At 52.2% G+C, this 57,671-nt stretch carries 57 protein-coding genes (2 of these 57 running past the window's edge); 25 read left to right on the top strand and 32 right to left on the bottom strand.

Annotation, left to right across the window (positions count from 1 at the left end; all coding sequences use genetic code 11):
- The 5 genes from arcA to WC7_RS22875 all read left to right on the top strand — a co-directional run.
- Positions 1-484, top strand: partial view of an arginine deiminase gene (gene arcA, locus WC7_RS22855; protein WP_016151497.1) — the 3' portion only. The gene continues 737 nt to the left of window position 1, outside the view; 484 of the gene's 1,221 nt are visible here — the last part of the coding sequence; its start codon lies beyond the left edge, outside the window; it ends in the stop codon at positions 482-484.
- Positions 485-493: 9 nt separating this feature from the next.
- Entirely contained in the window at positions 494-1,426 is a 933-nt protein-coding gene (gene arcC / locus WC7_RS22860; protein ID WP_016151496.1) for a carbamate kinase, read from the top strand.
- Between the two features lie 55 nt (positions 1,427-1,481).
- On the top strand, positions 1,482-2,486 hold the full coding sequence (gene argF, locus WC7_RS22865; protein WP_016151495.1) for an ornithine carbamoyltransferase: 1,005 nt from the start codon (positions 1,482-1,484) through the stop codon (positions 2,484-2,486).
- Positions 2,487-2,541: 55 nt separating this feature from the next.
- Positions 2,542-3,945 carry a YfcC family protein gene (locus tag WC7_RS22870; protein WP_016151494.1) on the top strand — a complete coding sequence of 468 codons (1,404 nt, stop codon included), beginning with the start codon at positions 2,542-2,544 and terminating at the stop codon, positions 3,943-3,945.
- A 144-nt stretch (positions 3,946-4,089) separates the two neighbouring features.
- On the top strand, positions 4,090-4,569 hold the full coding sequence (locus tag WC7_RS22875; RefSeq protein ID WP_003839609.1) for an arginine repressor: 480 nt from the start codon (positions 4,090-4,092) through the stop codon (positions 4,567-4,569).
- Here WC7_RS22875 and WC7_RS26545 read toward each other — a convergent pair.
- Positions 4,566-4,688, bottom strand: a complete 123-nt coding sequence (locus WC7_RS26545) for a hypothetical protein (RefSeq protein WP_085951096.1) — start codon at positions 4,686-4,688, stop codon at positions 4,566-4,568. The two genes, WC7_RS22875 and WC7_RS26545, sit on opposite strands and share 4 nt — an antisense overlap.
- On the opposite strand from WC7_RS26545, the gene pyrL reads away from it, so the two are divergent.
- From pyrL to ridA, 5 genes are all read left to right on the top strand, one after another.
- Positions 4,668-4,769, top strand: a complete 102-nt coding sequence (pyrL, locus tag WC7_RS25000) for a pyr operon leader peptide (RefSeq protein ID WP_003025819.1) — start codon at positions 4,668-4,670, stop codon at positions 4,767-4,769. The genes WC7_RS26545 and pyrL overlap by 21 nt on opposite strands.
- On the top strand, positions 4,750-4,803 hold the full coding sequence (locus tag WC7_RS27275; protein WP_106875647.1) for a pyrBI operon leader peptide: 54 nt from the start codon (positions 4,750-4,752) through the stop codon (positions 4,801-4,803). The genes pyrL and WC7_RS27275 overlap by 20 nt, the downstream gene beginning before the upstream one ends.
- Before the next feature lie 2 nt (positions 4,804-4,805).
- Positions 4,806-5,741 carry an aspartate carbamoyltransferase gene (gene pyrB, locus WC7_RS22880; protein ID WP_016151493.1) on the top strand — a complete coding sequence of 312 codons (936 nt, stop codon included), beginning with the start codon at positions 4,806-4,808 and terminating at the stop codon, positions 5,739-5,741.
- 13 nt (positions 5,742-5,754) lie between these two features.
- Entirely contained in the window at positions 5,755-6,216 is a 462-nt protein-coding gene (gene pyrI, locus WC7_RS22885) for an aspartate carbamoyltransferase regulatory subunit (RefSeq protein WP_016151492.1), read from the top strand.
- A 76-nt stretch (positions 6,217-6,292) separates the two neighbouring features.
- A complete protein-coding gene (gene ridA, locus WC7_RS22890) occupies positions 6,293-6,679 on the top strand; it encodes a 2-iminobutanoate/2-iminopropanoate deaminase (protein WP_016151491.1) in 387 nt (128 codons plus the stop codon).
- A gap of 91 nt (positions 6,680-6,770) precedes the next feature.
- Here the strand turns inward: ridA and WC7_RS22895 are convergent, their stop codons facing one another.
- From WC7_RS22895 to mgtL, 5 genes are all read right to left on the bottom strand, one after another.
- Positions 6,771-8,057, bottom strand: coding sequence for a TRAP transporter large permease (locus tag WC7_RS22895; RefSeq protein WP_016151490.1), 1,287 nt, complete (start codon positions 8,055-8,057; stop codon positions 6,771-6,773).
- Between the two features lie 30 nt (positions 8,058-8,087).
- Positions 8,088-8,597, bottom strand: a complete 510-nt coding sequence (locus tag WC7_RS22900; RefSeq protein WP_016151489.1) for a TRAP transporter small permease — start codon at positions 8,595-8,597, stop codon at positions 8,088-8,090.
- A gap of 62 nt (positions 8,598-8,659) precedes the next feature.
- Entirely contained in the window at positions 8,660-9,637 is a 978-nt protein-coding gene (locus WC7_RS22905; RefSeq protein ID WP_016151488.1) for a TRAP transporter substrate-binding protein, read from the bottom strand.
- A 375-nt stretch (positions 9,638-10,012) separates the two neighbouring features.
- Positions 10,013-12,721 carry a magnesium-translocating P-type ATPase gene (gene mgtA / locus WC7_RS22910; RefSeq protein ID WP_016151487.1) on the bottom strand — a complete coding sequence of 903 codons (2,709 nt, stop codon included), beginning with the start codon at positions 12,719-12,721 and terminating at the stop codon, positions 10,013-10,015.
- Between the two features lie 144 nt (positions 12,722-12,865).
- Positions 12,866-12,919, bottom strand: a complete 54-nt coding sequence (gene mgtL, locus WC7_RS27270) for a mgtA regulatory leader peptide MgtL (protein ID WP_350186061.1) — start codon at positions 12,917-12,919, stop codon at positions 12,866-12,868.
- Positions 12,920-13,110: 191 nt separating this feature from the next.
- Here mgtL and treR point away from each other — a divergent pair, with 191 nt between their 5' ends.
- The 4 genes from treR (at position 13,111) to WC7_RS22930 (ending at position 18,241) form a co-directional block, all read left to right on the top strand.
- Entirely contained in the window at positions 13,111-14,058 is a 948-nt protein-coding gene (gene treR, locus WC7_RS22915; protein ID WP_016151486.1) for a trehalose operon repressor TreR, read from the top strand.
- Positions 14,059-14,215: 157 nt separating this feature from the next.
- Positions 14,216-15,634, top strand: coding sequence for a PTS trehalose transporter subunit IIBC (gene treB / locus WC7_RS22920; protein ID WP_016151485.1), 1,419 nt, complete (start codon positions 14,216-14,218; stop codon positions 15,632-15,634).
- A gap of 49 nt (positions 15,635-15,683) precedes the next feature.
- Positions 15,684-17,336, top strand: a complete 1,653-nt coding sequence (gene treC, locus WC7_RS22925; protein WP_016151484.1) for an alpha,alpha-phosphotrehalase — start codon at positions 15,684-15,686, stop codon at positions 17,334-17,336.
- Between the two features lie 161 nt (positions 17,337-17,497).
- Positions 17,498-18,241 carry an oligogalacturonate-specific porin KdgM family protein gene (locus WC7_RS22930; protein ID WP_016151483.1) on the top strand — a complete coding sequence of 248 codons (744 nt, stop codon included), beginning with the start codon at positions 17,498-17,500 and terminating at the stop codon, positions 18,239-18,241.
- Positions 18,242-18,245: 4 nt separating this feature from the next.
- Here WC7_RS22930 and WC7_RS22935 read toward each other — a convergent pair whose 3' ends face one another.
- Positions 18,246-18,905, bottom strand: coding sequence for a MurR/RpiR family transcriptional regulator (locus tag WC7_RS22935; RefSeq protein ID WP_032946888.1), 660 nt, complete (start codon positions 18,903-18,905; stop codon positions 18,246-18,248).
- 180 nt (positions 18,906-19,085) lie between these two features.
- On the opposite strand from WC7_RS22935, the gene WC7_RS22940 reads away from it, so the two are divergent.
- The 6 genes from WC7_RS22940 to nrdG all read left to right on the top strand — a co-directional run bounded on the left by WC7_RS22940 (position 19,086) and on the right by nrdG (position 28,555).
- Positions 19,086-20,495: a PTS fructose transporter subunit IIC gene (locus WC7_RS22940; RefSeq protein ID WP_016151481.1), complete on the top strand. Its 1,410-nt coding sequence runs from the start codon at positions 19,086-19,088 to the stop codon at positions 20,493-20,495.
- A gap of 1 nt (position 20,496) precedes the next feature.
- The gene (locus WC7_RS22945; RefSeq protein ID WP_016151480.1) at positions 20,497-23,106 is read left to right on the top strand and encodes a glycoside hydrolase family 38 N-terminal domain-containing protein; all 2,610 of its coding nucleotides are present in this window, start codon (positions 20,497-20,499) and stop codon (positions 23,104-23,106) included.
- Positions 23,103-24,812: a sugar phosphorylase gene (locus tag WC7_RS22950; RefSeq protein WP_016151479.1), complete on the top strand. Its 1,710-nt coding sequence runs from the start codon at positions 23,103-23,105 to the stop codon at positions 24,810-24,812. Before WC7_RS22945 ends, WC7_RS22950 begins: the two co-directional genes overlap by 4 nt.
- A 1-nt stretch (position 24,813) precedes the next feature.
- Positions 24,814-25,395, top strand: a complete 582-nt coding sequence (locus WC7_RS22955; RefSeq protein ID WP_016151478.1) for a fructose PTS transporter subunit IIA — start codon at positions 24,814-24,816, stop codon at positions 25,393-25,395.
- Positions 25,396-25,776: 381 nt separating this feature from the next.
- A complete protein-coding gene (nrdD, locus tag WC7_RS22960; RefSeq protein WP_016151477.1) occupies positions 25,777-27,915 on the top strand; it encodes an anaerobic ribonucleoside-triphosphate reductase in 2,139 nt (712 codons plus the stop codon).
- A 175-nt stretch (positions 27,916-28,090) separates the two neighbouring features.
- Positions 28,091-28,555, top strand: a complete 465-nt coding sequence (nrdG, locus tag WC7_RS22965) for an anaerobic ribonucleoside-triphosphate reductase-activating protein (protein ID WP_016151476.1) — start codon at positions 28,091-28,093, stop codon at positions 28,553-28,555.
- An 18-nt stretch (positions 28,556-28,573) separates the two neighbouring features.
- Here the strand turns inward: nrdG and WC7_RS22970 are convergent, their stop codons facing one another.
- The 14 genes from WC7_RS22970 to pmbA all read right to left on the bottom strand — a co-directional run bounded on the left by WC7_RS22970 (position 28,574) and on the right by pmbA (position 39,680).
- Positions 28,574-28,828 carry a hypothetical protein gene (locus WC7_RS22970; protein ID WP_016151475.1) on the bottom strand — a complete coding sequence of 85 codons (255 nt, stop codon included), beginning with the start codon at positions 28,826-28,828 and terminating at the stop codon, positions 28,574-28,576.
- Entirely contained in the window at positions 28,828-29,313 is a 486-nt protein-coding gene (locus tag WC7_RS24995) for a DUF2778 domain-containing protein (protein WP_016151474.1), read from the bottom strand. The genes WC7_RS22970 and WC7_RS24995 overlap by 1 nt, the downstream gene beginning before the upstream one ends.
- The gene (locus WC7_RS22975; RefSeq protein WP_016151473.1) at positions 29,310-29,792 is read right to left on the bottom strand and encodes an Hcp family type VI secretion system effector; all 483 of its coding nucleotides are present in this window, start codon (positions 29,790-29,792) and stop codon (positions 29,310-29,312) included. The genes WC7_RS24995 and WC7_RS22975 overlap by 4 nt, the downstream gene beginning before the upstream one ends.
- 364 nt (positions 29,793-30,156) lie before the next feature.
- Positions 30,157-32,070: a BglG family transcription antiterminator gene (locus tag WC7_RS22980; RefSeq protein WP_016151472.1), complete on the bottom strand. Its 1,914-nt coding sequence runs from the start codon at positions 32,068-32,070 to the stop codon at positions 30,157-30,159.
- Positions 32,071-32,091: 21 nt separating this feature from the next.
- On the bottom strand, positions 32,092-32,832 hold the full coding sequence (locus WC7_RS22985) for a 2-dehydro-3-deoxy-phosphogluconate aldolase (RefSeq protein ID WP_016151471.1): 741 nt from the start codon (positions 32,830-32,832) through the stop codon (positions 32,092-32,094).
- Positions 32,829-33,947, bottom strand: coding sequence for a DgaE family pyridoxal phosphate-dependent ammonia lyase (locus WC7_RS22990; protein WP_016151470.1), 1,119 nt, complete (start codon positions 33,945-33,947; stop codon positions 32,829-32,831). Before WC7_RS22990 ends, WC7_RS22985 begins: the two co-directional genes overlap by 4 nt.
- Positions 33,931-35,064, bottom strand: coding sequence for an amidohydrolase/deacetylase family metallohydrolase (locus tag WC7_RS22995; RefSeq protein ID WP_016151469.1), 1,134 nt, complete (start codon positions 35,062-35,064; stop codon positions 33,931-33,933). Before WC7_RS22995 ends, WC7_RS22990 begins: the two co-directional genes overlap by 17 nt.
- A gap of 58 nt (positions 35,065-35,122) precedes the next feature.
- Complete coding sequence (locus tag WC7_RS23000; protein WP_003830379.1) at positions 35,123-35,767, bottom strand: DUF4310 family protein; 645 nt, start codon at positions 35,765-35,767, stop codon at positions 35,123-35,125.
- 11 nt (positions 35,768-35,778) lie between these two features.
- Positions 35,779-36,555, bottom strand: a complete 777-nt coding sequence (locus tag WC7_RS23005) for a DUF4311 domain-containing protein (protein ID WP_005134210.1) — start codon at positions 36,553-36,555, stop codon at positions 35,779-35,781.
- 22 nt (positions 36,556-36,577) lie between these two features.
- Entirely contained in the window at positions 36,578-36,877 is a 300-nt protein-coding gene (locus WC7_RS23010) for a DUF4312 family protein (protein ID WP_016151468.1), read from the bottom strand.
- 2 nt (positions 36,878-36,879) lie between these two features.
- The gene (locus WC7_RS23015; RefSeq protein ID WP_003830384.1) at positions 36,880-37,242 is read right to left on the bottom strand and encodes an SFCGS family glycine-rich protein; all 363 of its coding nucleotides are present in this window, start codon (positions 37,240-37,242) and stop codon (positions 36,880-36,882) included.
- Between the two features lie 10 nt (positions 37,243-37,252).
- Positions 37,253-37,561: a PRD domain-containing protein gene (locus tag WC7_RS23020; protein WP_016151467.1), complete on the bottom strand. Its 309-nt coding sequence runs from the start codon at positions 37,559-37,561 to the stop codon at positions 37,253-37,255.
- A 330-nt stretch (positions 37,562-37,891) separates the two neighbouring features.
- The gene (gene cybC, locus WC7_RS23025) at positions 37,892-38,278 is read right to left on the bottom strand and encodes a cytochrome b562 (protein WP_016151466.1); all 387 of its coding nucleotides are present in this window, start codon (positions 38,276-38,278) and stop codon (positions 37,892-37,894) included.
- 49 nt (positions 38,279-38,327) lie between these two features.
- On the bottom strand, positions 38,328-39,680 hold the full coding sequence (gene pmbA / locus WC7_RS23030; protein ID WP_003830385.1) for a metalloprotease PmbA: 1,353 nt from the start codon (positions 39,678-39,680) through the stop codon (positions 38,328-38,330).
- Between the two features lie 95 nt (positions 39,681-39,775).
- Here pmbA and yjgA point away from each other — a divergent pair, with 95 nt between their 5' ends.
- Positions 39,776-40,327, top strand: coding sequence for a ribosome biogenesis factor YjgA (gene yjgA, locus WC7_RS23035; RefSeq protein ID WP_016151465.1), 552 nt, complete (start codon positions 39,776-39,778; stop codon positions 40,325-40,327).
- A 63-nt stretch (positions 40,328-40,390) separates the two neighbouring features.
- On the opposite strand, the gene WC7_RS23040 is transcribed toward yjgA, so the two are convergent.
- From WC7_RS23040 to mpl, 5 genes are all read right to left on the bottom strand, one after another.
- The gene (locus WC7_RS23040; protein WP_016151464.1) at positions 40,391-41,707 is read right to left on the bottom strand and encodes a PTS sugar transporter subunit IIC; all 1,317 of its coding nucleotides are present in this window, start codon (positions 41,705-41,707) and stop codon (positions 40,391-40,393) included.
- 6 nt (positions 41,708-41,713) lie between these two features.
- Complete coding sequence (locus WC7_RS23045) at positions 41,714-42,403, bottom strand: 6-phosphogluconolactonase (RefSeq protein ID WP_016151463.1); 690 nt, start codon at positions 42,401-42,403, stop codon at positions 41,714-41,716.
- A gap of 16 nt (positions 42,404-42,419) precedes the next feature.
- Positions 42,420-43,742: a 6-phospho-beta-glucosidase gene (locus WC7_RS23050; RefSeq protein WP_016151462.1), complete on the bottom strand. Its 1,323-nt coding sequence runs from the start codon at positions 43,740-43,742 to the stop codon at positions 42,420-42,422.
- Positions 43,742-44,494, bottom strand: a complete 753-nt coding sequence (locus tag WC7_RS23055) for a MurR/RpiR family transcriptional regulator (RefSeq protein ID WP_016151461.1) — start codon at positions 44,492-44,494, stop codon at positions 43,742-43,744. Before WC7_RS23055 ends, WC7_RS23050 begins: the two co-directional genes overlap by 1 nt.
- 287 nt (positions 44,495-44,781) lie before the next feature.
- Entirely contained in the window at positions 44,782-46,158 is a 1,377-nt protein-coding gene (mpl, locus tag WC7_RS23060) for a UDP-N-acetylmuramate:L-alanyl-gamma-D-glutamyl-meso-diaminopimelate ligase (protein WP_016151460.1), read from the bottom strand.
- Between the two features lie 175 nt (positions 46,159-46,333).
- Between mpl and fbp the strand changes: the two genes are divergently transcribed.
- Positions 46,334-47,332 (top strand): class 1 fructose-bisphosphatase, encoded by a 999-nt coding sequence (gene fbp, locus WC7_RS23065; RefSeq protein ID WP_016151459.1) that lies wholly within the window; start codon positions 46,334-46,336, stop codon positions 47,330-47,332.
- A 52-nt stretch (positions 47,333-47,384) separates the two neighbouring features.
- Here the strand turns inward: fbp and WC7_RS23070 are convergent, their stop codons facing one another.
- The 5 genes from WC7_RS23070 to ytfQ form a co-directional block, all read right to left on the bottom strand.
- Positions 47,385-48,497 (bottom strand): methyl-accepting chemotaxis protein, encoded by a 1,113-nt coding sequence (locus WC7_RS23070; RefSeq protein WP_016151458.1) that lies wholly within the window; start codon positions 48,495-48,497, stop codon positions 47,385-47,387.
- A 103-nt stretch (positions 48,498-48,600) separates the two neighbouring features.
- A complete protein-coding gene (gene yjfF, locus WC7_RS23075; RefSeq protein ID WP_016151457.1) occupies positions 48,601-49,602 on the bottom strand; it encodes a galactofuranose ABC transporter, permease protein YjfF in 1,002 nt (333 codons plus the stop codon).
- Complete coding sequence (gene ytfT / locus WC7_RS23080) at positions 49,589-50,611, bottom strand: galactofuranose ABC transporter, ATP-binding protein YtfT (protein WP_016151456.1); 1,023 nt, start codon at positions 50,609-50,611, stop codon at positions 49,589-49,591. Before ytfT ends, yjfF begins: the two co-directional genes overlap by 14 nt.
- 13 nt (positions 50,612-50,624) lie before the next feature.
- Positions 50,625-52,127, bottom strand: coding sequence for a galactofuranose ABC transporter, ATP-binding protein YtfR (gene ytfR, locus WC7_RS23085; protein ID WP_016151455.1), 1,503 nt, complete (start codon positions 52,125-52,127; stop codon positions 50,625-50,627).
- A gap of 85 nt (positions 52,128-52,212) precedes the next feature.
- Entirely contained in the window at positions 52,213-53,169 is a 957-nt protein-coding gene (gene ytfQ / locus WC7_RS23090; RefSeq protein WP_016151454.1) for a galactofuranose ABC transporter substrate-binding protein YtfQ, read from the bottom strand.
- 309 nt (positions 53,170-53,478) lie between these two features.
- Between ytfQ and ppa the strand changes: the two genes are divergently transcribed.
- The 3 genes from ppa (at position 53,479) to WC7_RS23105 (ending at position 57,369) form a co-directional block, all read left to right on the top strand.
- Positions 53,479-54,006 (top strand): inorganic diphosphatase, encoded by a 528-nt coding sequence (gene ppa / locus WC7_RS23095; RefSeq protein WP_003025726.1) that lies wholly within the window; start codon positions 53,479-53,481, stop codon positions 54,004-54,006.
- A 199-nt stretch (positions 54,007-54,205) separates the two neighbouring features.
- The gene (locus WC7_RS23100) at positions 54,206-55,276 is read left to right on the top strand and encodes a 7-bladed beta-propeller protein YncE (RefSeq protein WP_016151453.1); all 1,071 of its coding nucleotides are present in this window, start codon (positions 54,206-54,208) and stop codon (positions 55,274-55,276) included.
- Positions 55,277-55,359: 83 nt separating this feature from the next.
- The gene (locus tag WC7_RS23105) at positions 55,360-57,369 is read left to right on the top strand and encodes a TonB-dependent receptor domain-containing protein (protein ID WP_016151452.1); all 2,010 of its coding nucleotides are present in this window, start codon (positions 55,360-55,362) and stop codon (positions 57,367-57,369) included.
- A 42-nt stretch (positions 57,370-57,411) separates the two neighbouring features.
- On the opposite strand, the gene WC7_RS23110 is transcribed toward WC7_RS23105, so the two are convergent.
- Positions 57,412-57,671, bottom strand: the 3' portion of a protein-coding gene (locus WC7_RS23110; protein ID WP_016151451.1) for a gamma-glutamylcyclotransferase family protein. 85 nt of this gene lie beyond the right edge of the window; only the last 260 of its 345 coding nucleotides appear in the window; its start codon lies beyond the right edge, outside the window — the gene reads right to left on this strand; it ends in the stop codon at positions 57,412-57,414.

The following is a 57,671-nucleotide window of genomic DNA, read 5'->3' as shown; positions in this document are numbered from 1 at the left end:
GTCGCTATTTAAGCATCGCCAGGCAGAACGCGTCATCGCAGTCGAACTGCCGAAACATCGCTCCTGTATGCACCTCGATACCGTCATGACCCACATCGATATCGATACCTTCTCCGTCTACCCGGAAGTGGTGCGCCCGGATGTCCAGTGCTGGACCCTGACACCAGACGGGCGCGGCGGCCTGAAACGCACCCAGGAAAGTACGCTGGTACATGCCCTCGAAAAAGCACTTGGCCTCGACCAGATCAATCTGATCACCACCGGTGGCGACGCCTTCGAAGCTGAACGCGAACAGTGGAATGACGCGAACAATGTTCTGACGCTGCGCCCCGGGGTTGTGGTGGGCTACGAACGCAACATCTGGACCAACGAAAAATACGACAAAGCTGGCATCACTGTTTTACCCATTCCTGGCGACGAACTGGGACGTGGGCGCGGCGGTGCGCGCTGCATGAGTTGCCCGCTGGAACGCGACGGTATTTAAGGAGACGTTATGGAAAACAAACCTACCCTGGTTGTGGCACTGGGCGGCAATGCACTACTCAAACGCGGCGAACCGCTGGAAGCCGACATCCAACGCAAGAATATTGAGCTGGCGGCAAGAACTCTCGCTCAACTCACGCAGCAGTGGCGCGTAATTCTGGTACACGGCAATGGCCCGCAGGTTGGACTTTTGGCGTTACAAAACAGTGCTTATGCCAACGTCACCCCCTATCCGCTCGATATTCTCGGCGCAGAAAGTCAGGGAATGATTGGCTATATGCTGCAACAGGCCCTGAAAAACCAGCTCCCACAGCGTGAAATTAGTGTCCTGCTGACTCAGGTTGAAGTCGATGCCCACGATCCGGCCTTCAGCAATCCCACCAAATATATCGGGCCGATTTATGACGAACCCCAGGCCCACGCGTTACAGGCGGAAAAAGGCTGGGTTTTCAAAGCCGATGGTAAAGCGTTCCGCCGTGTTGTGCCCTCTCCACAACCCAAACGAATCGTGGAAAGTGACGCCATTCGCACACTGATCGCCCGCGATCATCTGGTTATCTGCAACGGCGGTGGCGGCGTACCGGTGGTGGAAAAAGCCGATGGCTACCACGGTATTGAAGCGGTGATCGACAAAGATCTCTCCGCCGCCCTGCTCGCCAAACAAATCCACGCCGATGCGCTGCTTATCCTGACCGATGCCGATGCGGTGTATCTCGACTGGGGCAAACCTACCCAGCGCCCGCTGGCCCAGGTTACGCCGGAACGGCTCGGCGAAATGCAATTCGACGCCGGTTCAATGGGCCCCAAAGTCACCGCCTGCGCGGAATTTGTCTCTCACTGTCACGGGATTGCTGGCATCGGCTCATTGGCTGATGGTTCGGCCATTCTCGCCGGTGACAAAGGCACGCTAATTCGGCGCGAAGCCACTGATGTTAACGCTTAAGGCTTTTTTTGCTGGGTAAAGCGAAGCCTTATCCAGCCTACATAAGGATATTTTCATGACTGTTAACCTGAAAAATCGCAATTTTCTCAAATTGCTGGACTACACCCCAACGGAAATCCAGTACCTGATCGATCTGTCTATCGAGTTAAAAACGGCAAAAAAAGCCGGACGCGAAAGGCAAACGCTGGTTGGTAAAAATATCGCGCTAATCTTCGAAAAAACGTCAACTCGCACCCGCTGCGCCTTTGAAGTCGGCGCTTTCGATCAGGGCGCACAGGTGACCTACCTTGGCCCAAGCGGCTCGCAGATTGGTCATAAAGAGTCGATGAAAGATACCGCCCGCGTGTTAGGCCGCATGTATGACGGTATTGAATACCGCGGCTACGGCCAGGAGATCGTGGAAGAACTGGGTCAGTTCGCTGGTGTGCCGGTCTGGAACGGGCTGACGAATGAATTCCACCCTACGCAGATCCTCGCGGATCTGATGACCATGCTGGAACACGCCCCGGGTAAAACCTTACCCGAACTGAGCTTCGCTTACCTTGGTGACGCCCGCAATAACATGGGCAATTCGCTGATGGTCGGCGCGGCGAAAATGGGGATGGATATTCGTCTGGTCGCACCGAAATCCTTCTGGCCGGACGAGGCGCTGGTTGCCGAATGCCGTGAAATCGCCAGCGTGACGGGCGCGCGCATTACGCTCACAGAGGATGTTGAGGAAGGCGTTTACGACGTGGACTTTCTCTACACCGATGTCTGGGTTTCGATGGGGGAACCCAAAGAGGCGTGGGCAGAACGCGTCAGCCTGATGACGCCTTATCAAATTAACCAGCAGGTCATCGATGCGACCGGCAATCCCAATGTGAAATTCATGCACTGCCTGCCCGCCTTCCATAACGAGCACACCAAAGTGGGCCGTGAAATCGAAGCGGCTTACGGCCTGAAAGGGCTTGAAGTCACGGAGGAGGTATTTGAGTCAGCGCATTCCATCGTCTTCGACGAAGCAGAAAACCGGATGCATACCATTAAAGCGGTCATGGTAGCGACACTCGGCGACTAACCCCAGCGGGCATGTGTCGCCTGGCGGCATATGCCCAAGCTATCCGGAGAACATCATGGGCAAATTCAAATTTCCCAGCGCGTATACCATCCTGTTTATTCTCATTGCGCTCGTCGCCGTTATGACCTGGATTGTCCCTGCCGGGAAATACCAGATGGCGATGAATGCCACCCTGGGCAAAGAAGTGCCGGTTGCCGGTACCTATGCCCCAACAGAGGCGCATCCACAAGGTTTAACGGCTGTACTGCTGGCTCCGATTGACGGGCTTTATAACCACGAAACCTACACCGCAGGCGCGATTGATGTGGCGTTGTTTGTCCTGATTATTGGCGGGTTTCTCGGCGTGGTAAACAAAACGGGCGCCATCGACGCCGGCATCGAACGCGTGACGGTCAGGCTGAACGGCAAAGAAGAGTGGATGATCCCCATCCTGATGGGACTTTTCGCCGCCGGAGGCACAATTTACGGCATGGCGGAAGAATCACTCCCTTTCTACACCTTATTGGTTCCGGTCATGATGGCTGCGCGCTTTGATCCACTGGTTGCTGCTGCAACCGTTTTGCTTGGCGCAGGCATCGGCACCCTCGGTTCAACAATCAACCCTTTCGCAACGGTTATCGCCGCTAACGCCGCCGGGATCCCCTTCACCCAGGGAATGCTGATGCGCATTCTGCTGCTGGTCGTCGGCTATGTTATCTGTGTGGTATGGGTCATGCGCTATGCACGGAAAGTTCGCAGCCATCCTGAGCTTTCCATCGTGGCCGATAAAATGGAGGAAAACCGTGCCCATTTTCTCGGTAGTCGCGCCAATACCAATCTTGAATTCACGGCTACGCGTAAGTGGATCCTGCTGATATTCGCCGCCGCCTTTGCAGTGATGATTTATGGCGTCGCGGTGCTCGGCTGGTGGATGGCGGAAATATCTGGGGTTTTTCTGGCATCTGCGATTATCGTCGGCGTGATTGCCCGCATGAGTGAAGAAGTATTCACCTGTACCTTCATTGACGGGGCTCGGGATCTGCTCGGCGTGGCGCTGATTATCGGCATTGCGCGCGGTATCGTCGTGGTGATGGACAACGGCATGATCACCCACACCATTTTGCACAGCGCCGAAAATTTAGTCTCCGGTCTGTCCACCACCATTTTCATCAATGTGACTTACTGGCTGGAAGTCTTGCTCTCCTTCCTGGTCCCTTCCTCGTCTGGCCTGGCGGTGCTCACGATGCCCATTATGGCCCCGCTGGCTGACTTCGCCCATGTGCAAAGGGATCTGGTCGTCACCGCGTATCAATCCGCTTCCGGCATTGTGAATCTGATTACCCCCACCTCAGCGGTTGTGATGGGTGGGTTGGCCATCGCTCGTGTTCCTTATGTGCGCTACCTGAAATGGGTCGCACCACTGCTGCTAATTCTGACGGTGCTGAACATGGTTGTTCTGAGTATCGGCGCGATGCTGTAGTCCTGTTGGCCGTCGGATCCCGACGGCTTTTTTGAGCGCGCTCTCGTTTTTCTGCACAACCGCCCGTTTGAGCCGTTATTGATACTGCAAATGTGGTGAATTTCGCCATCGCATTGATACAAATGATAAATTTAGGGTGTTTTTATGAAGGAATTCGATGATTACTCGACCAAAGAGCAGAAACAGTTGGCGATTTGTCAGCGCCTGATAAGCGAAAAAAGCTACCTGTCTCAGGAAGCGCTTCGCCGCGATCTACAACACCATGGTTTCACCGGGATTAGCCAGTCAACGGTATCTCGTCTGTTGAAACTGCTCGGTGCTATAAAAATAAGAAATACAAAAGGGCAAAAAATTTATTCTGTAAATCCGCAATCACGACCCGCACCTGATGCTGCCCGATCGATTGCTGAAATGGTGGTCAGCGTGGAACACAATAGCGAGTTTATCCTCATCCACACGGCAGCAGGCTATGGTCGCGCCGTAGCCAGAATCCTCGATTATCACGCGTTGCCAGAAATTCTCGGCGTCATTGCCGGTAGCAGTATTGTCTGGGTCGCGCCGCGGGTGGTACAGCGAACGGGCCTGGTCCACAAACAGATTAATTATCTATTCAAAATGAATTAAAATTCATAAGAACCGTTTGCGATGAATAAATAGTGCATTTTTCGCTTGATCCCATAACGGAGCTGAGTATAATCGCGGACAATTTGCCGGGAGGATGTATGGTTCAGTGTGTACGACATTTTGTCTTACCGCGTCTGAAAAAGGACGCTGGCCTGCCGTTTTTCTTTCCGTTGATCACCCATTCCGAGCCCCTCAATTGAGGGGCTTTTTTTTTGCCCAGGCGTCAGGAGATAAACATGGCTAACCCGCTCTATCAAAAACACATCATTTCCATAAACGACCTCAGCCGCGATGACCTTAATCTGGTCCTCGCGACGGCGGCGAAATTAAAAGCTAACCCGCAGCCAGAGCTGTTAAAACATAAGGTCATCGCCAGTTGCTTCTTTGAAGCGTCAACCCGCACCCGTTTATCTTTTGAAACCTCCATGCACCGTCTGGGCGCCAGCGTGGTGGGTTTCTCTGACAGCAGCAACACGTCGCTTGGCAAAAAAGGCGAAACTCTGGCCGACACCATTTCCGTCATCAGCACCTATGTCGACGCCATCGTGATGCGCCATCCGCAGGAAGGCGCCGCGCGTCTGGCAACGGAGTTCTCCGGTAACGTGCCGGTACTGAACGCCGGCGACGGTTCCAACCAGCATCCCACCCAAACGCTGCTGGATCTGTTTACCATTCAGGAAACGCAGGGTCGCCTGGACAATCTGCAAATCGCCATGGTGGGTGACCTGAAATATGGCCGTACCGTCCACTCCCTGACCCAGGCGCTGGCAAAGTTCGAAGGTAACCGCTTCTACTTCATCGCCCCGGACGCGCTGGCCATGCCGCAATACATTCTGGATATGCTGAATGAAAAAGGTATCGCCTGGAGCCTGCATGGCACTATCGAAGAGGTAATGGCGGAGGTCGATATCCTCTACATGACCCGCGTACAAAAAGAGCGTCTGGACCCGTCCGAATACGCCAACGTGAAAGCACAGTTTGTTCTGCGTGCCAGCGATCTGAACGGTGCCAGAGCGAACATGAAGGTGCTGCATCCGCTGCCGCGCATTGATGAAATCACCACCGACGTCGACAAGACGCCGCACGCCTGGTATTTCCAGCAGGCTGGCAACGGCATCTTCGCCCGCCAGGCGTTACTGGCACTGGTACTGAATAGCGAACTGGCACTGTAAGGGAGAAAAAGAGATGACACACGATAACAAACTGCAGGTTGAAGCCATCAAACGTGGCACCGTAATTGACCATATTCCCGCACAGGTTGGTTTTAAGCTGCTGACGTTGTTCAAACTGACTGAAACCGACCAGCGTATCACCATCGGCCTGAACCTGCCGTCTGGCGAAATGGGCCGTAAAGACCTGATTAAAATCGAAAATACGTTCCTGACCGACGAGCAGGTAAACCAGCTCTCCCTGTACGCTCCGCAGGCAACGGTAAACCGCATTGACGATTATGACGTGGTGGGGAAATCACGTCCGAGCCTGCCTGAACGTATCGATAACGTGCTGGTTTGCCCGAACAGCAACTGCATCAGCCATGCTGAACCAGTATCGTCCAGTTTTTCAGTGAAAAAGCGCGCTGACGACATCGCACTCAAATGCAAATACTGTGAAAAAGAGTTTTCGCATTATGTGGTGCTGGCCAACTAATTGGTGTTGGTAATGATTTCCCGGCTCCCTATAATGGCCGGGAACATTCTATTACCGCTGTAATTCAGGAGAAATCATGAGCAAGACTATCGCGACGGAAAATGCACCAGCAGCAATCGGCCCATACGTTCAGGGCGTTGACCTGGGTAGCATGGTAATCACTTCCGGTCAGATCCCGGTCGATCCGAAAACCGGTGCCGTATCGGAAGACGTGTCCGCTCAGGCGCGTCAGTCGCTGGAAAACGTACAAGCTATCGTTGAAGCAGCAGGCCTGAAAGTGGGCGACATCGTAAAAACTACCGTCTTCGTTAAAGACCTGAACGATTTCGCAACCGTAAACGCGACCTACGAAGCGTTCTTCACCGAGCACAACGCTACTTTCCCGGCGCGTTCTTGCGTGGAAGTTGCCCGTCTGCCGAAAGACGTGAAAATCGAGATTGAAGCGATCGCCGTTCGTCGCTAAGTCTTTTTGTGCCGGATGGCGGCTTCGCCTTGTCCGGCCTACGCAAGCATAGTTTGCAGGCCCGGTAAGCGCGAGCGCCACCGGGCATTTATCACATCACACCAAACAGTCTCGGCAGGAACAGCGAAATCGCCGGAATGTACGTGACGATCATCAGCACCAGGAACAGCACGAAGTAGAACGGCAGCATCGCCTTCACCACCTGCTCAATTTTCTGCTTACTCACCGCACTGGCCACAAACAGCACCGACCCTACCGGCGGCGTTATCAGGCCGATCCCTAAATTCACCAGCATGATCATCCCAAAATGGACCGGATCAATGCCGAGCGCGTTGGTCACCGGTAGCAAAACCGGCGTCAAAATCAGGATCAGCGGCGCCATATCCATCAGCGTACCGATCAGCAACAGCATGATGTTAATGCACATCAGGATGACGTATTTGTTGTCCGAGATGCTGGTGAAAGCTTCGGTGATACGCATCGGCAACTGCATATAGGTCATGACGGCACCGAACGCGGCGGCAAAACCTATCAGGATCATGACGATAGTGACCGTTTTCACCGTACGGAACATCAGCTTCGGCAGTTCAGACCATTTATAGTCACGATAGATAAACATGGTGACAAAGAAGGCCCACAGACAGGCAATCGCCGCAGATTCCGTCGCGGTAAAGATACCTGACAAGATACCGCCCATGATGATCACAACGGTCATTAAGCCCCACAGCGTATCGACGAATATCTTCAACGCCTGGCGAAACGGTACACGCTCCCCTTTTGGATAACCGCGTTTGTGCGCAAAAGCGACGCACATCACCATCAGGCTGAAGCTTAACAGCAGGCCCGGTAGGATCCCGGCGATGAACAGCGCGGCAATCGACACCGTCCCGCCTGTTGCTAGCGAGTAGATAACCGAGTTATGGCTCGGCGGCGTGAGGATCGCCTGCACCGAGCCGCTGGCAGTGACCGCTGCAGCAAAGTCGCGCGGATAACCTTTTTTATCCATCTCCGGGATCATTACCGAACCGATAGACGCGGTATCGGCCACCGACGATCCAGAAATTGCGCCAAAAAAGGTCGATGCCACAATGTTGACCAGCGACAGCCCGCCGCGAATAAAGCCAACGAAAATATAGGCAAAGTTTACCAGCCGCCGCGCAATGCCCCCTTCGGCCATAATAGCCCCGGCCAAAATAAAGAACGGGATCGCCAGTAGCGAAAACTTGTTCACCCCACTGGTCAGTTGGATCATCACCGCTTCCAGCGGAATATCAATGTACCAGGCCCCAATGATGGCGCTAATGCCAACCGCGTACGCTACCGGTACCCCAATCGCCAGCATAATGCCGAGCGTAAAGACGAGAATAAATGCATCCATCTGCTTTCCTTTCTGAAATGGGGGCGGTAACTAGCTGGTCGATCCCAGCATGACAACAGGACGTTGGTACTGCGAGCCACGGCAGATCTTCTCAACGATAAACAGCAGCGTAATAGCAGAGCCAATCGGCAACGGGAGATAGTTTTGCCCGGCGCTTAAAATTGGGAATTCCGCCACGGGCTGTTCCCACAGCTCGAGGCATAGCATGGAGCCGTACCACAGAATGAACAGGCTTATCGCCATTAACATAACGTCTGCGACTACCGAGCAGTAACGGCGGGAAGATTCCCCCAGACGGTCAATCACCATGCTTACCGCGATATGCGAACCTGCGCGATAGCTCACCGCCGCGCCAATAAAGGTGAATGTCACCATACAAAGAATGGCGACTGGCTCAGGCCATGACAGCGCGTTATTCAGGACATAACGCGCGAATATGCCAATGGGGATAATGGCGACCATAACCAATAATGCGATACCGGCAATCCACATTGACACTCGATAAAAAAAATCCATTACCGATGAATAGCATTCACCCATAATCATCACCTCGAATTAATCAAAAGACTCAGGCGGAGGGTTGATATCCTCCACCCGATGAATTACTTCACATCCTGAATACGTTTGATCAAATCCTGGTGGTCTTTACCGTAATTATCCCGTACTGACTGCGTGGCTTTATAGAAATAGTCCGTATCAATATCGTGGAACTGAACACCGTTGGCTTTCATGGTCTCCAGCGATTTCGCATTATAATCCTGCCAAAGTTTACGTTGCTCTACCTGGGCTTCTTTAGCGAGTTTAATAATGAGTTCCTGGTCTTCTTTTTTTAACTTATCCCATTTGGCTTTCGAGAACAGAAAAAGCTCAGGAATAATAAAGTGTTTACTCCAGGTATAGTTTTTCACGACCGGCAAATAGTTATGCGCAACAAACGTTGGCGGGTTATTTTCCGTACCATCAATAACGCCGGTCTGCATGCCGCTAAATACTTCACTGACGCCCATCACAATGGAGTTAGCGCCCATCGCTTTTAGGGTATCCAGCGCTATCGGACTGGCCTGAACGCGGATTTTCATGCCGTGCAAATCTTCCGGTTTCACTACCGGATTCTTGGTGATCAGGTTGCGCGTTCCCGCATCCATCCAGCCAAGGAACACCAGTCGTGATTTGGTATTGGCTGTCAGACGGTCGCCAATCTCCTGACCAATCATGCCGTCGAGAACCTTATGCATATGGTCCTCATCGCGGAAAATATATGGCAGGGTAAACACGTTTATTTCAGGGAGAATTGCGGCAACTGGCGTCATTGAGACGCGAATAATATCAATGGCGCCTAATTGCGCCTGTTCAATCATCTGTTTTTCATCGCCTAACACACCACCAGGAAATGTTTTGATCTCCAGACGACCTTCGGTCGCGGCGCTAAGTTTCTCCCCCATATGTTTCACTGCAACAACGTTCGGGTAATCAGCCGGATGCACATCTGCGGCGCGAAAGGTTTGTGCCAGCGTTGCATGACTCGCCAGTAATACAGACGCGCCAATACACAGACTTAACAGGTTTTTTGTCAGTTTCATTTGTCCTTCTCCAGAAGTTCATAATATCCATTAACAGGAATAGCTTGCAGAGCAAATGACTGCCGGAATTAAAAACGGGCAGCGAGAAACTTTCTTAACGACGTTACCTGCGCAGACTAACTGGTGTAACAATTTATTTCGATGACTGCGTTCACAAAAAATCGCAGATGCTTATAATTTTTAGTACGCTGTTTCATTTTTGCAACGCAGATCGTTTTATTGATAAAAAAACAACGCAAAGAAGGCAATTTGATACTAATTACCCGCGTTAGCATTTCAATAAAAATAAAACACCAATATTTCGGGAGAATATCTTTCGAATGAAAAAGAGAAATGCAGGAGAGTATTAACACCCTCCTGCAAAGAAGTTGAGGATTACTGCCAGCCGTAGCGGCGGCTATAAAAACCTTTCACGAGCTGGGTTAATGTCATGTAGCCCGCCAGAATCGCAATCAGCCACGGGAAGTAGCTCAGCGGCAGCGCCTGCAATTGCAGATAGTTGGCCAGCGGCGAGAACGGTAATGCAATGCCTACCACCATGACCACCAGCGTCATCAGCATCAACGGCCATGCGGCGCGGCTTTGGATGAACGGCACGCGGCGGGTACGGATCATATGCACAATCAGCGTTTGCGACAACAGGCCTACCACGAACCAGCCAGACTGGAACAACGTCTGATGTTCTGGCGTATTCGCATGGAAGACGAACCACATCAGGCAAAATGTCAGAATGTCGAAGATCGAGCTGATTGGTCCAAAGAAGATCATAAAGCGCCCCAACTCGCTGGGATTCCAGCGCTGCGGCTTTTTGATCTGCTCTTCGTCGACGTTATCAAACGGAATCGCCACCTGGGATACATCGTACAGCAGGTTCTGAATCAGTAAGTGCAGCGGCAACATCGGCAGGAACGGTAAGAAGGCGCTCGCCACCAGCACGCTAAACACGTTACCGAAGTTAGAACTGGCCGTCATTTTGATATACTTCAGCATGTTAGAAAAAGTACGGCGTCCTTCGATCACCCCTTCTTCCAGCACCATCAGACTCTTTTCCAGCAGGATGATATCAGCCGCTTCACGCGCAATATCAACCGCGCCGTCAACGGAGATACCAATGTCCGCCGCGCGCAGCGCCGGGGCATCGTTAATGCCATCCCCCATAAAGCCAACCACATGACCTTCGCGCTTGAGCAGCGTGACAATGCGCTCTTTGTGCATCGGCGTCAGACGAGCAAACAGCGTGGTGCGCTGGGCCAGCGTTGCCAGCTCATCGTCGCTTAACCCTTCAATGCTGCTGCCGATAACCACATCGCCCGCATCCAGCCCCACTTCGTGACACACTTTCGCCGCCACCAGCTCGCTATCGCCAGTCAGGATTTTCACCGTAATACCGCTGGCTTTCAGCGCTTTGAGCGCTGGCGCGGTGGTCTCTTTCGGCGGATCGAGGAACGCAATATAGCCTTCGAGGATCAGATCTGATTCATCAATACGCTGGTAATCGCCCTCACGCGCTGGCAGGTACTTCGTCGCCACAGCCACCACGCGCAGCCCCTGGCGGTTCAGCGTATCCGTGACGCGCTTCACCCGACGCAGCATGTTGTCATCTAACGGGACAACCTCACCGCTGTAGCGCACCTGGGTGCAGACGCTGAGGATCTCCTGCAGCGCGCCTTTGCACACCAGCTGATGCACATCGGTTTCTTCAGCGACCACCACCGACATGCGGCGGCGTTCGAAGTCAAACGGGATCTCATCAATTTTCTGCCAGCGGGTAGAGAGCTGGCGGGCTGATTCTTCGTCCACGCCTTCCAGCACTGCCGTATCCAGCAAATTCTTCAGCCCGGTCTGGTAATGACTGTTCAACCACGCAGAATGCAGCACGTGCTCGCTGGGCTTACCAGATATATCTGTATGATTTTCAAGTACAATTTTGTCTTGTGTCAGGGTGCCAGTTTTATCGGTACACAGGATATCCATCGCGCCAAAGTTCTGAATAGCGTCGAGGTGTTTGACGATGACCTTTTGTTTTGACAGCTTCACCGCCCCGCGCGCCAGCGTCGAGGTGACGATCATCGGCAGCATTTCCGGGGTCAGCCCCACCGCGACAGACAGGGCAAACAGCGCCGCTTCCCACCAGTCGCCTTTGGTATAGCCGTTGATGATGAGCACAATCGGCGCCATCACCAGCATAAAACGGATCAGCAGCATGCTGACGCGACTGATCCCTTTCTGGAAAGCATTCTGCTCGCTTTCCTGCTCGCTGACACGGCCCGCCAGTTGCCCGAACCAGGTATTGGCTCCGGTCGCAATCACGATGGCCTGCGCCGTGCCGCTCACCACGTTGGTGCCCATAAAGCACAGGGTATCGCATTCGAGCGGGTTGCTTTGCTGCGGGTCGCGGCTGGTTGCGACTTTCTCCACCGGCAGCGATTCACCGGTCAGCGAAGCCTGGGCCACGAACAGGTCACGAGCCTGCACCACACGCAGATCGGCCGGGATCATATCCCCTGCCGCCAGCTTAATAATATCGCCGGGAACTAACTGGTCGATCGGCAGTTCAACCCAGCCGTTCTCTCCTTTCTCGTTGATAACGCGCAGCACCGTAGCGGTGTTACTGACCATCGCTTTCAGCGCATCTGCCGCTTTGGTGGAACGCGCCTCCTGCACAAAATTCAGCAGCGTAGAGATGACGACCATCAGAGCAATGACGCCAGCGGCAAACAGATCTTCGGTGGCATAGGAAATCGCACCGAGGATGGTCAACAAAATATTAAACGGGTTACGGTAGCAGACCCACAGATGCACCCACCACGGCGACGGCTTCTGCGCCGGCAGTTGGTTCTCGCCATGTAATTCGCGAGCGTTTTCCACTTCTGCGGCGTTTAATCCTTCCGGGTGCGCGCCAAACGTTTTCCACAGCGCGGCTTCGTCCATCAGCGCCATTTTCAGACAATGTTCGCTCAGCGATGGCGGGATCGGCGTGCTGGCAACGGTCTGGGCATTAGGCAACGGATCGCGATGCACCAAACGATGTGGTAAATGGCGGTTTAGCCGGGCAAATAGCTGGCGAGTAATATTTTTGAACATAGGCAGTCCCTCTACGCCAGTCTCAACAGGCGCAGTAAATCCTTCAGGCGTGGCAAAGCCTTACCTGATGGCAATATTAAAATCACAACAGGGACGTCAGAACGTCACTGTCTTACTGCTCCGGTAAGACAGTGAAAGACAGGCTTACCGGAAAGGGGGGTTTCTCCATCTCGGGAGAGGGGTGGGATCGGGATCCATATAGCCTCCGGTAAGTGAATGATTTGCGCTGCGGATTATACGCAGAAAACCATAAGGTTTGTGGCAATTATGGCAGTATGATAAACCATGGAAACTAAACCAAACGTATACCAGACTTTGCCCATTGCGCTGCGCTTGAGTAAAGTTATTCTCTATTTGGCATAACTTCACACGCAACACGGGAAAACAGGATGCAAAACCGGCTGACAATTAAAGACATCGCCCGCTTAAGCGGTGTGGGAAAATCAACCGTTTCCCGTGTGCTTAACAATGAAAGCGGCGTGAGCGAACGCACCCGCGAACGCGTTGAAGCGGTGATGAATCAGCACGGTTTTTCCCCTTCCCGCTCCGCTCGCGCCATGCGTGGACAAAGTGACAAGGTGGTGGCGATCATCGTCACGCGTCTGGACTCGCTTTCTGAAAATCTCGCCGTGCAAACCATGCTGCCCGCCTTTTATGAGCAGGGTTACGACCCGATCATGATGGAAAGCCAGTTCTCGCCCGAGCTGGTTGAAGAGCATCTCGGCATGCTCAGACGCCGCAATATTGACGGTGTGGTGCTGTTTGGTTTTACCGGCATAAGTGAATCCATGCTCGCCTTCTGGCAGGATTCGCTGGTGCTGCTGGCAAGAGATGCCAAAGGCTTTGCCTCCGTCTGCTATGACGATGAAGGCGCCATTCGCACCCTGATGCAGCGTTTATACGATCGCGAGCATCGCCATATCAGCTTTCTTGGCGTTCCCCATAGCGACGTGACCACCGGTAAGCGCCGCCATGAAGCCTACCTGGCGTTCTGTAAGAAACACAAACTGCATCCTGTAGCCGCGCTACCGGGTCTTGCCATGAAGCAGGGTTATGAGCAGGCCGCCAACGTCATCACCCCGGAAACCACTGCCTTAGTCTGCGCGACGGACACCCTCGCCCTTGGTGTCAGCAAATATCTGCAAGAGCAGCGAATTGAGAATCTACAGCTGGCGAGCGTGGGCAGTACGCCGCTGATGAAATTCCTCCATCCGGAAATTATCACCGTCGATCCAGGATATGCCGAAGCCGGACGACAAGCGGCCTCGCAGCTGATCGAGCAGATCAACGGCCGTAGCGAACTACGACAAATCGTTATTCCTTCCACCCTCTCCTGATCGCTTTCTGAGCGTTAATTTGTGATCTTCGCTGCGTTTCGGGAACGTTCCCATTTTTAAAAAATCATCGACGATATACTCTGGCCACAGCAACGAGAGAGTTGCCAGATGGCGATGCTAAAACGTCTTATCCGGCCTACGGGGAACACACATCATCATGAGCAAAATAAAACAAGCAGACATCGACCGGCTGATTGAGCTGGTAGGCGGGCGCGACAATATCGCCACGGTAAGTCACTGCATTACTCGCCTGCGTTTTGTGCTGAATCAGCCTGCGAATGCCAGGCCAAAAGAGATCGAACAGTTGCCGATGGTCAAAGGCTGCTTCACCAACGCCGGGCAGTTTCAGGTGGTGATTGGTACCGAAGTAGGCGATTACTACAAAGCGCTGCTGGCGACAACCGGCCAGGCCAGCGCCGATAAAGAGCAGGCGAAAAAAGCCGCGCGGCAGAATATGAAATGGCACGAACAGCTGATTTCTCATTTTGCGGAGATCTTCTTCCCGCTGCTGCCAGCGCTGATTAGCGGCGGCTTGATCTTGGGGTTCCGTAATGTGATTGGCGATCTGCCCATGAGCAACGGGCAGACGCTGGCGCAGATGCATCCTTCGCTGAAAACCCTTTACGACTTCCTGTGGCTAATTGGCGAAGCGATCTTCTTCTATCTGCCGGTCGGGATCTGCTGGTCAGCAGTGAAGAAAATGGGCGGAACGCCGATCCTCGGTATTGTGCTGGGTGTGACCCTGGTTTCACCGCAGCTAATGAACGCCTATCTACTCGGTCAACAGGTACCGGAAGTGTGGAACTTCGGCCTGTTCAGCATTGAGAAAGTGGGCTATCAGGCACAGGTTATTCCGGCACTGCTGGCCGGTCTGGCGCTCGGGTTTATTGAAACACGCATGAAACGCATCGTCCCGGATTATCTGTATCTGGTGATCGTCCCGGTGTGCTCGTTGATCCTTGCGGTGTTCCTCGCGCACACCTTTATCGGTCCGTTTGGCCGCATGATCGGCGACGGTGTCGCGTTTGCGGTCCGTCACCTGCTGACCGGCAGCTTTGCCCCGATTGGCGCGGCGCTGTTCGGCTTCCTGTATGCCCCGCTGGTGATAACCGGCGTGCATCAGACCACGCTGGCTATCGACATGCAGATGATTCAGAGCATGGGCGGTACGCCGGTATGGCCGCTGATCGCACTGTCGAATATCGCTCAGGCCTCTGCGGTAGTCGGGATCATCATCTCCAGTCGCAAACACAATGAACGTGAAATCTCCGTTCCTGCCGCGATTTCCGCCTATCTCGGGGTCACTGAACCGGCCATGTACGGGATCAACCTGAAATACCGCTTCCCAATGCTGTGCGCGATGATCGGTTCCGGTCTCGCCGGACTGCTGTGCGGCCTGAACGGTGTGCTGGCGAACGGAATTGGCGTCGGCGGTTTGCCAGGCATCCTCTCCATCCAGCCGACTTACTGGCAGGTATTTGGCATGGCAATGGTCATTGCGATTGTTATCCCCATGGTACTGACCTCATTCGTTTATCAGCGTAAACACCGTATGGGCACACTACAAATTGTCTAACTTTTCTTCGGGGCGCAGTTGCGCCCCATCGTATTTCCAGGAAACAACCATGAATATTCCCCACTGGTGGCAAAACGGCGTCATCTATCAGGTTTACCCCAAGAGTTTTCAGGACACCACCGGCAGCGGCACCGGCGATTTACGCGGCGTGACGCAGCGCCTCGACTATCTGCAAACGCTGGGGGTTGATGCCATCTGGCTAACGCCGTTCTATATTTCGCCGCAGGTTGATAACGGCTACGACGTCGCGGATTACATGTCTGTCGATCCGGCCTACGGAACGCTTGCAGACTTTGACGAACTGGTGGCGCAGGCGAAAGCGCGCGGCATCCGTATTATTCTCGATATGGTGTTTAACCACACTTCAACCCAGCACCCCTGGTTTCGCGAGGCGCTGGATAAAGACAGCCCGTATCGTCAGTTTTACCTCTGGCGCGACGGCACGCCAGACAGTCTCCCGAATAACTGGCGCTCCAAATTTGGCGGCAGCGCCTGGGGCTGGCACGCCGAAAGCGAGCAGTACTATCTGCACCTCTTTGCTCCGGAGCAGGCAGACCTGAACTGGGAGAACCCGGCGGTCCGCGCCGAGCTAAAAAAAGTGTGCGAGTTCTGGGCCGATCGCGGCGTAGACGGGCTGCGTCTCGACGTGGTGAATCTTATCTCTAAAGATCAGGACTTCCCGAGCGATCCCGACGGCGATGGGCGGCGTTTTTATACCGACGGCCCGCGTGCGCATGCGTTTTTACGTGAAATGAATCGCGACGTCTTCACGCCCCGCGGCCTGATGACGGTCGGCGAAATGTCTTCCACCACGCTGGAAAACTGCCAGCAGTACGCCGCACTCGATGGCAGCGAACTGTCGATGACCTTCAACTTCCACCACCTGAAAGTGGATTACCCCAACGGTGAGAAGTGGACGTTAGCCAAACCCGACTATGTGGCGCTCAAAACCCTATTCCGCCACTGGCAGCAAGGCATGCACAATCAGGCCTGGAACGCGCTGTTCTGGTGTAACCACGACCAGCCACGCATCGTGTCGCGTTTTGGCGATGAAGGTAAATACCGCGTTCCGGCCGCAAAAATGCTGGCGATGGTGCTGCACGGTATGCAGGGCACGCCCTACATCTACCAGGGTGAAGAGATCGGCATGACCAATCCGCACTTCCGCCAGATTACCGATTACCGCGATGTGGAAAGCCATAACATGTTTGCCACCCTGAACGGCCAGGGGCGCGATGCGCAAGAGCTGCTGGCGATCCTCGCCAGTAAATCGCGCGATAACAGCCGCACGCCGATGCAGTGGGATGCCAGCAAACACGCGGGCTTCACCCAGGGTGAGCCGTGGATCAATCTGTGCGACAACGCAGCGGATATCAACGTGGCGGCAGCGCTGCGCGATACCGACTCGGTGTTCTATACCTATCAGAAGCTGATCGCATTGCGTAAAGCAGAGCCGGTTATCACCTGGGGCGACTATCAGGATCTGCTACCGGGCAGCCCGCATCTGTGGTGCTATCAACGTGAATGGCAAGGACAGCGGTTGCTGGTCATTGCTAATCTGAGCGATACCTTTCAGAGCTGGCAGCCGACCCAGACCGACGGCAACTGGCAGGTGCTGATGCACAACTATGCCGAGGTCGCCAGCCAACCCACAGACATGACGCTGCGTCCTTTTGAAGCCGTCTGGTGGTTGCAAAAGTAACGCCGCAAAGATACGGATAAGCATCTTTATCCGTATCTTTTATTATGCAATCCAGGTGTGACGTATAGCGATACCTGAAATGTACCATGATAAAATTTACAAGCGCTGGAGAATAAAACAAAAATACACCTGCCTCTTATTATATAACCCGGCAGGATATTATGAAAAAACTTATTAGGACATGTACTCTTTCAGCATTACTGATTAGCAGCCAGGGATGGTGTGGGAATACTGCTGTTGATTTACGTTTTGGTCATAACACTAACTCTGACGTTAATGATTCAAGAATTAAGGTCATGCACCAAGCTGATAATGGTTTTTATTTTTCTGTTGAAGCCGCACAAAATCACAATGACACATTTTTTGGCGATACCGATCGTAACGACCCCGATGATAAAGGTGTTACTGAAGCTGCTCAAGAAATAGAAACACGCTGGCGTTTTGACTTAGGTGACGGTTATGCTATTGCACCAGGCTTAGTTACGGTATTTACCACCAGCAACACACATTACCGCCCTTTTATTCAGGGATGGAAATCTTTTGACAACGGGATTAATCTCTCCGCTCGTTATCGTTATAACACCGTAAATGACTCACACAGTGACAGAGAATTAGACGGCAGCGGGTATACCCGCCGCGAATCTCACCAGTTCGATATCTGGTTTGCTTATAATATTGGCAAGTTTGGTATGTCTTATAATCCCCGTTTCCGCTGGCAGGACGGGGTCGACCAGGGAACGGGGGATGATACGTACTGGGAACATACCGTGGCATTCAATTATAAACTGGACGATGGTTGGACACCGTATGTTGAGCTAGTGTCTCTTGATAAAACCTACATCAATGACAACGGAAATCATGAAAATGATTATGCCGTACGTCTGGGCATCGTTAAGCAACTCTGATGTTTTACGCCGCATCGTGTTGCAACAAATAGCAACCGATGCGGTCAACAACGGTCAGCAGCTCTAGTTGGCCTTCCCGTTGATACAAGGAAATCGCATCGATATCAATGTCGAGGGGCCAACACAAAGTAGCCAGCGCCGCTAACGAAGATTCTCTTCTGGTAATCGCAATTATTTTTAGCCCTTTACGCAACGCATTTCTTGCCATTTCAACTAAAGAAGCGGTTTCTCCCGATTTACTGATCAACACCAGTGTTCCTCGGGAGACCCGAGTAAGCTGATGAATATCATTGAGAATTAAATGGGGCAGACTCGCCAGTGAGAGAAAACGAGAAAGGTAATTCAAACTGGTCAGCGATGCACCACGTGAATATAAAAATATATGACTTGAATTACTCAACTGGTTACACAATTGTATAATTACTTCTTCTTTTTCGTTGCCAATACTATATTTTACCGGCTCGGCAACGCGTCGGTCTCGTGAAAATTTATAGCGTAGTTCCGTATAGCTTTGATACCCCATTTTCTTACACACCCGATTCACGGACGTCGTCGTAGTGAAGGTCTCAGTAGCAATCACTTTAGCGGAAATGCCAGAAATTTCATGTGCATGACACTGTATATATTCAAATATTAATCTTTCACTACCTTGAAAAGAATTCATAAAATAGCACTCTTTAACTACAGATAGAATAATCATACCCGTATCCTAGGCCAGACACTGCAATACGAATCACACTATCATGATACAGGTATGTCCATACGCAATAAGTATCACCAAACGTTTATTGGTTTGTTTAATTCTCTTTATAATTTTCGCAGTCCTATTTTCAGAGATTTCACAATGACAAAACTAAAAATTGTTGCAGTAACGGCATGCCCTACAGGTATCGCCCATACATTTATGGCGGCCAACAAAATTGTCACATGGGCGAAAGAAAATGGCTTTAACGTTAAAGTAGAAACACAAGGAAGCGACGGAGTCAAAAATAAGCTTTCCCGGCAAGATATCGCCAGCGCTGACGCTGTCATACTGGCAACAGACGTTCCCATCCAGGATGCTGAACGATTCGAAAACACGCAACATCTTAAAATTCGTACACAGGAACTGATTAAAAATACCGAGCGCTATATTCGCCAGGCGCTAGCCTTAAGCAAAGGATCCACCCAAATAACTGACGAATCGGAAGAGCGTCGTTCCGCATGGCAAATATTTATTGGCCATATTATGGCGGCAATCAGCTATATGTTGCCTGTCGTCGTTCTGGGCGGATTGCTCATGGCGGTGGCTAAAATAACCGGGCAATTTATCCCCATCGCCGGTACGCCGTTTGAGGTGCTGGATAAACTGGGCTTTATGGTTATCAAGTTCATGTACCCAGTATTCGCTATGTATCTCGCCTTTTCGATTGCCGGGAAACCTGCGCTGATACCCGGCCTTATCGGCGGAATTATGTCTGACGAAGTCTACAAGCGCTTTTTTAATCTCGAAGGTTTTATGCCTTCGGGATTTTTTGGTGCAATCGCTATCGGCTTTTTTGTCGGCCACCTGGTGCAATGGCTTAACGATACGATAAAAGTACGCCAGCAAATCACTACCATCAAAACCATGTTGATCGTGCCACTGTGCACCGGTATCACGCTGGTTATTGTGATGCAGTATCTGATTAACCCCATTTTTGGAGCACTGAATCAGGCGATGGTGACCTTTTTTACTTCCGCCGGGGACTCCGGACGCAATTTTTATTCTCTGATGATCGCAGCAGGTACCGCTTTCGACCTCGGCGGACCAATTAACAAAGCGGCGGGATCGGTGGCGCTGGGACTTAACGGCGTGAGCGAGACCTTCGATTTAACGGCCAGAGAGTTGGCTATCGTCATCCCTTCAATCGGCGTCGGCATTGCCGCATTGCTCAATAACCGCTTCGGTCTTCCTGATGTGTTCAATAGTGAAGAAAAAACCATCGGTAGCACCTCGTTACTACTGGGATTCATTGGCATTTCCGAAGGGGCGATCCCCTTTATTCTGAAAAACCCACGCCTGATTCCCGTCTTTATGGTCGGCGCGATGTCTGGCGCACTGATTGCTACAACGTTAGGCGTCAAACAATCCTTACCGCTGCCCGCTATTTGGGGATGGCCGCTAGCTACCAACGTTACGGGTTATCTGATCAGCGTTTTCGCAGGCTCTCTGGTGTGCGCGTTGGGCGTGCTTTTCTTCAGCCCGAAACTGGCAACAAATTCAGGAAAGTAAAATGAGTCATATCCATGTCATCGCCCACACGCACTGGGATCAAGAGTGGTATTTCACACTACAGGACAGCAATATCCTGGCATCACGAAATTTTGCCGATGTTATCGACACATTAGAACGTAACGCCGATTACACCTGTTACCATTTCGACGGACAAACCGCGGTTGTTGAGGATTTTCTGGCCGTCAATCCGCAATATGCTGACCGCCTGAAGCAACTCGTCAAAAACAAGCGGCTTTATATTGGCCCGTGGTACACCCAGACGGATACGTTTAACGTTCACGGCGAATCGATTATCCGCAACCTGAAGTACGGCATACTTTCCGCGCGTAAACTGGGCCACGCCATGATGGTGGGCTATCTCCCCGATACCTTTGGTCATAACAGCCAGCTTCCGACGCTGCTTCGCGGTTGCAATCTGGATAACATCGTGTTCTGGCGCGGTATTGATCATGACACGCAGGTTGCACAGAGCCAGTTTATCTGGCGAGCGCCGTCAGGTTCGCAGGTCATCGCCTGCGCGATGCCGTTTGGCTACGGGGCGGCCAAAAATATTCAGCCGGACGATGCCCACCTGCAAGAAAAAATCTTTCCGATGGTGAATCTCATCCGCCAACGCTCTGGTCTGCATGACTTACTCCTGCCCTGCGGTGGCGATCAGGTCAATATTGATCCCCTGCTGCCAGAGATTCTGCAGACGGTCAGCGAACGCTCATCTGAAAGCGATCTGTTCCATATCTCGTCGCTGGAGGCGTATGTTGATACGCTTCGTCAGCAAGCTGATGGATTTACCTGCTGGCAGGGAGAACTGAAATCCCCGCGCTATACCCGGATCCACAAAACCATTGGCTCCGTTCGTTACGACATTAAAAAGAAAAATTACGATGTCGAACAATTTTTGTTGAGCAAGCTGGAACCGACAATCGCGTTGGCCCGCCATCATGATATTGACGTCAACCTCCAGTGGGTTGATCAAATCTGGAAAAACCTGTTACGCAACCATGCCCATGACTCTATCGGCGGATGCAACAGCGATGCCACCAACCGGGATATTCTGCATCGACTGGAACAAACGGATCAGCTCAGCCAAAGCCTGTGGAATCTGGTTATCAAAGAACTGGCCATTGCCAGCAGTCAGGAGAACGATCTCTTTGTGGTGAACCCTGGCGCGACGCCCTGGTCCGGGATTGTCAACGCCACGCTATATACCAGCGCGCCATCCCTTGAACTCTGCGCTGGTGGGCGGACTCTTTCATATAGCATTCTTGAACAAACAGAGCTTTCCGGTGGACGCGTGATTCAGGTTACGCCGCAGGGAGAAAAAGAGGTTGAGCTACCGCCCTATTACCGCTCGCAGGTCGCTATCGATACGCAGGCACTGCCCGCGCTGGGTTATATTAATATCAGCGTTCGCGAGGGCGCATGCGCGGTTTCTATGCTACGTCCTTGTGCTGAAAACTACATTGAAAATGACCACTACCGGCTAACGCTTGCTGGCGGAACGCTGACGCTGCGGGATAAGCGTACCGGCAGGACTATCTCCGATCTGCTAACTTTCGAAGATTGTGCGGATGCAGGCGATAGCTATGATTTTTCGCCGCTGGAAGGTGATATCCCGCAAAAGTTCAATCACTTCACGCTTCATGCCTGTGAAAAGAGCCAGCACGTTGAGCGCTTAACGTTGGGCATCACGCTCAACCTGCCCTATTCATTAAGTCAACGCGCGCCACAAGAGTGCCAGGTACAGGTGGTTTGCGAACTCCGTAGTGGAGAAGCCCATCTTTTTATTGATACCCGCCTGGAAAACAACGTTTGCGACCACCGCCTGCGCCTGCTGATCAACAGCGATATTCGCACCCACGAATCAATAGCTTCGCAGCCTTTCGGCATTATTCACCGCCCCATTGCCGACGCCCCTGCGAACTGGCAGCAAAACTATCGTGAGAAACCTGTCGATATCGAAACCAGCGAGGGCATTATTGCTATTGCGGAAAACGACAACGCGCTGATCGTTAACAGTCTGGGTATGAAGGAGTATCAGATCCTGCAAAATACAACATCGCAGGTGGCGCTGACGCTCTTCAAATCGACTGGCGTTCTGGGACGTGACGACCTGGCGTGGCGACCCGGACGCGCTTCCGGCATCAATAACACCGTTATTTACACGCCAGAGGCTCAGCTCCACAAGCTCCTACATTTTAGCCTGACGTTATCTCTCGCCAAACGAGCCGATCATATGACATTACGTCGCCTTGAGGCTCGAGCGTTACGCCAGCCTTTCAGCTGGCAGAACCAGAAGCTAAACACGCTGGACAACCGTCTGGAGCGCTTCACGCTTAATTTCACGCCGCGTTCCCTGCCAGAGACCTGCAGCCTGCTAACGCTGCCTGAACCGCTCATCCTTTCGGCGCTGCCACACGCCCAGACGATAAATGGAACAATATTACGTATTTTCAATGCCGGTGAGCATCCTGTTGAACTTCCGCCATTACTGCAACAGATACCGCAGATTAACTATCTGGAAGAATCCGTTGAACGCTGCCGCGAAATTGCGCCTTTCGCTACATGCGATTTTCTTTTCTCACTGCCGGAGCGTGACGTAAAAGTATGAATATCTCCCCACATAAAGCATTTATCCGCGAGACGCTGACACAGCTCTACCCGCATGCAGATCATCAGGAAATCGCCGCAAAAATCGAGCAACTTGCTCAACGCTGGAAACCGAAAACGCCAACAGCAGTTGCGTTAGATCAAAGCCGTATCTGGATGATCGCCTATGGCGATAGCATCAGCGCGCAAGGGGCAAATCCCCTGTCGATTCTCCACCAGTTTGCAAAACTGTGGTTGAAGGGGACGATCAGTGACATTCACCTGCTGCCGATGTTCCCCTGGACTTCCGATGACGGTTTCAGCGTGGTGGATTACCGACAGGTTGATCGCAATCTTGGGCAGTGGTCAGATATTGCCGCGCTGGCGGGCGACTTTAATCTAATGTTCGATTTTGTGATAAACCATATTTCACAGCAAAGCCGTTGGTTCCTGGGCTATCTGCGTGGTGAGCCACGCTATCAAAACTACTTTATTAACGCCGATCCGGATGACGACTACCACCAGGTGACGCGTCCCAGGACGCTGCCGTTGCTCACCCCTTTCAAGCGAGCAACAGGGGAAACGGCACACATCTGGACCACATTCAGCGCCGATCAGATCGATCTCAATTTTCGTGAACCTGATGTTTTACTGGAAAGTATTGATATTCTTTTGGAATATGCCTCCCGTGGCGCTCGGGCGATTCGACTCGATGCCGTAGGTTTTTTGTGGAAAGAGAAAAACAGCCGCTGTATTCATCTACCGCAAACTCATCTGATCATCAAACTCTGGCGGGCGATTCTGGAAGAGATCTGGCCTGACTGCCTGTTGATTACCGAAACCAATGTGCCGCATCAGGAAAATATCAGCTATCTGGGCTGCGGGGATGAGGCTCATATGGTGTATCAATTCCCGTTACCGCCGCTGACGCTGCACGCCTTCCTGCGTGGCAACGCACGCTGGCTACGCCAGTGGGCGCAAAGGCTGGAGCAGGACACCTTTCCTGACAACACCACGTTTTTCAATTTCCTCGCCAGCCACGACGGCATCGGATTGCGACCCGTTGAAAATATTCTCTCTACGGAAGAAAAAACGTTTCTGGTCAGTGAAGTGGAGCGCAAGCAAGGGCGTATTTCCTGGCGCACCAATCCGGACGGCAGCCAGTCGCCGTACGAGATGAATATTAACTTTCTGAGTGCGTTGAGCGAACCGGGAGAAGCTCCCGACACGCAGGTCGCCAGATTTGCCGCCGCTCACGCCATCCTCTTTATGTTGCGGGGCGTACCTGCAATTTACTACCACAGCCTTCTCGGTAGCGAAAATGATATTGCAGGGTTGAACGCGTCAGGGATAAATCGCCGCATTAACCGTGAAAAGCTGGATTTTGCTACCCTTCACAACACACTTATTACGCCTGAGTCAAAACAGGCCAGGATCTATGCCGCATTGACGAACTTACTGCGTATACGTAAGCAACATCCGGCTTTTTCACCTTTCGCCACACAGCGCGTTCTTGAACTACCTGATGCGCTTTTTGGTGTTGAACGCCACCATTCGACAGAGGGGGAAACGGTGTACTGCGTGGTAAATGTCACCGGTCTCCCGCAATCACTTTCTCTCCCCATCGGAGGAATAGATCTTTTGTCGGGAAAAGCCTTTAACGGCGTTTGCGAGCTAACGGGCTGGCAAACCGTCTGGATCCGTACCACAACGCAACCGGAGGCATAACATGGAACTGTCAGCACTGACTCGCTCTGAACTCATTTTTATCGATCCGCCGCAATCTTCTCCCGATGCGATCATCCGGCATATGTCTTCGGCACTGTTCGAATGCGGACTCATTACCCATAAAGACGCTTTTATTGACAGCGTTCTGCGCCGTGAAAAAGAAGGACCGACCGCGCTGGGAGAAGAACTGGCCGTCCCTCATGGAAAATGTGAGTCCGTCGTGCAGGCGTCGTTCTGCGTCGCCCTCTTTCCCGAGCCAATACTGTGGCCCGGTCTTGAAGGGCCAGAAACCGTACGGTTAGTGTTCCTGCTGGCGATCCCGCCCACGGAAGCAGGCACCACGCATATGCAACTATTAACCCAGCTTACCTCGTCGCTGGTTGAAGATGAGATGCGAAGCGCCATGCTTAACGCTACGTCTGCCGAAGAGGTACTGGCACTGCTCTCGCCTGGCGCTACGCCAGCGGAGGAAACACCAGAAAACCGCGTGAAAAGTCATCGTCTTGTACCGCTCATTCTGGGTCTCGTCGCCTCAGCTGCCTTCATTAACGCAGGTATCCACTGGGTGCAGTCGCTGTCGTAATAGCGTATTCCGGGCAGCTGATGCCTGCCCGGCTATACCTTTCTGTTTTTGTTGAATAATTAATCAGAATTTTCTGCCCACAATTTACAATCGGCTGTAGTGCCCGTCATCTGTACGCTCCGATTTTTACTTTGCGCTACATCAAATAAATCGTAAACATCCTTGATGCAAATCACTACATATAGAACTTAAAATGCACGCCGACCCAATATGTTGTATTAATCGACTACAATTGCTACAACTACAGTGCACCGCTTCACGGTGGAATTGTGGATAAAGTGGGTCAGGATTGCGGGAAGTCATTGCCAATAGAGATGAATAAAGCCCTGATGGCCTCCCCAACCTCTGTGGATAACCTGTTCTTATAAATATGGAGTGATCATGACACCGCATGTGATGAAACGAGATGGCTGTAAAGTGCCGTTTAAATCAGAGCGCATCAAAGAAGCCATTCTGCGTGCAGCTAAAGCAGCGGGAGTCGATGACGCAGATTACTGTGCCACCGTCGCAGAAGTCGTTAGTAGCCAGATGAATGAGCGCAGCAAGGTCGATATCAACGAGATCCAGACAGCGGTAGAAAACCAGCTAATGTCTGGCCCGTACAAACAACTCGCCCGTGCGTACATCGAATATCGCCACGACCGTGATATCCAGCGTGAAAAACGTGGCCGTCTGAACCAGGAAATTCGTGGTCTGGTTGAGCAAACCAACTCTGCTCTGCTGAATGAAAATGCCAACAAAGACAGCAAAGTGATCCCAACCCAGCGCGACCTGCTGGCCGGTATCGTTGCCAAACACTATGCGCGTCAGCACCTGCTGCCGCGTGATGTCGTCCAGGCGCACGAGCGTGGTGATATTCACTATCACGATCTCGACTACTCTCCGTTCTTCCCAATGTTTAACTGCATGCTGATCGACCTGAAAGGCATGCTGACGCAGGGCTTTAAGATGGGTAACGCGGAGATTGAACCGCCAAAATCCATCTCTACCGCGACCGCCGTCACCGCGCAAATTATCGCTCAGGTTGCCAGCCATATTTATGGCGGCACCACCATTAACCGTATTGATGAAGTTCTCGCGCCGTTCGTTACCGAGAGCTTTAATAAACATCGTAAAACCGCTGAAGAGTGGCAGATCCCGGACGCCGACGGTTATGCCCATTCCCGTACCGAGAAAGAGTGCTACGACGCATTCCAGTCTCTCGAGTATGAAGTGAACACCCTGCATACCGCCAACGGTCAGACGCCGTTCGTGACCTTTGGTTTTGGCCTGGGAACCAGCTGGGAATCGCGTTTGATCCAGCAGTCCATTCTGCGTAACCGTATTGCCGGCTTGGGTAAAAATCGTAAAACCGCAGTGTTCCCGAAACTGGTGTTCGCGATTCGTGACGGTCTGAACCACAAGTTTGGCGATCCGAACTACGACATCAAGCAGCTGGCACTGGAGTGCGCGAGCAAGCGTATGTATCCGGACATCCTGAACTACGATCAGGTGGTCAAAGTGACCGGCTCGTTCAAAACGCCAATGGGCTGTCGCAGCTTCCTCGGCGTGTGGGAAAACGAGAACGGCGAACAGATTCACGACGGGCGTAACAACCTCGGCGTTATCAGCCTTAACCTGCCGCGTATCGCGCTGGAAGCGCATGGCGATGAAGCCACCTTCTGGAAACTGCTCGACGATCGTCTGGTGCTGGCGCGTAAAGCGCTGATGACCCGCATTGCGCGCCTGGAAGGCGTGAAGGCCCGCGTGGCGCCCATTCTGTATATGGAAGGGGCCTGCGGCGTGCGTCTGAAAGCGGACGATGACGTGTCAGAAATCTTTAAAAATGGTCGCGCATCCATCTCTCTGGGCTACATCGGTATTCACGAAACCATCAATGCGCTGTTTGGCGACAAGCATGTGTATGACAGTGAGCAGCTTCGCGCCAAAGGTATCGCCATTGTGGAACGCCTGCGCCAAGCGGTCGATCAGTGGAAAGACGAAACTGGCTACGGCTTTAGCCTGTACAGCACGCCAAGTGAAAACCTGTGCGACCGTTTCTGCCGTCTGGATACCGCCGAATTTGGCGTGGTCCCGGGCGTGACCGACAAAGGCTACTACACCAACAGCTTCCACCTCGACGTGGAGAAGAAGGTTAACCCGTACGACAAGATCGATTTCGAAGCGCCGTACCCGCCGCTGGCAAGCGGGGGCTTCATTTGCTACGGCGAATACCCGAATATTCAGCACAACCTGAAAGCGCTGGAAGACGTCTGGGATTACAGCTATCAGCACGTGCCCTATTACGGGACCAACACGCCAATCGATGAATGCTACGAGTGCGGCTTTACCGGTGAATTTGAGTGCACCAGCAAAGGCTTTACCTGCCCGAAATGTGGTAACCACGACGCCGCCCGCGTATCGGTCACCCGCCGCGTCTGCGGTTATTTAGGCAGCCCGGACGCACGTCCGTTTAACGCCGGTAAGCAGGAAGAAGTGAAGCGCCGCGTTAAGCATTTAGGGAACGGGCAGATCGGTTAATTTAGACGATTTTATTGCCCGGCGATGCGACGCTTTTCGGGCCATTATTTCCGCAACGCAATTCACGTCATAGCAAGGCAGCAAATGAGTAAGTCCCGGGGAGCTTACATAAGTAAGTGACTCGGGCGCACGAACGCAGCTATGGCGCGAATTGATAAACGGATGAGAAGCGAAAATGAATTACCATCAGTATTACCCTGTCGACATCGTTAACGGTCCCGGCACTCGCTGTACCCTGTTTGTTTCAGGATGCGTGCATGAATGCCCCGGTTGCTATAACAAAAGCACCTGGCGGCTCAATTCCGGCCAGCCGTTTAGCAAAGAGATGGAAGACAAGATCATTGCCGATCTGAACGACACGCGTATTCACCGTCAGGGGATCTCGCTCTCCGGCGGCGATCCGCTGCATCCGCAGAACGTGCCGGATATTCTGCAACTGGTGCAGCGCATTCGCGCTGAGTGTCCGGGAAAAGACATCTGGGTGTGGACCGGCTACAAGCTCGATGAACTCGATGCCGCGCAAATGCAGGTGGTGGATCTCATCAACGTGCTGGTCGATGGCAAATACGTGCAGGATCTCAAAGACCCGGCGCTAATCTGGCGCGGGAGCAGCAACCAGGTTGTACATCATTTGCGGTAACGCGGTTCATCAGAAATGTTAACTATTTTTATTCCGATGATATATTATAAATTTAGCCACACACCAGATAAAAATACAATTTATAAACGCCGAGCCAAAAATAACTATTTCACTGATGCGATTATCCCAACTCTCACCACCTATGTCACCGAGGTATTCATTGTATTTTTCAAGTAAATCACCGAATGGAAGACAAAAATACAACAAAAACATAAATGCAGCCCAACTCAACATTGGAGCAATCCAGAAAATAACAAAATGATATGCTTTCATTAATATACCTGTATAGTTCCATATGCAGTTAATGATGATGTCACCTTCATTACTGCATTATGTTCGCTTAAGAGAGCATCTCTTAAGAGCATGTAGTGTGATTTACCAGGAAGAGTAATACATCCATTACTTACTCCCTCATATCCTGCAGGATGTAACCTGAATTGTCCACGTGAAACTGATTCGAAAAATGTGATGTCATCGACCTGCCCATCTTCACGAAAAAGAGCAAACCAGACATCACGATCTGAACCGCTTATTTGTGAAGAAAAATAGTCATAAACCATTGTTCTTATTCCACCAAGAGGACGGCTTACGATATAATATTTCCCAGGCGGTAATGGCCCGATATTTTTTACATTTGTCGAATCTGGGTTATTACGATGTAGCCCCGAGTTTCCTGAATAAGCGGGGAAAAAACCCACGCCCGGACAACTTAGCGTTGAAAGGCTACCACCGTTTAAATAGAACGTACATCTGATCATCTATCATTCCATGAATCAGAAAAAATAATATTCCCGTCACAATGCTTCCACGTTATTTTCTCATAACGTAAAGAGACAGCTTCAATATGATTGTGTTTTTCCATAGCTGGATTTTTACAGTCATGCATCACAGGGCAAACAGAAAAAACTTTCACACTCTGAAGAAACATATTAAAATATTCAACCTCCTGGCCTGCATCATTAATTTTATACCATTTAAATTCTGCTGATTTCAGCGTCTGGCCTGTTGCTACTGCTTTATAAAGGTATGGACTTGAATAATCGAACTCTTTTTCAAAGGTTATAGCAGAATGAATTCTTGTTCCGGTTATCTTTCCCGTGTTGTTGTCTGTTGGAAGGAAAAGACCATGACCAAAACCTATAACTTCGATACTCCCCTCACGATTATGAACATCAACACTACCTTTTAAATCAGCACCACCATCATCTTTTAGCCAAAGGTAAGCAGGAATAGCCATAACTAATAAATCTCCATTTTATATAATCCATATAAATAACTCTGTTAATAATATAGTGATGTTATCAGATTATTTTTTATTATTGGAGGGTTATTACTCTTCTGGTATCGCATTCAGGCTATCTTATCCCGCCAAACCCCTTATAGTGCGAAGGCTCACCCAACGGCGAAAGTGGAATCAGTTCGAAAACAGGCTTTCCATACAATATTTTTCCATATCCAAACTGAACTCTTTTAACGCTCGAGGATCAAAAACCAGCTCATAGCTCAACCAGACGGACGTTAAGCGTGGCCATTATGCCTCCAGAGAAAAAAGACGTGTAATGCATTACAGTGGCATTACTTTCATTTCTGAAAAACGCCTCTCAAAAACGGCTCACACACTCCATTGCAACCGTTTTGAACTCGCTGAAATTCCGGCATGCGCAGAGTCGCGTCATCGCCCGCTCGCGCAGGAAGGTGACGAAAATATCGTAGATCGCCATCGCTTCTTCGTATTCGCTTTTGCTGATGGCGAGCAGGAAGATCACATGCGCCGTTTCATCCCCCCAGGCGATACCCTGTGGGGCGAGGATGGTGTAGACCACCGTTTTCTTTGCCAGCAGACCGAGGGCGTGCGGCAGGGCAATGCTGTCACCCAGCATGGTGCTGACGATGGCCTCACGTTCAACCACCGAATCAAGAAACTCCGCATCGACAAAGCCTTCATCCTGCAACTGGCGACATAAAACGTTGAACAACGTTTGTTGATCCATAGGCTCGTCGATCACTCGAAAATGGGCGGCATCGAAGAATTTGTTCAACATCCACGGACGGGTTCTGTCGACCAGCACCAGTTTGCCAATTTGCTCCAGTTGATAATCGGTAGGGAACGGTGCAATCATCACCACAGGCTTATCTTTTTCACCAATCCGCGCGGTAGAGATGACGAAATCTTCGCTGATGCTTTCCCGCTGTTCGTAGTCGCGTAACGTCACGGTATCGACGATTTCTATCTGCGGATACTTACGCGCCAGCACCGCCTCAATCATCCGCACCATCGCATTTCCGGCATCGCATACCAGCAGAACTTTCGGCTGCCTCTGGTAACCGATGTTGTAACTACGCTCCAGCCCGACGCCAATATGCAGCACAAGGAAACCAATCTCATTTTCACTGATGGTGTACGGCGTATATTTTCCCCATCCCGAGACGGCGGCCAGCGTCATGTCCCACGCCATCGGGTAGTGCTGTTTAATATTTTCCAGTAGCGGATTGGGGATCATTATCTGGTAACGCACCCGGGTGATCATCGTCTTAATATGCGTCAGCAGGTCAGCATGTAACTGTTTGTCATTCAACAGGTTGTAGTTGTACTGGCTGTTGATAAACCGCAGGATGTAATTGACCAGCGCTTCGTCATCATCCGCATTGATGGCGCTGGGGGCGATCTCTTGTACCTGGCGGGCGGCGATATGCACCTGCAGCCAGTTCTCTTCGGAAACGGTAAGCGGTTTATCCGCCAGTCGGTGCAATACCGCTGCGATTTCCCGCGTGGCCAGGCACACCGATTGCTCGGCTTCTTCTGCGGCAAACTCCGGGAGGGGATACCCTTCGCTAATCCGCCGTACCGCCACCGCGCAGTACAACCGCAAAAACAGCTCACCCTCATCGGTCAGGCGAATGTGAAAACGGGCAAAAATATCCTGCAAAACAGGTTGTAGCTGTTCAGGGATCCCGGCATTTAGTGCCTCTTGCGTCACTAGCGGGTGCTGTGGATCCTGCTGTGCCAGCGTCCATAGCAGATCGGTCAAACAGGCGCGGATCGCCATCTCGCTGCCAAACAGCTTCATACCGTGACGGGGGCGCGTTTCCAGCGTCAGATGATAACGTTGCAGATGCTCGCGCACCTCAGCCATATCGTTTTGCAGCGTCGCGCGGCTGATAAACCATTCATCAGCCAAATCCTCCAGCTTCAGCGAAAAGGCCGACGTCAGAAAACGAACCACCAGCCAGTGCACCCGCTCCTGGCTGGTGCGAGGGATGCGCAGCAACGCGTCTGGTCGCTGCGTTTGCAGGGAATGATAACGTGCCGGGTCGTCAATTTTGAGTTGATAACCGTTACCCCGGCTGAGGACAAACTGCGCGCCGTACTGAGTGAGCAGCGCGTTTAGCGCAGTGATATCCGCCCGTACGGTGCGTGTGGAAACCGACAACCGCTGCGCCAGCTCGTCCTGTGGAAGCGCTTCGTTTTGCAGCATGCCAAACAGCTGCGCTAAACGTTGGTTGGGGAATCGCACGTCAGTTTCCTCATCAGTCAGTTAGCCTACGCAGGCCCGGGTCATCGCCATCAGCTGGCGCACGTCGTCCGGTCGGGTGTTACCACTCACCTTATCAATAATCGAACTATAGATGTGAGGAATGATTTTGCTCACTCCGGCATCCAGGGCGATCTGCAAAATTTCAGTGAAATTATCCAGATCGATACCGCCAGTTGGCTCCAGCCAGAAGTCATGGCGGGCGCAGGCCTGGGCAACTGCAATGTATTCCTCACGGCACTTCAGGCCGCCCATTGGGAAGTATTTAATCGAGCTCCCCCCCATGTCTTTGAGCAACGCAATCGCGGTTTCTACCGGCACAATGCCGTCCGGCGTCTGGCTGCTCAGCGGACCGGTGGAGATTTTCACCCTGCCCGGTGTGCCAGTTGGCGAGACCAGACCGTTGACCACCGTCTCCTGCTGACCCAGCAGCGCGCGGCTGGTCGCCACGCCGGTAAAGACCTGATTAACATGCTGTGGCTGCACCTGACGGGAGATTTCACTGACCATCGCCGACTGGTTTGGATCGCCCGCCCCTAGCCCCACGGAGAGGGCATTGTCGATAAGCGCTGCGTATTCACGCATATCCGCGACCGCGCTTGCGACATCCGGGTAATTTTTTGACAACACACCGACCAGCACGTGTCCTTCCGCCGCCGCGTAAATATCCCGGGCATTTTCTTTGGAGCCCGCCAGCACGTTCAGGCAGACGCGGTCGCGATAAAAGTTAGGGGTCAGTTTCATGCTTTTTTCTCCTGAGAAATCACTTCACCAATTCGACGGGCCACAATCTCCAGTTGCGCGCGATCCACGCTGCGCACATCGGCTTCGATAATGCCTTCGTTAGCTTTGTAACCACGGAAGTAAATCGCGTACTCTCCCTGCTTGAGCGCGTCGACCAGTTCACCTGTGGCGATGCCGGTTGCCGCTTCGTCAAACTTAATTTCCGTGCGCGCAATGTCGCGCCCTGCGCTGTCCCACACCACGCGGGCACTTACGCCGTGAAGCTGGTTTAACGCATTAATGAACGGCGTCATTTTCTCGACCATCTCCGCGCCGCTCTCTTTCTGCGCGTTCAGATACAGTTCGATGGCGCAGGTCAGGCCAAGAATCCCCTCTTTACCCACCTTCATCGCCCGGCCAATCCCCGCGGTCTGGCGCTTCACCCACTCAACGTATTGGGTTTTGCCAATCACCAGGCCGCTGGTTGGCCCTTCAATCGCCTTCGCACCGCTATAAATCACCAGATCCGCACCAACCCGGTAGTAGCACTGCAAATCCTCTTCCGCTGCCGCATCCACGATTAGCGGCAGATTATGCGTACGCGCCACCACCGCAGCCTGTTCCACGCTGAGCATACTTTTCTGGACGCAGTGGTGAGATTTGATATACAGAATGGCCGCCGTGCGTGGCGTAATGGCCGCCGCCAGCTGAGCGGCGGAACATTCGTTGGCATAACCCGCTTCCACGAGCTTGCCGCCGCCGAGCGCCACCATGGTGCCAACCGGAGCGCCAAAGTTGACGTTGTGGCCTCTGGGCAGCACGATTTCGTTGTTCTCGATCGACGCGACGTGCAGGTTCTCCAGCAGCCAGTCGCTGTCCTTAACCAGCACTCCAGCCACTGACAGGGCGATTCCGGCCGAAGCGCAGGAGACGACGGTTGCCCCTTCCACCTCCAGCAATTTCGCAATGTAGTCACCGGTCTTATTGACCAGGTCTTTCATCTCAAAATATTGATTCATCCCCGCCATTGCGGCCTGAACCACTTCTGGTCGTGGCGTAGAAACGCCGAGCGCCGTCATGCGGCCTGAGGTGTTAATCACCTGTTTTAAATTGTATTTCTCAAAAATCGAAGGCATGTTCCGCGCTCCCTTGTTCGGTCATATAGCCCTTGCCCGCACGTATTGCGGCAAGCGGCACCAGCAGTTGTTCAGCCTGCAGGCTGTCGTTTTCTGCATCTACCAGCACGGTTGGCTGGCGCTTAAGCGTAAAGAGGGTTAAATCGGCATCCAGACCAACCTGCAGTCGCCCTTTCTGTTTCAGGCGCAGACCATCGGCGGCATTGGCAGTAACGCACTCAATGACCTGCGGTAGCGACATCCCAATGGCGAGAAATTTCGACATCACATTCGCCAGGGAATACACCGGGCCGCTGATACGGTTGCGACAATAAATATCGGAGCTGATGGTGTGCGGCAAAATCCCCAGACCGATAGCGCGTTTTGCCACCGCAAAGCTCAGGCTGGCGGTGCCATGCCCAACGTCCAGACGCACACCGCGTGAAATCGCCCGCGTCACTGACGCCCGCAGCTCGCCTTGCGGCGTCAGAATGCGGTTCGGCTTACCGTTGTAGCAGTGGGTAATGATGTCGCCCGCGGTCAGGCGTTCGGCGATCTCATCCAGATCCGGCGGATTGTTGCCGATGTGCACCATCAGCGGCAGGTCACCGTTCTGCGCTTGCATCGCTTTGGCGCGCTCCAGCGGCGTAATGCCGTTTTCACCGACCACGCTGCTGCTCATGCGCGCCTTCAGGCCGACGATAAAATCAGGATGGCGCTTCACCGCCTGTCGCACCGCATCGGCATCAATGTTGGCCATATTAGCCAGCTCGTTCTGCGCGATAAGCCCAACGCGGGAGATATTCAGCAGCGCATACACTTCGGTGGCCGCTTCCCGGGTCAGGGTATAAAAATCATCGATATCATCCGCCCCGGTACTACCCGCATCCACCACCGTGGTAACGCCGGTAGCTATACCGACGCTGTCCGGCTGGTCGTGATAAATCGGGGATTTCGGATAGCAGTGAACGTGGGAATCAATCCAACCTGCGCTGACGTAGTACTCGCCGCCCAGTTCGATGGTTTTCAGCGCCGGGCCATCAACGTCGCCCAACGCCGCAATTTTGCCGTCTTTGAGCGCAATATCGCTCACCGTATCGTCAACGAGGCGCGCACGGCGCAGGAGTAAATCAAACATCGCTCTCTCCTTTGCCGGATGGCGGCGCAACTGCCTCATCCGGCCTACAAATCAACAGTTAGCTAATGGCAATCGGGAAGATGGACCCGAGGATCATCGCCCCAAGGATCGCCCCGCCGGTAATCGGTTTCTGCCACAGGTAAAACAGCAGCGCGCCCGCCAGTGAACCGATGCCGATAGGGATAGACGCCGTCATCGCGCTGAGGATAATCAATGGTCCGAGGAAGCGGCCGGAGGCGTTACCGGCCCCCATCATGACATCCGCACCGTAGGTCGAGTCGCTCTGATTGATGGTGAACTTACGCGCCAGAATAATGATGTAGCCAATCGCCAGACCAATCACCAGACCGGTGACCAGCGACGCTGCGAAGTTGGCAACCGGGAAGATAATACCTGCGCCCAACAGCAGCGCCGGAACACCTAACCCGACCCCGGTCTGAATCGCCCCGCCAATATCCAGAATCCCCACCAGCGAACCTTCAATGATGCGGGCAAACAGGAAGCTTGCACCAAATGCCGCCACCGCCCCGTAGGAGCCGGTGTCCATTCCCGCCTTCAGCATCGCCACAAAAGCGACTTCGTTAAATGCGCCAATACCGTACAGGTAGTACATGTGCGTTCCGGCAAATACGCCAGAGGAGAGCAGGCCAACGAAGATCGGGAACGACCAGTCAGCGAACCAAAAACCTTTATTCTGTTCCATGATGGCCTCCGTTATTTGCCGCTGAGCGAGTTGTGGATCAGTTCGAGCCAGTTAGGCACGGTCAGATGGAAGGATTCGATCATCTTCATGTCGAAGCCGCGGAAGAAGCCGCTCAGGACAAACAGCGCGACGATAGCCACCATCATCACTTTAGTGACGTGGTTCCAGCCGCTCTCTTCCACGCCTTTACCGATCAGAATGCCAAGGACCAGACCCGGGACGGCGTTGCCCATAATCAGCTGCGCCGCACCGCCAAAGACGGTGGCCCAGAAGCCTGATTTTTTACCGGCATCGATCGCCGCCAGCCAGAAGATCACTGGCATCACGGTGTTAACCAGCAGGTTAGCCGCAGGCACCAGCACCTTGACGGCTGTCACCTGCAACGCTTCCGGTACGGATGACGCCGTGAGGTTCAGGAAGGTCACGACGATCATCCCGATAACGCCGCAGGCAATCGCCATGCGCTTGGGATCGTGCAGCGTTTCACCGACGTTGCGGTTTTTAACCATCAGCGCAGCAGCGCCCCAGTTGGGGATGATGCGATGGTCGACGTCCTGAGTGAACGCCCCCGCCGCAACAGAGGAAGCCCAGGCGTTAAAGAAGAAGCCCAGGCCGAACGAGAAGTGAGAAGCCGGATCCCCTTCGCAGGAATTCAGTTCTCCCAGAGTACGAAACGCGCCCATCCCTTGAGTGGTAGGCGCATGAAACATGCGTGCAGCCCCAGCGCCGACACCGACGCCAACCAGGCCGCCGATGATGAGCGATTTTATTAATATTATCAGGAACATAATTATGCCTTTTAATAAAGAATCAGCGTTGCGTAACGAAATCCACCTTGTCGAGATTGATGGCAGTCACGTTGACGGTCACGTCCAGCTCCACGCTGAAGGTGCGTCTTTCCCGGCGCAAAAAGAGGAATAAAAATGCCTCTTTGCGCACCGATTCACGCGCTTGAACAACCTGCACATCCTGTGGCTCAATACGCAGTAAGATATGCGGCGACGCTTTCATCACCGCAGCCTGAACGTGGTTCAGGGCATCGGCAAAGGCGCGCGCTTTGGCCTCGCCCTTGCCAGTGACTCTCACCGTGGTGGTGAATTGTTCTTTCATGCTTAAGCGCCGTGTTTCTTTTGCCACGCCTGTACCAGGCGCTCACCGAGTTCTTCTTTGTCCATAAAACCGAACCCCAGCACGTTGCAACCTTCGTTGATGGCCGTGACCCCTTCATCAACCGAGCGCATGCCGTATTTCGCCTTGTAGCCGTATTTGGTCTGTGCGGTAATCGCACCCGCGCCGCCACTGCCGCAAAACGAGATACCAAAGGTGGCGTTTTCCGCTTTCATCACGTCACCCAGCTTCATATCTGCCGCAACGCCCGGCACCACAACCGCACGGCCGCCCGCTTTCTCAACGCCTGCCGCCACTTTCTGGCCTTTACCCAGACGATCGCCAATCACTACGGTAATCTGTTCCATCTTTTGCTCCTTAAAGGTTGTCTTTCGCGACTTCGAAGTGCACCGACAGCAGCCAGGCCTCTTCCTCAGGAAGATTGCCAAACTCAGCGACCACGTCGCGGGCAAGCGCCATTGATTCGGCAGAAATTTCATCAAACAAGCTGGCATCGACTTCTGGTAAGGGTTCACCCGTTACCGAGCGGTGCGCCATGGCGCGAACATGCGACGTCAGCATCTGTTCCTGTACAGCGTTGGGAATAATGTGGCGTTCACGCAGCAAGGCATACACCTGCGCCAGCATGCGGTCGGCCAGTTCCACCGATTCCCCCATGTCATTCATTACAGCTCCGTTATTCACTCGTCTTACCCCACTAGTGGCTCTGAGGTTAACTTAGCGGTGGGGGTTAAAAGTTTGTAGCGAGTTGTTTTCCACTTCGAAGTGGAAAGGGGCGCAGCGATAGTGATCTGTGCCGCAAAAAGGGCCGGGATCACGATTAATCACTGGAAGAATGTGATTGATATCGCAAGAGTGAGCAGCAAAATGGAAGGAAATGCGAACAATGAATGGACGATAAAAATGAAAAAATGTGATGGGGATAGCGTTTACTTATGGGATGCAGGGGCGCAGCGTCTTATCCGGCCTACGGTTATGCAGGCCGGATAGAGTAGATTAGCGGAACTTCTTGTGGTTTTCGTTGCGCGTTTTTTTCAGGTCTTCCGCAACGGCTTTCGCCTCTTTGACTTTACCTTCGTTCGCCAGTTTAAGCGCGCCGTCAATCTGACCGATCAGCGTGTCAAAGCCGTGGCGGAAATCTTTCATCTCCGCACTGTCCGGGGATTTGCTCTCCAGCTTCGGTGGCGTTCCCTTTTGAGCATCCAGCGCGGCTGCACGCATTTTGGTCAACGCGTCTTTCAGTTCAGTCACATTGTCCGTTTTTTCGACGATCTTCAGGTTGTCGTTGAGGATCCCCATGTCATCTTCGAGATCGGCTGCAAACGCAGAAGAACCAAGAACCAGCGTTGAAGCCGCGACGATCGCTAACAGGTGTTTACGCATTGCTCACTTCCTTTTTTATTATTAAAAAAAATTAACGCCTTAACGAGTATCATTGCCCGGCGATTTTCATCTCCGGTAACAATACCGAACCACACTGAATATTACTGCGCGTTTCAATATCGTTGCCTACGGTCACAATATTGCGCCACATCTCTTTTAAGTTCCCGGCGATGGTAATTTCACTCACCGGATACTGAATTTCGCCGTTTTCGACCCAAAAACCCGCCGCGCCGCGCGAGTAATCGCCGGTAATGCCGCTTACGCCCTGCCCCATCAGCTCGGTAACCACAAGACCTGTGCCCATCTCTTTGAGCAACTGCTCGAAGCTTAGACCCTGTCCCGGAATTCGCCAGTTGTGGATCCCGCCCGCATGACCGGTGCTCTTCAGTCCCAGCTTACGTGCGGAATAGTTGGTCAGCAGCCATTGGGTCAGCACGCCGTCTTTAATAATGTCACGGCGTTCGGTCCGTACGCCTTCGCTATCGAACGGCGACGACGCCAGCCCTTTCAGCAGGTGCGGATGTTCTTCAATAGTCAGCCATTCCGGCAGAATTTGCTTGCCCAGCGAGTCGAGCAGGAAGGTGGATTTACGGTACACCGAACCACCGGCAATCGCGCCGACCAGATGTCCGAACAGCCCAGTCGCCACTTCGTTGGCAAAAATCACCGGCGCTTTCATGGTGGAAAGTTTACGCGGAGAGAGGCGAGATAAGGTGCGGCGAGCACAGTCTGCCCCCACCCATTCCGGCGTTTGCAGATCGCCCATCGCCCGGCCAATGGTGTAGGCGTAATCACGCTCCATATCGCCATTTTCTTCCGCGATGACGCAGCTGGAAAGAGAATGACGCGTGGAGCAGTAGCCCTGCAGCATCCCGTGACTGTTACCAAACACTTTGATGCCGTAGTGGCTGTTAAAACTGCCGCCTTCGGTATTGGTGATACGCTTATCGGCCTGTAGCGCCGCCTGTTCAGCGCGGGCTGCCAGTTCGATAGCTTCGTCAGGGGAAACTTCCGCCGGGTGGAACAGATCCAAATCGGGCGCATCAAAGGCCAGCAGTTCTTTATCTGCCACGCCCGCGCACGGGTCCGGTGAGGTGTAACGTGCAATATCCAGCGCGGCCTGCACGGTACGTGCAATCGCCTGCGGGCTTAAATCGGTGGACGATGCGCTGCCCTTACGGTTTTGGTGATAAACCGTAATCCCCAGCGCGCCATCGCTATTGAATTCTACGTTCTCCACTTCACCATAACGGGTGCTGACGCTAATACCCGTGGTCTTGCTCACAGCGACTTCCGCGCCATCCGACTTACCTGACGCTAATTCCAGTGCCGTCGAGACCGCTTCTTCCAGAATCTTACGCTGCGCTTCAACTTGTGAGATTACTTTCATCGCAAATGCCATAATGTAGAGAGAGTTTCTCTGAAGTCTAACAGAGAACCGTTTTTCAGTGCGCATCTTAACTGGTAACATTAGCCTCTTTTTTTAAGGAGCCTGACATGACTAAGCAGCCCGAAGACTGGCTCGACGACGTTCCCGGTGATGACATCGAAGACGAAGACGATGAAATTATCTGGGTTAGTAAAAGTGAAATAAAACGTGACGCCGAGGAGTTAAAACACCTGGGTGTGGAACTGGTAAAACTGGGGAAAAACGCGCTGGATAAAATCCCGCTCGACGCGGATTTACGTGCCGCGATTGAGTTGGCCCAGCGTATTAAGATGGAAGGTCGCCGCCGCCAGCTGCAGCTGATTGGCAAAATGTTGCGCCAGCGCGATGTTGATCCTATCCGTCAGGCGCTGGACAAGCTGAAAAACCGTCACAACCAACAGGTTGTACTGTTTCATAAGCTTGAGCAACTGCGCGATCGCCTGATCGCCGAAGGTGATGATGCGGTAGCGGAAGTGCTGAACCTGTGGCCAAACGCCGATCGCCAGCAGCTTCGTTCTCTGGTTCGCAATGCGAAGAAAGAGCAAGAAGGCAACAAGCCGCCGAAATCAGCACGTCAGATTTTCCAGTATCTGCGTGAACTGGCGGAAAACGAAATCTAACCTCTTCGTCTGCAGAAAGTGCCGGATGATGTAAATACTTCATCCGGCCTGGATTCTGTGCTCTTACTGCTGGGGCTGCATTTCGCCCATAGCGTTCTCTGACTGACTCTCTTCATGCAGATACTGCTTATCTAAAATCTTCACGAACGGTGTATAAATCGCGGTGGCGATAACCAGATTCACGGCCTGTAAAACAATGCCTGAAATCCCGGTGGTGAGGAAACCAGAAATAAAGATCGGCGTTGTCCAGGGAATGGAGATACCAGAGGTGGGGGGAACCCAGCCGAATGCGATAACCACATAAGTAACCGTACACAGCACCATTGGGGTAATGATAAACGGGATAAGCATCAGCGGATTAAGCACGATTGGCAAACCAAAAATAACCGGCTCATTAATGTTAAAAATTGCCGCCGGTGCCGCCAGCCGTGAGAGCTGCTTTAATCGCGTACTTTTGGCAACCATAAAGATGCTAATCAACAGTGCCCCGGTAAAGCCCGTACCGCCGGCAATCAAATAGACATCCCTGAACTGCTGAGTAATGATGTTGGTCGCTACCAGCGCGGCCTGAGTTTGCGCCAGGTTCTGCGCACTGAGCGTTTGCCAGATAGGCCCCATTACGGATGTCATGATAGAGTCGCCATGGATCCCAAAGAACCAGAAGAAACTGATCATCATCTCAGCAATCAGTTGCGATAAGAGGGAATTCCCCAGATACAGCAACGGCTGTTGCAGCATGACGCTGATAAATTTCCCCGGCGTACCAAAAGGCGTGTTCTCAAACAGTACCTTGACGATAATCCAGAACAGTAGCACTAAGAAGATAGGTACCAGCGATTTAAACGACCTGGCAATCTCTGGCGGGACACTCGCAGGCATCTTGATGGTAAAAGCCCTGTTTTCCAGAAACTGAACCACCTTGATGGTGACCACAGTAACGATAATCCCTAAGAACATCGATTCAGAGCTAAAGTCGAGCAACGCGTAAGCATCGGCGACGATTTCTCCCGATCCTGTCGTAATATGACCAGGCGACATTAAGAAAAAGATCGCCACCGGTAAAATAGCGGAACTTTGGCTGAGATTAAGCTTTTCAACTAACTCCTTTGAGAAGGTGATAATCACCAGCAGCGTCATTAATCCGTAGCTGGCGTTAATCCCGTAATTGAGCTTATCCAGCACGCCTTCCCCTAACAGCGAACTCATAAACTCGTGATAGCCGTTAACAGGAAAGTTGGTTAACAATACGAAAAATGAACCGACAATCAAAAAGGGAATCAGGGCAATAAACGCATTTTTTAGTGCAGTCAGGTAGATGTTTGACGAGATTTTCTCGGCCAGTGGCAACATCTTTTGTTCGAGTAGAGAGGTTATGCTCATGCCCGCTTACCCTATAAGGTTTTTTGTCACGTAATAATTAACCTGCGGGAACTGCTTGATATAGATGGCAGGAACCTGAGTGTGGTGCGCATCGCCGTTAACAATCTCCTGATAAATATCTTTTTTCGTATCGTGGTTGATGATGACAATCACCTTTCCAGCTTTGATGATTTTATTCAGCCCGACGGTAATACCCTCGGTGAGGGTGACATCTCCGGAAAAGTATTTATGGCTGGCGACGTTAATTGTTACGTCATCCAGTTCAGTTTGTAGATAATCCTCATCAAACGGCACGCCCGGCTCGTTTAAGCCGATATGGCCGTTCATTCCCACGCCCAGAATTACATAGTCAAACTCTTCACCGTTGAGCGCGGTTTGGTAATGGGCAATATTTTGTGCCGTAGAGGCAAACGGATTGAAATGGACTAACCGCACCGGATAGGCACATTTGTGCACAAAGTCCTGATTAATCATGTTCAGACAACTGCCATCTGATTCGCTGGGCACGTTGACCCACTCATCCAGCGCAAAGAAGGTAAGGCGTTCGGCAAACGGTGTCGCTGCCAGTGCTTCGTAAATCCAGTGAGGCGTGCTACCGGAGGGGATCAGCACGCGAGAATGTGGTTTGAGCGCGGATAGCTCACTAACGACCTGTTCAGCCAGCGCGGCATTGGTATCAAACGTTGTACATTTCATCCGTTTCTTCTCGCTATTAAAGTGATTCAATCTTTTTGGCGAATAAAGGAAGATACTTTTTATTGGCCAGCAGCATCTCTTTGACTAACGCCACGCCCGAAGTGTCGCTTGAGCATAATGGGTTGAAAATAAAGCCTGAAATAAGCGCTTGATAATCGCCGGTGGCGGCGGCTTTAACGATCTGCGATTCATAGTCTTTCATCATGGAAACAATCCCTTTCGCAGGAGATGGGATCTCGCCAGTACAAATTGGAATCGGACCATTACGGGTAAGCACACAGTTCACTTCAACTACCGCCTCTTCCGGTAAATTAGTGATAGCACCATCGTTACGAACGTTGACGGTTTGAATGCTCTTATCGTCGAGGTAAATAGCGCGAATAACGTTCAGCGCGGCGGTGGAATAAAGCGCACCGCCGCGGGCTTCCAGCTCTTTAGGCTTATCCTGAAGCGTAACGTCGCTGTATTTTTTAAACAGTTCGGCTTCGATATTTTTGACGATCTCACCTCGTGATTGCTCGGCTGCTTCCTGCTCGGCCAGCATTTCAGTCGTCTTGAGGTAGTATTTTAAATAGGAAGAGGGGATCAGATTGGTGGCGGCCAGCAGCTCTTTATTAAACTGCTCATTACTGATGTTTTTAAAGCTCAGTGCATCGACGTCGGCGGCGTTGATTATCTCGATGGTTTCGCGGGTACGGTCGACGCCGTTATGCAAAATTTTGGTAATAAAGTTCATATGGTTGGAGCCTTTGAACTCGACGTATAAATCCTCTACGTTAGCATTCAGCAGCCCGGCCACCTGATGGGTCATATTGACAGGACCATTGCACAGGCCGATGACCCGATTGTTGTGGCTGTATTTGAGTACCGCTTCTGTCACCATGGAAGCTGGATTGGTGAAGTTAATCAGCCAGGCGTTTGGACAAATCGCCTTCATTTCATTCGCTATTTCAATGATGACCGGAATGGTGCGCAGAGCTTTGAACATCCCGCCCGCGCCGTTGGTTTCCTGACCAATAAAACCGTATGACTTCGGCAGTTTTTCATCAACGATTCGGGCATCGATACCACCGACGCGCAGTTGAGTCACCACGAAGTCGGCACCCAGCAGCGCTGTTTTGCGGTCAAAAGTTTGGATGACATCAATTGGTAAATTTGCTTTGGCAAGCATTCTTTTGGTGAGATCGAAAATGATATTCATTTTCTCTTTACCCATTTCAACGTCGACAAAAGCGATGTGAGAGATGGGAAGTTGATGGTAGTTTTTAATTACCCCTTCAATCAGTTCTGGCGTATAGCTACTACCCGCGCCAATCACCACGAGTTTTAGTTTTTTCATTAGTCTTCTACTTTTGAATTAAATTTCAACGACACTTTTCTGACATTGGATAAATGGAAAAGCATAATATCTACGATGGCTATCTGGATCGGATAGCTTATATTTTCGAAAGCAGTATCTTTAATAATGGCGTTTTTGTAGATCAAGACCGCATCGGCCTTAAGCGCCAGCGTAGAGTTTTCCCGGCTGGTAATCGCGGCCACCTTGATGCCGTTTTTTCTGGCATTAAAAATTATCTCTTCCAGCATTTCTGACTCACCGCTGTTGGAAACAATCAGCATACAATCGTTAGCGGTCAGAAAGCGGCTGCGGACATTACAGTTGGTGTAGTCTGTTTCATTGAGGATATTAAAGCCCAGCACCATCAGATTATAGCTAACATAGTTCGCCACGCTATCTGATGTACCGTATCCCCAGGTGATAATCGTATTGCAGTCGGACAAAAAATCACAAAAGACTTTGACTTTATTCTCAGACACTCTGGTTAAAGCATCCTGCATTTCTTGTATATATTCGCTAACAAACGCGTTATGGTGCTGCGAGTTTTGCGATCTGGAGAATACGTCCCGAATGTTGACCTTAAACTCCTGGAAATTATTAAAGCCTAATTTCTTTACCAACTTAGAAATAGATGGCGCGGTAGTATAAACGCGATCTGCCAGTTCATGAATTTTCATTTTATAAACATCAGCAGGGTTCTCCTGACAGAATTTATAAACTCGCAGTTCATTATTGGTTAAATTTTTTCGCATGGAGCGCACCTTTTATTATGTGGCACTTACGCCACATTGGCTCTCGAGGGGATATTAGCAAGGGAAAAGCAGAAATAGATTTTATGATTTAGAAATTAATTTCTGCGATCTGAGTTATAAATTTCCATATGGAGGCTTCCCATTCCGTTGAGAAGTATGGCGTAACCAGAAGGCCGGATGGCAACGGAGATCGTGCTCCTGAGAAAGTGCCGGATAACGGTGTAAACACCTTATCCGGCCCACAACGGATCGTAGGCCCGGTAAGCATAGCGCCACCGGGCATTTTTTTACTCTTCTTCTGCCTGGGCTTTCTTCGCCAGGCCATCCAGCAGTTTTTGATGGATGCCACCAAACCCGCCGTTACTCATCACCAGGATGTGATCGCCAGGCTGTGCAGTTTTTACCACCATATCTGCCAGCGCATCCACATCGCCGCTCCAGTGCGCAGGCTGAACGCAGGCTTCAGCGACTTCTGCTACCTGCCACGGAATATGCGGGGGTTGCAGCAGGAACACTTCGTCCGCACGCCCTAACGACGGCGCCAGGTCATCTTTGCACAGGCCCATTTTCATGGTGTTCGAGCGTGGTTCCAGCACCGCGATGATGCGCGCCGTGCCCCCCACTTTACCGCGCAGCGCCGCAAGCGTTGCCAGAATGGCCGTTGGGTGATGGGCGAAATCGTCATACACCGTCACGCCATTGGCTTCGCCGCGCAGCTCAAGACGGCGACGGGCGTTGATGAACGAGCCCAGCGCATTGGCTGCATCTGCAGGCACGACGCCAACATGGCGCGCGGCAGCAATCGCCATCAGACCGTTGTGCATGTTGTGTTCGCCTACCAGGCCCCACTTCACCACGCCAACATTTTCACCGTCCAGCCACACTTCCCATTCGGATGCATCAGTGGTCAGCTTTTTCGCCTGCCAGTGACCTTGTTCACCAACCAGCTCTTGTTCGCTCCAGCAGCCCATCGCCATCGTCTGTTTCAGATTGATGTCGTTTTCCGGGTAGATAATGCGTCCCTGGCCCGGCACGATACGCACCAGGTGGTGGAACTGTTTCTGGATCGCTTTCAGATCGTCGAAGATATCAGCGTGATCGAACTCAAGGTTGTTGAGGATCAGCGTACGCGGGCAGTAATGTACGAATTTAGAACGCTTATCGAAGAAGGCGCAATCGTACTCATCCGCTTCAATAACGAAGAAGTCGCTCTCACCCAGGCGCGCGGAAACCTCAAAGTTACCCGGTACGCCGCCGATCACAAAGCCAGGCTTATAGCCGCAGGCTTCGAGGATCCAGGTCGCCATTCCGGCGGTGGTGGTTTTGCCGTGCGTCCCCGCAACCGCCAGTACCCAACGATCGCGCAGTACAAAGTCATGCAGCCACTGCGGGCCGGACATGTACGGAATGTTCTTTTCCAGCACTGCTTCCACACACGGATTACCCCGGGTCATGGCATTGCCAATGATCACCAGGTCCGGCTGCGGATCGAGCTGGCTGGCATCGTAACCCTGAATCAGATCAATGCCTTGCTTCTCAAGTAAGGTACTCATCGGCGGATACACATTGGCGTCCGAACCGGTTACTTCATGACCGAGTGAGCGCGCCAGCATCGCCAGACCGCCCATAAAAGTGCCACAAATTCCCAAAATATGAATGCGCATACGTCACTATCCTTTTTTAATCTGGGGGCCATTTTACGCACATGTCCGGCAAGTGAGAAACGCATTTCAGGATATTCCGTAGTTTGCTGGCGCGATTCACCTAAGCGCGACAATGGAAATATTTGTTAATATTGTTGCGGTCGCTTTACTCCACATAAATTGCAGGGAAAGTGTTATGAAAACGTTAGGTGAATTTATTGTCGAAAAGCAGCACGAGTTTTCTCATGCTACCGGTGAACTCACTGCTTTGTTGTCGGCAATAAAGCTGGGCGCCAAGATCATCCACCGCGATATCAACAAGGCCGGTCTGGTCGATATCCTGGGTGCCAGCGGTGCTGAGAACGTGCAGGGAGAGGTTCAGCAAAAACTCGATCTGTTCGCGAACGAAAAACTGAAAGCTGCACTGAAGGCGCGCGACATTGTGGCGGGCATTGCCTCGGAAGAAGAAGATGAAATCGTCGTCTTTGAAGGCTGTGAACACGCAAAATATGTTGTGCTGATGGATCCTCTGGATGGCTCATCCAACATCGATGTTAACGTCTCTGTCGGTACGATTTTCTCTATTTATCGCCGCGTAACCCCAGTCGGCACGCCGGTCACGGAAGAGGATTTCCTGCAACCAGGCAACAAGCAGGTTGCTGCGGGGTACGTTGTTTATGGTTCTTCCACCATGCTGGTGTATACCACCGGCTGTGGCGTACACGCCTTCACCTACGATCCTTCTCTGGGCGTATTCTGCCTCAGCCAGGAACGTATGCGCTTCCCGGCGAAAGGCAGCACGTACTCCATTAACGAAGGCAACTACATTAAATTCCCGAACGGCGTGAAGAAGTACATTAAATTCTGCCAGGAAGAAGATAAGTCAACTCAGCGCCCGTACACCTCGCGCTACATTGGCTCTCTGGTTGCGGATTTCCATCGTAATCTGCTCAAAGGCGGGATCTACCTGTACCCAAGCACAGCCAGCCACCCGCAAGGGAAGCTGCGTCTGCTGTACGAATGCAATCCGATGGCCTTCCTGGCCGAGCAGGCGGGCGGCAAAGCGAGCGATGGTAAAGATCGCATTCTGGATATCACCCCGGAAAGCCTGCACCAGCGTCGCTCCTTCTTCGTAGGTAACGACCATATGGTTGAAGATGTAGAACGCTTTATCCGCGAATTCCCGGACGCGTAATACGCTTTGCCGGATGAGACGTGTTAACGCCATCATCCGGCAAATTTATCCCCTACGCCGTTTGTACTTTAAACGCCGCCATTGCTTCGAGCAACGCATGTGACTGCTCTTCCAGCGAGCGGGTAGCCGCTGAAGATTGCTGTACCAGCGCCGCATTTTGCTGCGCCGTTTCATCCATCTGAATCACCGCGATATTCACCTGCTCAATGCCGCGACTCTGTTCCTGCGACGCGCTGGCAATTTCACGCATCAGTTTGGTCATGCGCATCACTTCATTGGCAATCTCATCCATGGTTTCGCCCGCCTGCTGCGCCAGCTCGCTGCCTTCTCCCACGTGGGTGTGTGAATCGCTGATTAACGTGCGGATCTCTTTTGCCGCCTCGGCGCTGCGGCTGGCCAGATTACGCACTTCACCCGCAACGACCGCAAAGCCCCGCCCTTGCTCACCGGCACGCGCCGCTTCAACAGAAGCATTGAGCGCCAGGATATTGGTCTGGAAAGCAATACCGTCGATTACGCTGAGGATGTCGGCGATTCGGCTGGAACTGCCGGAAATATCGCGCATTTTCTCAATCACATAGCACACCATCTCACTGCCGCGATCGGCGGTATCCGACACCGATTTTGCCAACTGGTGTGCCTGTTCCGCGTTCTGCGCATTCTGTTTCACGGTTGCCGTGAGTTCTTCCATACTGGCGGCGGTCTGCTCCAGCGAAGTGGCTGTCGATTCAGTACGTTGTGCCAGATGCTGGTTCCCGGCCGTCAGCTCACGGCTACCAATATCAATTTGTAAACTGGCATCGCGGACACGCTGTACCGAGTCGCCCAGCGCATGGCGCATTTCATCCATTGCCGCGTTCAGACGGTTGAATTCGGCGCTGGCCGACAGCGCGGTAACCGGCGACAAATCCCCCGTCGCCAGGCGTTCCAGTTGCTCAACCATATTATCCAGCGGCTTGAGAAACTTATTTCGCAACATGAACCAAATCACCGCCAGCAACGCGAGGGCAGCCAACATCGAGGCACTCATAATACTGTGGTAAATCAACGAAGTAATGATACGGGTAGAGGCATACAGCCCCATACCGCCGGTCAGCAACAGAAGGAACGTCAGCAGAGACAATAACACCAACAAACTTGATCGAATTGAAAGGGATTTTGGCATCGTTATATTTCCGGTTGTAGGGTTAAAACAGACCTGTACAGAACCTATCGACTACAACCGGAAAAAGTTTAGGTATTTAAATGTTTAGTGAAAAATCAGGATGTTACTTTGGTGTTGCCGCCGTCCCCACTCTGGTTACTGGCGAGCTTTGACGATTTTCCCAAAGTACCGTCAGGCCGCGCTGTAAGGCAATAAAAATAAACAATAAAATGCCAATCGCGATCTTCGTCCACCAGGAACTTAATGTGCCGTCAAAATTAATGTAGGTCTGGATCAACCCCTGAATGGCGACACCAAACAACGTTCCTAACACCGTACCGACCCCACCGCTCAACAGGGTTCCGCCAATCACGACTGAGGCAATCGCATCCAGCTCAACGCCGACGCCCGCCAGCGCATAACCCGCCTGGGTGTAAATTGAAAAGACAATGCCGGCAAGCGTCGCAAGCCCGGTCGACAGCATATAGATACGGATGGTCGTGCTCCGGGTTGAGATCCCCATCAGGTTGGCAGAGGTGGCGTTACCGCCAATCGCGTAAACCTGATTACCAAAGCGCGTACGGTGCGCCAGGAAAATGCCAATGACGACTACCGCCAGCATCAGCAATCCCATTGCACTCAGGCGACCGCCGCCGGGAATTTTCCATGCCAGGCTTGAGAGCATGTCATAAACCGGATGGTTAATTGGGATCGACTCTTCAGACACCAGATAGCTGACGCCGCGCAGGAAGAACATTCCCGCCAGGGTAATAATGAATGCCGGGATCTTCAGCGCATCAATCAGTAACCCCATAAACGCGCCAAACGCACAGCCCATCAGCAGAATCAGGGGAAACGCCAACAGCGGAGATATACCCCAGTAGCCAATGGCCTTCGCCAGAAATACGCCGGTAAACGCGATCACCGAGCCAACGGACAGGTCGATCCCGCCAGAGAGTATCACGAAGGTCATGCCCACGGCGATGATGCCCAGAAAAGCGTTATCGGTCAGGATATTGCAGATAACTCTGGTTGAAGCAAAAGCCGGAAACTGTGTCAGGCAGTAGAGGTAACCCAGCACAAACACGCCGAGGGTGATCATCAGCGGTAAATTACGTTTTATCATGACCACGCACTCCTTTTATCAGGCTGATAAAGCGTTGTGATTGCACGATCAGCACACACAACACCACCACGGCTTTGACCACTTGATTTAGTTCTGGCGGGAAGCCCGACAGTAAAATCCCTGTGTTCATGCCCTGAATAATCAATGCCCCGACCACCGACAGCAGCAGATTAAAGCGCCCGCCCATCAGCGAGCCGCCGCCAATAACTACCGCCAGGATGGCATCCAGTTCCAGCCACAATCCGGCGTTATTGGCATCTGCCCCGCGGATATCCGCCGTGACGATAATGCCGGCGATAGCCGCACACAGACCGCTCAGCACATAGGTGAGCATCACGATAATGCGCGTGTTCACCCCGGCGTTTTTTGCCGCACGAATGTTGATGCCTACCGCTTCAATAAACATCCCCAGCGCCGTTTTACGCGTCAGTAGCCAGAACACCACCAGCGTTAGCAGGGCAATGATCACTGGCGTGGGGAACAGTAAGAGCGAGCCGCTGCCAAACCACGACAGTTCGGGCGAGTTGAAGGTGACGATCTGCCCGGAGGTGATAAGCTGCGCCACTCCGCGCCCGGCCACCATCAGGATTAGCGTGGCAACGAACGGTTGGATCTTGAGGATTGCCACCAGAATCCCGTTCCATAACCCTGCCAGAATGCCGGAGCCTAAGGCGGCAAGCAGCACCACCGGCAGACTGTGCCCGGCCACCGTCATCGCCGCGGTGGTGGCACCGGCAATGGCCATGACGGCGCCTACGGAAAGGTCGATGCCGCCGGTGGCAATCACCAGCGTCATGCCAATCGCTAACAGCGCCACGGGGGCGGCACGGTTGAGAATATCAATCGGGCTACCGAACAGCCGACCATCTTGCAAAATCACCTGATAAAAGTGCGGCGCGACCAGGCTATCCACCAGCAGCACCAGCAGTAGCGCCACCAGTTGTGGCATGCCCTTTGGCCAGCGGAATCGCCGTTGCGGTGGAGTGGATTGAGGGAGAGATTGAGGCATCACCATAGTCTCCTTAGGCCGCAATGGCGTTCATGATCGCCGGCACGGACAGTTCAGTCAGCGGGATCTCGGCCACCTGTTTGCGATCGCGCATAATAATGACCCGATCGGCATAGCCCACTAACTCTTCCAGTTCGGATGAAATCACCAGCAGCGCCAGACCATCCGCGCACAGCGTTTCGATCAGGCGGATGATCTCGGCATGCGCGCCGACGTCGATCCCACGCGTAGGTTCATCGAGGATCAGGAACTGCGGTTTGGTCAGTAACCAGCGCGAGAGTAATACTTTTTGCTGATTGCCGCCGGAGAGGAATTCGATCGGCTGTTCAGCGTTGGGGGTGCGAATTCCGAGCTGGCGGATAAAACGCTCGGCAATCTCATTTTGTTCTTTCCGCGGAATAGGCCGCAGCCAGCCACGCTGCGCCTGTAATGCCAGAATGATGTTTTCCCGCACCGAGGCGGCGGCGATAATACCATCCGTTTTGCGATCTTCCGGACAGAAGCCGATCCCCAGACACGAAGCCTGATGCGGCGATCGCAAGGTCTGCGCTTTGCCTTTGATCAGCGCACTGCCGCTGTCGGCGGGTTTAATACCGAAGATCACTTCCGCCGTTTCCGTTCGCCCGGATCCCAGCAGTCCAGCGAGACCGACGATCTCACCAGGACGCACCTGTAGATCAAACGGCGCGATGGTGCCTTTCTTGCCAAAGTCGCTAAAGGCCGCCACTGGTTTATCACTCAGCAACGTACGGCCCGCACGCTGTAGCGCATGGGTATCCAGTTCGCGACCCAGCATCATTTTGACCAGTTCGATCTGTGGCAGGTCGCGGGTTTCACGGCAGCCAACGAAGCCGCCGTTACGCAGGACGGTAATGCGATCGCTGACCTGATAGACCTGATCGAGGAAATGGGTAACGAAGATCAGACTGACGCCCCGATCGCGCAGATGCCGCATCAGGCCGAACAGCATTTCTACCTCCTGGGTATCAAGACTGGCGGTGGGCTCATCGAGGATCAGCACTTTCGCGGAGAGATCGATCGCCCGACAGATGGCGACGATCTGCTGCATCGCCACGGAAAAGCGGTTCAGCGGCTCGCGCACGTCGAGGGAAAAACCGTATGACGCCATCAACTCCGTCGCGCGTTTTTCCATCTGCTTGCGCAGCAGCAGGCCAAAACGCCGCGGTTCACGGCCAATAAACAAGTTATCCGCTACCGACATATTGGGCAGCAGGTTCACTTCCTGATACACGGTACCGATCCCCAACTGCTGGGCATGGGCAGTATTTTTGGGGGAGATAGGCTGGCCTTCGAGCCAGATCGTGCCGCGATCGGCATGGTAAACACCGGTCAGCGCTTTGATTAGCGTCGATTTACCGGCTCCGTTTTCTCCCAGCAGCGCCATAATCTCACCGCGACGCAAGCTGAAATCCACGTTATCCAGCGCTTTGACGCCGGGAAAGAATTTGCTTAATCCTTCGGTGCGGAGGATTTCCTGATGGGGGTCGGTGGTCATGGCATTCCTCCGGTACGAAATCACGGCCTTTTCGTAGGCCTGATAAGCGCAACGCCATCAGGCCGACGGAAGACCGGCAGCAAAACTAGTAGCCCATGTTTTTCTTCTTCTCTAACTCTTCTTTCGCCGTATCCGGCAGATAGAGGATCGACTTGGTAATGGTCAGCTTCTCAGGCATCGTGCCGTCTTTTTTGAATTTCTCCAGCGCGTCGAATGCCGGGCCTGCCATATTCGGCGTCAGCTCGACGCTGGCGTTGGCTTCACCGTCAATCATTGCTTTGTAGATATCCGGTACGCCGTCGATGGAACCGGTCAGAATATCTTTGCCGGGTTTCAGGCCCGCTTCTTTAATCGCCTGGATCGCCCCGATCACCATGTCATCGTTGTGGGCGTAAACCATGCAGATGTTCTTGCCATTGTTTTCCGCTTTGATAAAGCTCTCCATCACTTCTTTCCCTTTACTGCGGGTGAAGTCGCCGGACTGTGAGCGGATAATCTTAATGTTTGGCGCGTTGGCGATGGCTTCAGCAAACCCTTTTTTACGATCGATGGCCACGCTGGCCCCGACGGTCCCTTGCAGCTCAACGACGTTACACGGCTTGCCGTTCACCTGTTTAATCAACCAGTCGCCGATCAATTTACCTTCCAGCACGTTGTCGGCGGTGACCGTGGTCATATAGAGAGATTTGTCTTTTACATCGATGGAACGATCGAGCAAAAAGACCGGAATGTCGGCATCTTTAGCTTCTTTTAAAACCGGTTCCCAACCCGTTGCCACGACCGGCGCAATAAAGATAGCGTCAACGCCCTGCGCAACAAATGAGCGAACTGCTTTAATCTGGTTTTCCTGCTTTTGCTGGCCGTCAGCGATTTTCAGCGTAATACCACGCTTTTCAGCCTCGCTTTTCGCAACGTTGGTTTCTGCGGCGCGCCAGCCGGATTCAGAGCCAACTTGCGAAAATCCTACGGTTAAAGGGGCTGCCATTGCCATAGACGACATGGCTGCCGAAACTGCTGTGACTAAAAGTAAGCGCTTCCACATAAGTGCGTCCTCGTAGGGTGATTATTGTTGGTTAATAAACCGTCGCGAAAAAACTATAGACAATTGAGCATGTAACGAATTGCGTTACATCACACTTCAAAAAAGTAAATAAAACGTTAATCACAACTTTGTAATCGCTTTCATCTCGCTATGAAAAATGCGGCTGAAGATATGGATTTTTCTGTCACGAGAGAGGGGTAAAAAGAAGAAAATGAGCGCAGAGAAAGCGAAAACAAGCGGAGACATTCAGCGCGAGTTGGCTATAATACCCGCCACTTGTTTGCCATAGCTTATTTAAAGGAAACAGACATGAGCTTACTCAACGTCCCTGCCGGTAAAGATCTGCCGGAAGATATCTACGTTGTTATCGAGATCCCTGCCAACGCAGATCCGATCAAATACGAAGTTGACAAAGAGAGCGGCGCCCTGTTCGTTGACCGCTTCATGTCCACCGCGATGTTCTATCCGTGCAACTACGGTTACATCAACCACACCCTGTCTCTGGACGGTGACCCGGTAGACGTTCTTGTCCCGACTCCGTACCCGCTGGAGCCAGGTTCAGTGATCCGCTGCCGTCCGGTTGGCGTGCTGAAAATGACTGACGAATCCGGTGAAGATGCGAAACTGGTTGCGGTTCCGCACACTAAGCTGAGCAAAGAATACGATCACATCAAAGATGTGACCGACCTGCCGGAACTGCTGAAAGCACAGATCACCCACTTCTTCGAACACTACAAAGATCTCGAAGCGGGCAAATGGGTGAAAGTTGACGGTTGGGACAACGCTGAAGCCGCTAAAGCTGAAATCGTTGCTTCTTTCGAGCGCGCGAAGAAGTAAGTTCGCGTTTGCTTAAAACCCTGAACGCCAGTCTCTGGTTAGTAAGGGTTTTTAAATTTCTACGTTCTACCACCTCTCCCCTTCGCTGTTTTCTTTTTGACCTACCAGAATGGGTAGTCACATTTCATTTATCTTAATTGCGAATGAGATTCAATCTCATTATCATTCTCAGCATGTAAATAAATGTGAATAAAAGTCAATGAACCTCCACAATGTGAAGTCCCTGAAACGCTATTCCTGCGTGGCACTCGCCACAGCGCTGTTATTTACCAGCCTGTCCAGCGTGGCGCAGACGCTACCTGAGAAAGATTTTCTGACCCGCGATGTCGGTAACGGCGTGTATGAGCTGGCGGTTGATAGCCAGCAGAATGCACTTTTTGTCGCCTCGTCGCCGTCGTTTGATAAAGATAAAACCAGCGGGCTTATCTATAAACTCGATCTGGAGAAACTCACGACGACTGAAGTCATCGACACCAGCCGTCGTGCCTTTGCCACCGCGCTGGATGAAGAAAACCAGGTGCTGTATGTCGGCAACACGCTGGAAGGTTCAGTAACGCTAGTCGATACCCGCAGCGGTAAAGAGCTGGCGATACTGCAACTGAGCGAAGCCAAAAACCCGAAAGATATTGTTCATACGCGTGAAATGGTGCTCGATAAACAGCACCACCGTCTGTACGTTTCCGGCGTGGCTGAAAAGGGCATAGTCTGGGTGGTGGACACACAAAAGCGCGAGAAAATCGCCACCCTCGAGAACATGGGCCAGTACCCGACCGGCATGGCCGTGGATGCAAATAAGAACCGCCTGTATGTTGTGAATGGCCGAAACGAGCTTATTACGCTGGATACCAACAACCATCAAATTATTAATCGCTTTACCATTGAGCCAGATAAAAAACATTTTTTCCTGAATATTGCCCTGGATGCAAAAAATAACCGCGCATTCCTGACCGATCCGGATTTAGCGGATGTACTGGTTGTTGATATTAAAACCGGTAAGGTTATTGCACCAATTAAGGTTATTAACTCGCTGGCAGTGATATATAACGAAAAACGCCAGGAAGTTTATATCACCCACCGTAATGCTAAACGCATCAGCATTGTGAACAGCAAGACCTACCAGGTAAAACAAAGCATTGAAACCAATGCATTACCTAACAGCCTGGCGCTCTCGGCAGATGCTAACACCCTGTACGTCAGCGTCAAACAGTCGGAAAAAATGACAGGTGTGAAGCCCGACTACGTGCTGAAAATCGATCTCTCTAAATATTAATAATTAAAAAACTATCTGCACCTTGCAGCTTTTTTGAGCTGCAAGGTGATGTTTTTATTTTTTACTTTTCAGGTGTCTATATTATGAAAACGCGTCAACTTATTACGCTGACAGGGATCGTTGCATTCTCAGGCGGTGTTATTTTCCCCACCCAGGCAGAAGAACTCACCGAGACCTCACGCACTAGCGAAGATGAAATGGTGATCACCGCATCCGGATTCTCGCAGCAAAAACGCGAAGCGCCGGCCACTATTTCAGTTATCGATCGTAACACGCTGGATATTCAGCCGGACCGTAGCATCGGTGAAGCCATTAAAAACCTTCCCGGCGTCTCGGTCACCAACAGCAGTGGCATGAACGCCGGTAGCATTATGATCCGCGGCATGGACCCGTCCTATACCGCTTTTATGGTCAACAGCGTCAAACAAAATACCGGTGAATCTCGCCCTTACGGACATGATATTGGTACTGAAGCCAACTTCTTACCGCCAATGGAGGCCATTGAGCGTATCGAAGTTATCCGTGGGCCGATGTCCTCGCTGTACGGCTCAGACGCCATCGGCGGTGTGGTTAACGTCATTACCAAAAAACCGTACGGCGCAAAAGAGTGGACCACGGCAATTGCTGCCAATACCTGGCTGCAGGAACACCAGTATTTAGGTAATACCAGCCAGATGAATTTGTTTACCATGGGGCCGATTGTGCCCGATGTTCTCGGCCTTAGCGTGGCGGCCGACTGGCTTGACCGTCGCGATGACGATCGCAATAACTATTTTGGCAAACACAATCGTAAATCCGTTGATATGACATTGGGCCTGGCCGCCAGCGAGAATAACCTGTTCGATCTTAACGTGGTCACCGGTGAACAGGAAAAAAACCGTACCCAGAAACGCGGTGCGCCGTGGTCATGGCTGTTCGATCGTAACTCCGCAACCCTGACGCATACCGGCTGGTATGCAGACGACACCATCGCGACGACCAACTACATAAACTATGAAAAAGGCCGTTCGAAGTACGTTTATGACGGACAGTCCCCGCAGTATGTGCAGATGGAGAACTACGTCGCCAATTCGCAAACCACCTTCACGCTCGACACCCATAAACTGACCGTTGGGGCGAATTTCACGCGCGAAGAGCTGAATGACCGCTTTGATGTGGCCAACAAAACGCTGCCCGGATCTGACCCGGTGACCAAAATCAGCCGTAACGGTTGGGCATTGTTTGCTGAAGACGGCTGGAGCATTGGCGATTTCATCCTGACCACGTCAGCGAGGATGGACCAGGATGACAATTTTGGCACACATATTACGCCGAAAATGTACGGTAACTGGGCCTTTAGCAATGACTGGGCGCTGAAAGGCGGCGTTTCCGCAGGCTATAAAAAACCGGAGCTGCGTGCGACGTCCAGCAACTTCGTAACCCCTTACGGCTCAACCGTACCTTATCCCTTCCTCACCGTTGGTAACGACGACCTGAAACCAGAACAAAGCGTTAACTCTGAACTGGGCCTCTACTGGACGGGAGATGCGCTATCGCTCGACAGCACCGTCTTCTATACGCAGTTCAAAGACAAAATTGCTGAACAAACGATTTGTGAAACCACGTCGACGAACCAGTGCTCCGTCAACGGCTACAACGCGGATTCGGTCAGTAAATACTTCAACGTCAGCGAGGCGGATGTATACGGTATAGAACTGAATGCCGACTGGCAGATTACCGCCGATGTAAAAGCCAACGCTAACTACACCTGGAACCACAGCGAACAAAAAAGCGGCGTTAACAAAGGCTACGCGCTAAACGATTATCCGCGCCATATGGCGAATCTGTCGCTGAACTGGGCGGCAACGCAAAGCCTGGACGTATGGAGTACGGTGAATTATCGCAGCAGTAACCGCAACAGCGGCAATAACTATAAATACGATGACTACACGATGGTGGACGTAGGCCTACGTTATCAGCTCAATAAGCACACGCAACTGATGGCTGGGGTCTACAACGTGTTGGATGAAGATCCGAAACTGACAACCGCGTGGAACGAATCCGCACAGGTGGAAGGACGCCGCTATAACCTCGGCGCGCGCGTGGAGTTTTAAATCCAGAATAAAACAACGCCACCCGAGGGTGGCGTGTTCATATCAGTACTGGTCTCGGTCTAACCAGTTACCGCTTTCAATCAGCGTTAAGCCATCAACCGGACGTTGGTACACGTACATCCATGCACTTCCGTACGGCGTTTGAATTAACTGGCGTGCGTATTCACCGCCACGGGTACGCAGAGCGTCAAGCTCTGCCAGCGTGGCGTTATCAATACGATAAACTTCCCCGTGTACTGTTCCCTCTCCTGGAACGGCGCCTGGATAGTGGCCCAGGCTATACAACTGGTAGTTGTCGATAC

It is taken from the genome of Citrobacter sp. KTE151 (assembly GCF_000398845.1).
GTDB classification, from domain to species: Bacteria; Pseudomonadota; Gammaproteobacteria; order Enterobacterales; family Enterobacteriaceae; genus Citrobacter; species Citrobacter braakii.
This window is presented reverse-complemented; position numbering and strand designations above follow the sequence as displayed.

Coding starts and splice junctions, on each gene's coding strand:
- WC7_RS22900 (WP_016151489.1), bottom strand. CDS start 8,597: ATGGGTGAATGCTATTCATCGGTAATGGATTTTTTTTATCGAGTGTCA.
- yjfF (WP_016151457.1), bottom strand. CDS start 49,602: ATGATAAAACGTAATTTACCGCTGATGATCACCCTCGGCGTGTTTGTG.
- WC7_RS22930 (WP_016151483.1), top strand. CDS start 17,498: ATGAAAAAACTTATTAGGACATGTACTCTTTCAGCATTACTGATTAGC.
- WC7_RS23105 (WP_016151452.1), top strand. CDS start 55,360: ATGAAAACGCGTCAACTTATTACGCTGACAGGGATCGTTGCATTCTCA.
- pmbA (WP_003830385.1), bottom strand. CDS start 39,680: ATGGCATTTGCGATGAAAGTAATCTCACAAGTTGAAGCGCAGCGTAAG.
- WC7_RS23015 (WP_003830384.1), bottom strand. CDS start 37,242: ATGGAACAGATTACCGTAGTGATTGGCGATCGTCTGGGTAAAGGCCAG.
- ytfT (WP_016151456.1), bottom strand. CDS start 50,611: ATGCCTCAATCTCTCCCTCAATCCACTCCACCGCAACGGCGATTCCGC.
- yjgA (WP_016151465.1), top strand. CDS start 39,776: ATGACTAAGCAGCCCGAAGACTGGCTCGACGACGTTCCCGGTGATGAC.
- WC7_RS23040 (WP_016151464.1), bottom strand. CDS start 41,707: ATGAGCATAACCTCTCTACTCGAACAAAAGATGTTGCCACTGGCCGAG.
- WC7_RS22995 (WP_016151469.1), bottom strand. CDS start 35,064: ATGTTTGATTTACTCCTGCGCCGTGCGCGCCTCGTTGACGATACGGTG.
- WC7_RS22955 (WP_016151478.1), top strand. CDS start 24,814: ATGGAACTGTCAGCACTGACTCGCTCTGAACTCATTTTTATCGATCCG.
- WC7_RS22935 (WP_032946888.1), bottom strand. CDS start 18,905: ATGAATTCTTTTCAAGGTAGTGAAAGATTAATATTTGAATATATACAG.
- treR (WP_016151486.1), top strand. CDS start 13,111: ATGCAAAACCGGCTGACAATTAAAGACATCGCCCGCTTAAGCGGTGTG.
- pyrI (WP_016151492.1), top strand. CDS start 5,755: ATGACACACGATAACAAACTGCAGGTTGAAGCCATCAAACGTGGCACC.
- WC7_RS22895 (WP_016151490.1), bottom strand. CDS start 8,057: ATGGATGCATTTATTCTCGTCTTTACGCTCGGCATTATGCTGGCGATT.
- WC7_RS22950 (WP_016151479.1), top strand. CDS start 23,103: ATGAATATCTCCCCACATAAAGCATTTATCCGCGAGACGCTGACACAG.
- WC7_RS24995 (WP_016151474.1), bottom strand. CDS start 29,313: ATGATCAGATGTACGTTCTATTTAAACGGTGGTAGCCTTTCAACGCTA.
- ytfR (WP_016151455.1), bottom strand. CDS start 52,127: ATGACCACCGACCCCCATCAGGAAATCCTCCGCACCGAAGGATTAAGC.
- WC7_RS22940 (WP_016151481.1), top strand. CDS start 19,086: ATGACAAAACTAAAAATTGTTGCAGTAACGGCATGCCCTACAGGTATC.
- pyrL (WP_003025819.1), top strand. CDS start 4,668: ATGGTTCAGTGTGTACGACATTTTGTCTTACCGCGTCTGAAAAAGGAC.
- nrdD (WP_016151477.1), top strand. CDS start 25,777: ATGACACCGCATGTGATGAAACGAGATGGCTGTAAAGTGCCGTTTAAA.
- WC7_RS23010 (WP_016151468.1), bottom strand. CDS start 36,877: ATGAAAGAACAATTCACCACCACGGTGAGAGTCACTGGCAAGGGCGAG.
- WC7_RS23055 (WP_016151461.1), bottom strand. CDS start 44,494: ATGCGAAAAAATTTAACCAATAATGAACTGCGAGTTTATAAATTCTGT.
- WC7_RS22990 (WP_016151470.1), bottom strand. CDS start 33,947: ATGCCTTCGATTTTTGAGAAATACAATTTAAAACAGGTGATTAACACC.
- nrdG (WP_016151476.1), top strand. CDS start 28,091: ATGAATTACCATCAGTATTACCCTGTCGACATCGTTAACGGTCCCGGC.
- fbp (WP_016151459.1), top strand. CDS start 46,334: ATGAAAACGTTAGGTGAATTTATTGTCGAAAAGCAGCACGAGTTTTCT.
- arcC (WP_016151496.1), top strand. CDS start 494: ATGGAAAACAAACCTACCCTGGTTGTGGCACTGGGCGGCAATGCACTA.
- cybC (WP_016151466.1), bottom strand. CDS start 38,278: ATGCGTAAACACCTGTTAGCGATCGTCGCGGCTTCAACGCTGGTTCTT.
- WC7_RS23000 (WP_003830379.1), bottom strand. CDS start 35,767: ATGGAACAGAATAAAGGTTTTTGGTTCGCTGACTGGTCGTTCCCGATC.
- WC7_RS22875 (WP_003839609.1), top strand. CDS start 4,090: ATGAAGGAATTCGATGATTACTCGACCAAAGAGCAGAAACAGTTGGCG.
- WC7_RS22905 (WP_016151488.1), bottom strand. CDS start 9,637: ATGAAACTGACAAAAAACCTGTTAAGTCTGTGTATTGGCGCGTCTGTA.
- WC7_RS22975 (WP_016151473.1), bottom strand. CDS start 29,792: ATGGCTATTCCTGCTTACCTTTGGCTAAAAGATGATGGTGGTGCTGAT.
- WC7_RS23005 (WP_005134210.1), bottom strand. CDS start 36,555: ATGTTCCTGATAATATTAATAAAATCGCTCATCATCGGCGGCCTGGTT.
- WC7_RS23020 (WP_016151467.1), bottom strand. CDS start 37,561: ATGAATGACATGGGGGAATCGGTGGAACTGGCCGACCGCATGCTGGCG.
- WC7_RS26545 (WP_085951096.1), bottom strand. CDS start 4,688: ATGTCGTACACACTGAACCATACATCCTCCCGGCAAATTGTCCGCGAT.
- WC7_RS23045 (WP_016151463.1), bottom strand. CDS start 42,403: ATGAAATGTACAACGTTTGATACCAATGCCGCGCTGGCTGAACAGGTC.
- ridA (WP_016151491.1), top strand. CDS start 6,293: ATGAGCAAGACTATCGCGACGGAAAATGCACCAGCAGCAATCGGCCCA.
- WC7_RS23100 (WP_016151453.1), top strand. CDS start 54,206: ATGAACCTCCACAATGTGAAGTCCCTGAAACGCTATTCCTGCGTGGCA.
- WC7_RS23070 (WP_016151458.1), bottom strand. CDS start 48,497: ATGCCAAAATCCCTTTCAATTCGATCAAGTTTGTTGGTGTTATTGTCT.
- mpl (WP_016151460.1), bottom strand. CDS start 46,158: ATGCGCATTCATATTTTGGGAATTTGTGGCACTTTTATGGGCGGTCTG.
- ppa (WP_003025726.1), top strand. CDS start 53,479: ATGAGCTTACTCAACGTCCCTGCCGGTAAAGATCTGCCGGAAGATATC.
- mgtA (WP_016151487.1), bottom strand. CDS start 12,721: ATGTTCAAAAATATTACTCGCCAGCTATTTGCCCGGCTAAACCGCCAT.
- WC7_RS23050 (WP_016151462.1), bottom strand. CDS start 43,742: ATGAAAAAACTAAAACTCGTGGTGATTGGCGCGGGTAGTAGCTATACG.
- WC7_RS22945 (WP_016151480.1), top strand. CDS start 20,497: ATGAGTCATATCCATGTCATCGCCCACACGCACTGGGATCAAGAGTGG.
- treC (WP_016151484.1), top strand. CDS start 15,684: ATGAATATTCCCCACTGGTGGCAAAACGGCGTCATCTATCAGGTTTAC.
- pyrB (WP_016151493.1), top strand. CDS start 4,806: ATGGCTAACCCGCTCTATCAAAAACACATCATTTCCATAAACGACCTC.
- WC7_RS22870 (WP_016151494.1), top strand. CDS start 2,542: ATGGGCAAATTCAAATTTCCCAGCGCGTATACCATCCTGTTTATTCTC.
- WC7_RS22970 (WP_016151475.1), bottom strand. CDS start 28,828: ATGAAAGCATATCATTTTGTTATTTTCTGGATTGCTCCAATGTTGAGT.
- WC7_RS22985 (WP_016151471.1), bottom strand. CDS start 32,832: ATGAAACTGACCCCTAACTTTTATCGCGACCGCGTCTGCCTGAACGTG.
- argF (WP_016151495.1), top strand. CDS start 1,482: ATGACTGTTAACCTGAAAAATCGCAATTTTCTCAAATTGCTGGACTAC.
- ytfQ (WP_016151454.1), bottom strand. CDS start 53,169: ATGTGGAAGCGCTTACTTTTAGTCACAGCAGTTTCGGCAGCCATGTCG.
- treB (WP_016151485.1), top strand. CDS start 14,216: ATGAGCAAAATAAAACAAGCAGACATCGACCGGCTGATTGAGCTGGTA.